54 protein-coding genes and 2 riboswitches (1 of these 56 cut by a window edge) are annotated in these 57,355 nt (G+C 74.1%); of the genes, 20 read left to right on the top strand and 34 right to left on the bottom strand.

Translation table 11 applies throughout. The annotated features are described in order from the left end of the window. The 6 genes from AB1207_RS11185 to AB1207_RS11160 all read right to left on the bottom strand — a co-directional run. Positions 1-449 carry the 5' portion of a heavy metal-binding domain-containing protein gene (locus AB1207_RS11185; protein ID WP_367638622.1) on the bottom strand. Its footprint begins 325 nt before the window's first position, so 449 of the gene's 774 nt are visible here — the first part of the coding sequence; the start codon lies at positions 447-449; its stop codon lies beyond the left edge, outside the window. A gap of 89 nt (positions 450-538) precedes the next feature. Beyond that, complete coding sequence (locus AB1207_RS11180; protein WP_367638337.1) at positions 539-1,444, bottom strand: heavy metal-binding domain-containing protein; 906 nt, start codon at positions 1,442-1,444, stop codon at positions 539-541. A 99-nt stretch (positions 1,445-1,543) separates the two neighbouring features. Further along, complete coding sequence (locus AB1207_RS11175) at positions 1,544-2,368, bottom strand: exodeoxyribonuclease III (protein ID WP_367638336.1); 825 nt, start codon at positions 2,366-2,368, stop codon at positions 1,544-1,546. A gap of 60 nt (positions 2,369-2,428) precedes the next feature. Then, complete coding sequence (locus AB1207_RS11170) at positions 2,429-3,316, bottom strand: bifunctional methylenetetrahydrofolate dehydrogenase/methenyltetrahydrofolate cyclohydrolase (protein WP_367638335.1); 888 nt, start codon at positions 3,314-3,316, stop codon at positions 2,429-2,431. Further along, on the bottom strand, positions 3,313-4,620 hold the full coding sequence (glyA, locus tag AB1207_RS11165) for a serine hydroxymethyltransferase (RefSeq protein WP_367638334.1): 1,308 nt from the start codon (positions 4,618-4,620) through the stop codon (positions 3,313-3,315). Before glyA ends, AB1207_RS11170 begins: the two co-directional genes overlap by 4 nt. Before the next feature lie 171 nt (positions 4,621-4,791). After that, positions 4,792-5,925 (bottom strand): isochorismate synthase, encoded by a 1,134-nt coding sequence (locus tag AB1207_RS11160; protein WP_367638333.1) that lies wholly within the window; start codon positions 5,923-5,925, stop codon positions 4,792-4,794. A gap of 23 nt (positions 5,926-5,948) precedes the next feature. Between AB1207_RS11160 and purU the strand changes: the two genes are divergently transcribed. Further along, positions 5,949-6,806 carry a formyltetrahydrofolate deformylase gene (purU, locus tag AB1207_RS11155; protein ID WP_367638332.1) on the top strand — a complete coding sequence of 286 codons (858 nt, stop codon included), beginning with the start codon at positions 5,949-5,951 and terminating at the stop codon, positions 6,804-6,806. A 111-nt stretch (positions 6,807-6,917) separates the two neighbouring features. Here the strand turns inward: purU and yidD are convergent, their stop codons facing one another. After that, a complete protein-coding gene (yidD, locus tag AB1207_RS11150) occupies positions 6,918-7,217 on the bottom strand; it encodes a membrane protein insertion efficiency factor YidD (protein WP_367638330.1) in 300 nt (99 codons plus the stop codon). Positions 7,218-7,243: 26 nt separating this feature from the next. Next, a complete protein-coding gene (gene corA, locus AB1207_RS11145; protein ID WP_437178914.1) occupies positions 7,244-8,371 on the bottom strand; it encodes a magnesium/cobalt transporter CorA in 1,128 nt (375 codons plus the stop codon). A 224-nt stretch (positions 8,372-8,595) separates the two neighbouring features. Here corA and AB1207_RS11140 point away from each other — a divergent pair, with 224 nt between their 5' ends. After that, positions 8,596-9,618 carry an ABC transporter substrate-binding protein gene (locus AB1207_RS11140; RefSeq protein ID WP_367638329.1) on the top strand — a complete coding sequence of 341 codons (1,023 nt, stop codon included), beginning with the start codon at positions 8,596-8,598 and terminating at the stop codon, positions 9,616-9,618. A 2-nt stretch (positions 9,619-9,620) separates the two neighbouring features. Here the strand turns inward: AB1207_RS11140 and AB1207_RS11135 are convergent, their stop codons facing one another. Both AB1207_RS11135 and AB1207_RS11130 read right to left on the bottom strand, forming a co-directional pair. Next, positions 9,621-10,325, bottom strand: a complete 705-nt coding sequence (locus tag AB1207_RS11135; RefSeq protein WP_367638328.1) for a tyrosine-protein phosphatase — start codon at positions 10,323-10,325, stop codon at positions 9,621-9,623. Beyond that, positions 10,322-11,311 (bottom strand): nucleoside hydrolase, encoded by a 990-nt coding sequence (locus AB1207_RS11130; RefSeq protein ID WP_367638327.1) that lies wholly within the window; start codon positions 11,309-11,311, stop codon positions 10,322-10,324. Before AB1207_RS11130 ends, AB1207_RS11135 begins: the two co-directional genes overlap by 4 nt. A gap of 61 nt (positions 11,312-11,372) precedes the next feature. On the opposite strand from AB1207_RS11130, the gene ypfJ reads away from it, so the two are divergent. Further along, a complete protein-coding gene (gene ypfJ, locus AB1207_RS11125; RefSeq protein WP_367638326.1) occupies positions 11,373-12,278 on the top strand; it encodes a KPN_02809 family neutral zinc metallopeptidase in 906 nt (301 codons plus the stop codon). Positions 12,279-12,308: 30 nt separating this feature from the next. On the opposite strand, the gene AB1207_RS11120 is transcribed toward ypfJ, so the two are convergent. From AB1207_RS11120 to AB1207_RS11100, 5 genes are all read right to left on the bottom strand, one after another. Further along, the gene (locus tag AB1207_RS11120; protein WP_367638325.1) at positions 12,309-13,631 is read right to left on the bottom strand and encodes an Nramp family divalent metal transporter; all 1,323 of its coding nucleotides are present in this window, start codon (positions 13,629-13,631) and stop codon (positions 12,309-12,311) included. A gap of 120 nt (positions 13,632-13,751) precedes the next feature. Next, positions 13,752-14,630, bottom strand: a complete 879-nt coding sequence (locus AB1207_RS11115; protein ID WP_367638323.1) for a TAXI family TRAP transporter solute-binding subunit — start codon at positions 14,628-14,630, stop codon at positions 13,752-13,754. 20 nt (positions 14,631-14,650) lie between these two features. Then, positions 14,651-16,045, bottom strand: coding sequence for a sensor histidine kinase (locus AB1207_RS11110; RefSeq protein WP_367638321.1), 1,395 nt, complete (start codon positions 16,043-16,045; stop codon positions 14,651-14,653). A gap of 2 nt (positions 16,046-16,047) precedes the next feature. Continuing rightward, on the bottom strand, positions 16,048-16,737 hold the full coding sequence (locus AB1207_RS11105; RefSeq protein ID WP_367638319.1) for a response regulator transcription factor: 690 nt from the start codon (positions 16,735-16,737) through the stop codon (positions 16,048-16,050). A 95-nt stretch (positions 16,738-16,832) separates the two neighbouring features. After that, on the bottom strand, positions 16,833-18,047 hold the full coding sequence (locus tag AB1207_RS11100; RefSeq protein WP_367638318.1) for an NADP-dependent isocitrate dehydrogenase: 1,215 nt from the start codon (positions 18,045-18,047) through the stop codon (positions 16,833-16,835). 108 nt (positions 18,048-18,155) lie between these two features. Here AB1207_RS11100 and AB1207_RS11095 point away from each other — a divergent pair, with 108 nt between their 5' ends. The 4 genes from AB1207_RS11095 to AB1207_RS11080 all read left to right on the top strand — a co-directional run bounded on the left by AB1207_RS11095 (position 18,156) and on the right by AB1207_RS11080 (position 23,999). Then, on the top strand, positions 18,156-19,766 hold the full coding sequence (locus AB1207_RS11095; RefSeq protein WP_367638316.1) for an acyl-CoA carboxylase subunit beta: 1,611 nt from the start codon (positions 18,156-18,158) through the stop codon (positions 19,764-19,766). Continuing rightward, entirely contained in the window at positions 19,763-20,029 is a 267-nt protein-coding gene (locus AB1207_RS11090; protein ID WP_367638314.1) for an acyl-CoA carboxylase subunit epsilon, read from the top strand. Before AB1207_RS11095 ends, AB1207_RS11090 begins: the two co-directional genes overlap by 4 nt. Before the next feature lie 125 nt (positions 20,030-20,154). Beyond that, positions 20,155-21,285: a metallophosphoesterase family protein gene (locus tag AB1207_RS11085; RefSeq protein WP_367638619.1), complete on the top strand. Its 1,131-nt coding sequence runs from the start codon at positions 20,155-20,157 to the stop codon at positions 21,283-21,285. Next, complete coding sequence (locus tag AB1207_RS11080) at positions 21,282-23,999, top strand: AAA family ATPase (protein ID WP_367638313.1); 2,718 nt, start codon at positions 21,282-21,284, stop codon at positions 23,997-23,999. The genes AB1207_RS11085 and AB1207_RS11080 overlap by 4 nt, the downstream gene beginning before the upstream one ends. Here the strand turns inward: AB1207_RS11080 and idi are convergent. The 3 genes from idi to sfnG all read right to left on the bottom strand — a co-directional run bounded on the left by idi (position 23,962) and on the right by sfnG (position 26,630). Beyond that, positions 23,962-24,492 (bottom strand): isopentenyl-diphosphate Delta-isomerase, encoded by a 531-nt coding sequence (idi, locus tag AB1207_RS11075; protein ID WP_367638311.1) that lies wholly within the window; start codon positions 24,490-24,492, stop codon positions 23,962-23,964. The genes AB1207_RS11080 and idi overlap by 38 nt on opposite strands. A gap of 19 nt (positions 24,493-24,511) precedes the next feature. Next, the gene (locus AB1207_RS11070) at positions 24,512-25,267 is read right to left on the bottom strand and encodes an N-acetylmuramoyl-L-alanine amidase (protein ID WP_367638310.1); all 756 of its coding nucleotides are present in this window, start codon (positions 25,265-25,267) and stop codon (positions 24,512-24,514) included. Positions 25,268-25,484: 217 nt separating this feature from the next. Beyond that, complete coding sequence (gene sfnG, locus AB1207_RS11065; RefSeq protein WP_367638308.1) at positions 25,485-26,630, bottom strand: dimethylsulfone monooxygenase SfnG; 1,146 nt, start codon at positions 26,628-26,630, stop codon at positions 25,485-25,487. 10 nt (positions 26,631-26,640) lie between these two features. Beyond that, positions 26,641-26,723: riboswitch (SAM riboswitch) on the bottom strand. 160 nt (positions 26,724-26,883) lie between these two features. Beyond that, positions 26,884-26,993: riboswitch (SAM riboswitch) on the top strand. Between the two features lie 174 nt (positions 26,994-27,167). Between sfnG and AB1207_RS11060 the strand changes: the two genes are divergently transcribed. Genes AB1207_RS11060 through AB1207_RS11050 form a run of 3 tightly spaced genes read left to right on the top strand, consistent with a single transcriptional unit; the run spans position 27,168 to position 29,888 of the window. After that, positions 27,168-28,187 (top strand): methionine ABC transporter ATP-binding protein, encoded by a 1,020-nt coding sequence (locus AB1207_RS11060; protein WP_367638306.1) that lies wholly within the window; start codon positions 27,168-27,170, stop codon positions 28,185-28,187. Next, complete coding sequence (locus AB1207_RS11055) at positions 28,187-28,990, top strand: methionine ABC transporter permease (RefSeq protein ID WP_437178923.1); 804 nt, start codon at positions 28,187-28,189, stop codon at positions 28,988-28,990. Before AB1207_RS11060 ends, AB1207_RS11055 begins: the two co-directional genes overlap by 1 nt. Further along, positions 28,980-29,888, top strand: coding sequence for a MetQ/NlpA family ABC transporter substrate-binding protein (locus AB1207_RS11050; protein WP_367638304.1), 909 nt, complete (start codon positions 28,980-28,982; stop codon positions 29,886-29,888). Before AB1207_RS11055 ends, AB1207_RS11050 begins: the two co-directional genes overlap by 11 nt. Positions 29,889-29,912: 24 nt before the next feature. Here AB1207_RS11050 and AB1207_RS11045 read toward each other — a convergent pair whose 3' ends face one another. Genes AB1207_RS11045 through purN form a run of 3 tightly spaced genes read right to left on the bottom strand, consistent with a single transcriptional unit; the run spans position 29,913 to position 32,426 of the window. Next, positions 29,913-30,194 carry a DUF3017 domain-containing protein gene (locus tag AB1207_RS11045; protein WP_367638303.1) on the bottom strand — a complete coding sequence of 94 codons (282 nt, stop codon included), beginning with the start codon at positions 30,192-30,194 and terminating at the stop codon, positions 29,913-29,915. Between the two features lie 16 nt (positions 30,195-30,210). Next, positions 30,211-31,782 carry a bifunctional phosphoribosylaminoimidazolecarboxamide formyltransferase/IMP cyclohydrolase gene (purH, locus tag AB1207_RS11040; RefSeq protein WP_367638301.1) on the bottom strand — a complete coding sequence of 524 codons (1,572 nt, stop codon included), beginning with the start codon at positions 31,780-31,782 and terminating at the stop codon, positions 30,211-30,213. Beyond that, positions 31,782-32,426, bottom strand: a complete 645-nt coding sequence (gene purN / locus AB1207_RS11035) for a phosphoribosylglycinamide formyltransferase (protein ID WP_437178913.1) — start codon at positions 32,424-32,426, stop codon at positions 31,782-31,784. Before purN ends, purH begins: the two co-directional genes overlap by 1 nt. A gap of 59 nt (positions 32,427-32,485) precedes the next feature. On the opposite strand from purN, the gene AB1207_RS11030 reads away from it, so the two are divergent. Next, positions 32,486-33,232 (top strand): VOC family protein, encoded by a 747-nt coding sequence (locus AB1207_RS11030; protein ID WP_367638299.1) that lies wholly within the window; start codon positions 32,486-32,488, stop codon positions 33,230-33,232. Between the two features lie 4 nt (positions 33,233-33,236). On the opposite strand, the gene AB1207_RS11025 is transcribed toward AB1207_RS11030, so the two are convergent. From AB1207_RS11025 to sucC, 3 genes are all read right to left on the bottom strand, one after another. After that, positions 33,237-34,502: a cell division protein PerM gene (locus AB1207_RS11025; RefSeq protein WP_367638297.1), complete on the bottom strand. Its 1,266-nt coding sequence runs from the start codon at positions 34,500-34,502 to the stop codon at positions 33,237-33,239. Positions 34,503-34,633: 131 nt separating this feature from the next. Next, positions 34,634-35,533: a succinate--CoA ligase subunit alpha gene (gene sucD / locus AB1207_RS11020; protein WP_367638296.1), complete on the bottom strand. Its 900-nt coding sequence runs from the start codon at positions 35,531-35,533 to the stop codon at positions 34,634-34,636. Between the two features lie 3 nt (positions 35,534-35,536). Then, positions 35,537-36,715, bottom strand: coding sequence for an ADP-forming succinate--CoA ligase subunit beta (gene sucC / locus AB1207_RS11015; protein ID WP_367638295.1), 1,179 nt, complete (start codon positions 36,713-36,715; stop codon positions 35,537-35,539). A gap of 179 nt (positions 36,716-36,894) precedes the next feature. On the opposite strand from sucC, the gene AB1207_RS11010 reads away from it, so the two are divergent. Both AB1207_RS11010 and AB1207_RS11005 read left to right on the top strand, forming a co-directional pair. Then, the gene (locus AB1207_RS11010; protein ID WP_367638294.1) at positions 36,895-38,307 is read left to right on the top strand and encodes an aldehyde dehydrogenase (NADP(+)); all 1,413 of its coding nucleotides are present in this window, start codon (positions 36,895-36,897) and stop codon (positions 38,305-38,307) included. Between the two features lie 5 nt (positions 38,308-38,312). Then, on the top strand, positions 38,313-39,263 hold the full coding sequence (locus AB1207_RS11005) for an NAD-dependent epimerase/dehydratase family protein (protein WP_367638293.1): 951 nt from the start codon (positions 38,313-38,315) through the stop codon (positions 39,261-39,263). Between the two features lie 20 nt (positions 39,264-39,283). On the opposite strand, the gene AB1207_RS11000 is transcribed toward AB1207_RS11005, so the two are convergent. The 3 genes from AB1207_RS11000 to AB1207_RS10990 form a co-directional block, all read right to left on the bottom strand. Beyond that, positions 39,284-39,793, bottom strand: coding sequence for a DUF5666 domain-containing protein (locus AB1207_RS11000; RefSeq protein ID WP_367638291.1), 510 nt, complete (start codon positions 39,791-39,793; stop codon positions 39,284-39,286). A gap of 64 nt (positions 39,794-39,857) precedes the next feature. Then, complete coding sequence (locus AB1207_RS10995; protein ID WP_367638289.1) at positions 39,858-41,438, bottom strand: methyl-accepting chemotaxis protein; 1,581 nt, start codon at positions 41,436-41,438, stop codon at positions 39,858-39,860. 95 nt (positions 41,439-41,533) lie between these two features. Further along, positions 41,534-43,051 (bottom strand): diguanylate cyclase domain-containing protein, encoded by a 1,518-nt coding sequence (locus AB1207_RS10990; protein WP_367638287.1) that lies wholly within the window; start codon positions 43,049-43,051, stop codon positions 41,534-41,536. 102 nt (positions 43,052-43,153) lie between these two features. On the opposite strand from AB1207_RS10990, the gene AB1207_RS10985 reads away from it, so the two are divergent. Both AB1207_RS10985 and AB1207_RS10980 read left to right on the top strand, forming a co-directional pair. Further along, on the top strand, positions 43,154-43,873 hold the full coding sequence (locus AB1207_RS10985) for a GNAT family N-acetyltransferase (protein ID WP_367638286.1): 720 nt from the start codon (positions 43,154-43,156) through the stop codon (positions 43,871-43,873). Between the two features lie 80 nt (positions 43,874-43,953). Beyond that, the gene (locus AB1207_RS10980) at positions 43,954-45,792 is read left to right on the top strand and encodes a hypothetical protein (protein WP_367638285.1); all 1,839 of its coding nucleotides are present in this window, start codon (positions 43,954-43,956) and stop codon (positions 45,790-45,792) included. A gap of 33 nt (positions 45,793-45,825) precedes the next feature. Here AB1207_RS10980 and AB1207_RS10975 read toward each other — a convergent pair whose 3' ends face one another. Further along, positions 45,826-46,392, bottom strand: a complete 567-nt coding sequence (locus AB1207_RS10975; protein WP_367638284.1) for a manganese efflux pump MntP — start codon at positions 46,390-46,392, stop codon at positions 45,826-45,828. 181 nt (positions 46,393-46,573) lie between these two features. On the opposite strand from AB1207_RS10975, the gene AB1207_RS10970 reads away from it, so the two are divergent. Further along, positions 46,574-47,194 (top strand): L-threonylcarbamoyladenylate synthase, encoded by a 621-nt coding sequence (locus AB1207_RS10970; protein WP_367638283.1) that lies wholly within the window; start codon positions 46,574-46,576, stop codon positions 47,192-47,194. Here the strand turns inward: AB1207_RS10970 and AB1207_RS10965 are convergent, their stop codons facing one another. After that, positions 47,195-47,557: a DUF1801 domain-containing protein gene (locus AB1207_RS10965; RefSeq protein WP_367638282.1), complete on the bottom strand. Its 363-nt coding sequence runs from the start codon at positions 47,555-47,557 to the stop codon at positions 47,195-47,197. A 119-nt stretch (positions 47,558-47,676) separates the two neighbouring features. Here AB1207_RS10965 and AB1207_RS10960 point away from each other — a divergent pair, with 119 nt between their 5' ends. Next, on the top strand, positions 47,677-48,516 hold the full coding sequence (locus AB1207_RS10960) for an SDR family oxidoreductase (protein ID WP_367638281.1): 840 nt from the start codon (positions 47,677-47,679) through the stop codon (positions 48,514-48,516). Positions 48,517-48,585: 69 nt separating this feature from the next. On the opposite strand, the gene AB1207_RS10955 is transcribed toward AB1207_RS10960, so the two are convergent. From AB1207_RS10955 to AB1207_RS10935, 5 genes are read right to left on the bottom strand one after another with little or no spacing between them, the layout of a single operon-like run. After that, a complete protein-coding gene (locus AB1207_RS10955; protein WP_367638280.1) occupies positions 48,586-49,431 on the bottom strand; it encodes a phytanoyl-CoA dioxygenase family protein in 846 nt (281 codons plus the stop codon). After that, positions 49,428-50,318: a carbohydrate ABC transporter permease gene (locus AB1207_RS10950; RefSeq protein ID WP_367638279.1), complete on the bottom strand. Its 891-nt coding sequence runs from the start codon at positions 50,316-50,318 to the stop codon at positions 49,428-49,430. Before AB1207_RS10950 ends, AB1207_RS10955 begins: the two co-directional genes overlap by 4 nt. 1 nt (position 50,319) lies before the next feature. Then, a complete protein-coding gene (locus AB1207_RS10945; protein ID WP_367638278.1) occupies positions 50,320-51,270 on the bottom strand; it encodes a carbohydrate ABC transporter permease in 951 nt (316 codons plus the stop codon). Then, positions 51,270-52,565, bottom strand: a complete 1,296-nt coding sequence (locus AB1207_RS10940) for an ABC transporter substrate-binding protein (protein ID WP_367638276.1) — start codon at positions 52,563-52,565, stop codon at positions 51,270-51,272. Before AB1207_RS10940 ends, AB1207_RS10945 begins: the two co-directional genes overlap by 1 nt. A 36-nt stretch (positions 52,566-52,601) precedes the next feature. Then, positions 52,602-54,140, bottom strand: a complete 1,539-nt coding sequence (locus AB1207_RS10935) for an alpha-N-arabinofuranosidase (RefSeq protein WP_437178922.1) — start codon at positions 54,138-54,140, stop codon at positions 52,602-52,604. A 276-nt stretch (positions 54,141-54,416) separates the two neighbouring features. Between AB1207_RS10935 and AB1207_RS10930 the strand changes: the two genes are divergently transcribed. The 3 genes from AB1207_RS10930 to AB1207_RS10920 all read left to right on the top strand — a co-directional run bounded on the left by AB1207_RS10930 (position 54,417) and on the right by AB1207_RS10920 (position 57,292). Then, complete coding sequence (locus AB1207_RS10930; protein WP_367638616.1) at positions 54,417-55,424, top strand: LacI family DNA-binding transcriptional regulator; 1,008 nt, start codon at positions 54,417-54,419, stop codon at positions 55,422-55,424. Between the two features lie 79 nt (positions 55,425-55,503). After that, positions 55,504-56,838: an extracellular solute-binding protein gene (locus AB1207_RS10925; protein ID WP_367638274.1), complete on the top strand. Its 1,335-nt coding sequence runs from the start codon at positions 55,504-55,506 to the stop codon at positions 56,836-56,838. A gap of 190 nt (positions 56,839-57,028) precedes the next feature. Beyond that, a complete protein-coding gene (locus AB1207_RS10920) occupies positions 57,029-57,292 on the top strand; it encodes a GlsB/YeaQ/YmgE family stress response membrane protein (RefSeq protein WP_367638272.1) in 264 nt (87 codons plus the stop codon). The last annotated feature ends 63 nt before the right edge of the window (positions 57,293-57,355 follow it).

Below are 57,355 nucleotides of genomic sequence, written 5' to 3'. Positions count from 1 at the left end.
CCGAGTGGCGCGTACCCGGCCTGCACGAGCGTCCAGAAGTCCTGGCCCGACAGGTCCGAGGTGAACGGCAGGCCGTGGTGGGTCCGCCACGTCCCCGTGGGCGGCGGAGCCTCAGCGACGACGGCGGTGCCCACGGCGATGAACTCGGCGATGTCGTTGCCGTACTCCTTGAACTCGATCTCCAGGCGCACCCCGACGATCCCGTCGGCACCGAGTTCGGCGGCCTCGGCCTCCATGCGCGTCATGGCGAGTTCGCGCGCGTGGTACATCGCCTGCGTGAGCTTGTCCATCTCCATGTTCTTGCTCCACCGGCCCACCTGCAGACCCACGTGGTAGACGCTGGACCCCAGGACGAGTCCGACGGGACGGAACCCGGCCTCGCGGACGAGGAGGAACTCGTTGACGGACAGGTCGGACGTGAACAGCGCCCGGCCGTGGTCGCCGCGCATCCCGGCCAGCCGCTCGCGGGCGTCGGCGGGCAGGTGGACGTCGGCGAGGGGCGGGACGTCGGGCGGCGGGGTCACGGGTTCTCCCAGGGTCAGCGGTTCAGGGGCAGGACGGACAGGACGCGGCGAGCCGCACCGGCGGGCACCGGGACGGTCGGGTCCCGCTGCAGGAGGGTCCCGGTGAAGAGTGCCTCGGCGTGGAGGTCCTTGGCGTTGCCGTTGCAGACGGTCTCGAAGCTCGTCAACCCGATCCCGCTGACCACGACCTGACCGCCACCGGTGGTGTGCCGTCGGGCGTCCGCGGCCAGGCGGCGGCGGGCGTCGGCGCGGGCCCGCGTCACGAGTTCGGTGAGGCCGTCGACCTCCTGCCCGCTCCAGCTCATCCGCTGCTGGGCGAGCTGCGGGTCCTCGTGCTTCGTGGCGACGGACAGGCCCAGCACGAGCGCTCGCGGGGCGACACCGGACTGCAGGGCAGCGGCGCAGTCCTCGGCGGTGAGGTCCGTGGCCCAGGGGGACGCGGGCGGGGCACCGGTGCGGCCGGCGGCGCGGACGGCGGTCCCCGTCGCGGTGAACTCGACGGCCGTGCCCTCCAGGGTGGCGCGCCGGACGACCACCCCGACGACACCGTCCGCCTCGAGGGCCGCGGCCTCGAGCAGCATCCGGTGCAGCGCGCCGTTCCAGGCGCCCTCGACCGCCCGGACGTACGGGCCGGACCCGTTGCGGTTGCCGCCCGGGTCACCGGTCGTGACGACCGGGGAGGTCCAGCCCCAGCCGCCGGGGCCGATCCCGCCCATCCCGGACCAGTTGCCGCACAGGCCGCCGGTCCAGCCGATGTTCTGCACGAGGCAGCCGAACACCTCACCGGCGGGGACGAGGCCGGCGGCGGCGACGGCCGCTGCGGCGGGCGCCGACAGGAACGAGCCCGTGGCGCCGCTCGCCCGTTGCCGGGCCACGCGGGCGGCCGCCGCCGGGGGCAGCCCACCCACCCACGCGCTCACGGGGACACCACCGACCGGGAGGTCATGTCCTCACGCTAGGACTCCCGGCGCCCATCTCGAGGGGGCCGACGGAACTCCCAGCCGATCGGGAGGGAACCCTCAGGCGGAGTAGACCGCCACGACCGGGGCGTGGTCGGAGAACCGCTCGGCGTAGCTGGCGGCGCGGTCGGTCTCGACCGTCCGCAGCCGCTCGGCGAGGCCCGGGGTGACGAGCTGGTAGTCGATGCGCCAGCCCGTGTCGTTGTCGAACGCCTGCCCACGCCACGACCACCAGGCGAAGGGGCCGTCGACGTCACCGGCGAGCCTGCGCTGGGTGTCGACCCAGCCGAGGCCGTCGAACCAGTGGTCGAAGTGGGCGCGCTCGTCCTCGAGGAAACCCGCCTTGCCGCGGTTCCCCTTCCAGTTCTTGATGTCGCGCTCGGTGTGCCCGATGTTGAGGTCGCCCGCCACGAGCGCCTCACGGCCCGAGTCGGCCGCGACCTTACCGAGTTCGGCCAGCCGCACGTCCATGGCGTCGAGGAACCGGTACTTGTCGTCCTGCTGCGGGGTGCCGACCTCGCCGGAGTGCACGTAGGCGCTGACGAACGTCATCGGCCCGACGGCGGTGTCGACGTCGACCTCGATCCAGCGGCCCGAGTCCTCGAAGTGCGGGTCGTGGGCGAACCCGATCCGCACGGCGGAGAACTCCCGCTTCGACGCGACGGCGACGCCGGCCCGGCCCTTGGCCGCGGCCTCGGTGTGCGCCACGTGCGTGAACCCTGGCAGCGCCTTGCGCAGTTCGGCGTCGGGGGCGCGGACCTCCTGCAGCAGCAGGACGTCCGGGTCGCGGCCGTCGAGCCACGGCTGCATCCCGCGGCGGACAGCGGCACGCACCCCGTTGACGTTGACGGTCGCGACGGTGAGCTTCTTCTTCCTCGGGGCCACGCGCGGGACGCTACCCGACCCCTCGGACACGAGGGGTCGGGCAGCGGCCCGGGGAGCGTGTCAGCGCAGGCCGGCCGCGCGTTCGGCGGACTCGACGACGTTCGTCAGCAGCAGCGCGCGCGTCATCGGCCCGACCCCACCGGGGTTGGGGGCCATGAACCCCGCGACCTCCGCGACGTCGAGCGCGATGTCCCCCGCGAGCACGTTCTTGCCCGCGGCCTCGTCGAACACGCGGGAGACGCCGACGTCGAGCACCGCGGCGCCCGGCTTGACGTCCTCCTTCGTCACGAGCCCGGGAACCCCGGCCGCGGCGACGATGACGTCGGCCCGCCGCAGGTGCTCGGACAGGTTCTTCGTCCCGGTGTGGCACAACGTGACCGTCGCGTTCGGGTGCCGCCGCGTGAGCAGCAGCCCGATGGGACGGCCGACCGTCACCCCGCGCCCGACGACGACGACCTCGGCCCCGTCGAGGGGAACGTCGTGCCGCAGCAGCAGGTCGATGACCCCGCGCGGCGTGCAGGGCAGCGGGGAGGTGATCTCCTCGCGGACCCGCAGCACGAGCCGGCCGAGGTTCGTCGGGTGCAGGCCGTCGGCGTCCTTGTCGGGGTCGACGGCCTCGAGCACACGGTTGGCGTCGACGCCCGAGGGCAGCGGCAGCTGGACGATGAACCCGGTGCACGCGGGGTCGGCGTTGAGCTGGGCGATCTCGGACTCGATCTCGGCCTGCGTCGCGGTGGCGGGCAGTTCGACCCGGATCGACTCGATCCCGACCTCGGCGCAGTCGCGGTGCTTGCCGCGCACGTAGCTCGCCGAACCCGGGTCGTCGCCGACGAGCACCGTGCCGAGACCCGGCACGACGCCCTTCGCGCGCAGGACGGCGACGCGCTCGGCGAGGTCCGCCTTCACCGCCGCCGCGGCAGCCTTGCCGTCGAGGACGACCGCGCTCACAGGACGCCCTGGTTCGAGGGGTAGAGCGGGAACTCGGCCGTGAGCTTGGCGACGCGGGCGCGCAGGGCGTCGGCGTCGAACTCCGGCTTGAGGGCCTGGGCGATGACGTCGGCGACCTCGGTGAACTCGGTCGCGCCGAAACCGCGGGTGGCCAGCGCCGGTGTCCCGATCCGCAGACCGGAGGTGACCATCGGCGGGCGCGGGTCGAACGGGACGGCGTTGCGGTTCACGGTGATGCCGACCTCGTGGAGGCGGTCCTCGGCCTGTTGGCCGTCGAGCTTGCTGTCGCGCAGGTCGACGAGGACGAGGTGGACGTCCGTGCCGCCGGTGAGGACGGAGACGCCCGCCTCGGCGACGTCGGCCGCGGTGAGGCGCTCGGCGACGATCCGCGCACCCTCGAGGGTGCGGCGCTGGCGCTCGGCGAACTCCTCCGAACCGGCCACCTTGAACGCGACGGCCTTGGCGGCCACGACGTGCATGAGCGGGCCCCCCTGCTGGCCCGGGAACACCGCGGAGTCCACCTTCTTCGCGAACTCCTCGCGCGTCAGGATGAGCCCCGAACGGGGCCCGGCGAGCGTCTTGTGGACCGTGGAGGTCACGACGTCCGCGTGCGGGACGGGCGAGGGGTGCAGGCCCGCGGCGACGAGGCCCGCGAAGTGGGCCATGTCGACCATGAGGTGCGCGCCGACCTCGTCGGCGATCTCGCGGAACGCCGCGAAGTCGAGCTGGCGGGGGTAGGCCGACCAGCCGGCGATGATGAGCTTGGGGCGGGCCTGCAGCGCGGTGGCGCGCACGACGTCCATGTCGACGCGGAACGTCTGCGGGTCCACGCCGTAGGACGACACGTCGTACATGCGCCCGGAGAAGTTGATCTTCATGCCGTGCGTGAGGTGGCCGCCGTGGGCGAGCTCGAGGCCCAGGATGCCGTCGCCGCCGCGGATGAAGGCGTGCATGGCCGCGGCGTTGGCGGTGGCGCCGGAGTGCGGCTGGACGTTGGCGTGCTCAGCGCCGAACAGCGCCTTGGCGCGGCTGCGGGCCAGCTCCTCGGCCACGTCGACGTGCTCGCAACCGCCGTAGTAGCGCTTGCCGGGGTAGCCCTCGGCGTACTTGTTCGTCAGGACGGACCCCTGCGCCTCGAGCACCGAGCGCGGCGCGAAGTTCTCGCTCGCGATCATCTCGAGGGTGTCGCGCTGGCGGCCGAGCTCGGCGTCCAGGACGGCGGCGATCTCGGGGTCCACCTCGGCGAGGGGACGGTCGGTCACACCGGACGTGCCGGTGCTGCGGGTGGGCTGGACGTCGGTCACGGTCGCTCCTCGTACGGCGGGCGGTGGTGGCGACGCGGAGCCCAGGCGGACGACCCCGTGAACGGCGGACCCCAGCGCGCAGGGCCCGTTGCCGCTCCCCGGTGGTGACCCACCTCGACGCCAGTCGCGGCCCGGCCAGGTTAGCCCAGGACCCGACCGGCCAGCCACGCCTCAGCGGGCGATCGCCGCGTCCAGGACGGTGCGCATCTTCGCGGCGGTCTCGGCCACCTCCGCGTCGGGGTCGGACCCGTCGACGATCCCGGCGCCCGCGAAGATCCGCAGCGTCCGGCCCTGCACCTCGGCGCACCGGACGGCCACGACCCACTCGCCGTCGCCGTGGACGTCCTGCCAGCCGACGGCCCCGGCGTAGCAGCCGCGGTCCAGGCCCTCGACCTCGCGGATCACGTCCAGGGCGGCCCGGCGCGGCGATCCGCCGACCGCGGGCGTGGGGTGCAGCGCGGCGACGAGGTCGACCGACGTGGTGTCGGTGTCGTTGAGGAGCGCGGTGATCCGGGTGGCGAGGTGCCACACCGCAGGCGTCGCCACGAGCTCGGGTTCGGGAGCGTTCACCGTGCGGCAGAACGGGGAGAGCGCCTCGACGACGGCGTCGACGACGAAGCGGTGCTCGCGCCGGTCCTTGTCCGAGGCCATGAGGGCGTCGGCGCGGCGCATGTCCTCGTCCGGTTCCGGCGAGCGCGGGATGGAACCGGCCAGCGGCCGCAGCAGCACGCTCGGACCCCGGCGCCGCAGCAGCAGCTCCGGGCTCGCCCCGACGAGCCAGCGGGCGCCGGCGTCGGCGGGGTCGTCGAGCGGCACGGCGAGCGCCGTGGCGGCGGGGTTGCGGGAGACGAGCTCGGCCAGCAGGTCCGGGACGGACCACTCGTCGAGGGCCTCGAGCTCGAGGGTGCGGGCCAGGACGACCTTCTCGACATCACCCGCGTGGATGCGGCCGAGTGCGGCGCGGACCGCGTCGGCGTACCCCGCGGGCGGGGGGACGGGACGGCTGCGGGCGACCGTGGACCGGCGTCCTCCACCGGTCGGCGGCAGGGTCAGGTGCCCCGGGGTCGTCTCCGCCGGGCCGAGGCGCAGGGCACCGGGGGTCGAGAGGTCGAAGGGCACCGCTCCGGCCGCGACGACGCCCGTCTGCGCCCCGTCGAGGGCGGCGGTGGTGCGGCGCAGCTGCTCCAGGCCCGACCCGCCGGGGACGAGGGGGCGCGGGCCGGTCTGCACCAGCGTCGACTTCTCCCCCGAGAAGACGGTGGCGCCCGCGCGCACGGCCAGTGCTACCGCTTCGGCTTCTGCCACGACGCCACCCTAGGCTTCCCCGTGTGAGCACGCGTCCGAGGGTCCTGACCCTGTCCTGCCCCGACCGTCCCGGCATCGTCCACGCCGTGACGGGTGCCCTCGTCGCGCTCGACGCGAACATCACCGAGAGCCAGCAGTACGGCGACCCGGACACCGGGCTCTTCACCATGCGGGTCGCGTTCGACGCGACGGCGAGCGAGGAGGCGTTGCGCGCCAACCTCGAGGTGGTGGCCCACCGCTTCGACCTGTCGTGGACGCTGTCGGCCGCCGACGAGCCGCTGCCGACGCTCGTCATGTGCTCCAAGCAGGGCCACTGCCTCAACGACCTGCTGTTCCGGCACCGCTCCGGGCACCTGCCCGTCGACATCCGGGCCGTCGTGTCCAACCACACCGACCTCGCGCCGCTGGCCGACTTCTACGGCGTGCCGTTCGTCCACGTGCCCGTCACCACGGGCGACGCGGCGTCCAAGGCGGCGGCCGAGGCGCGCATGCTCGACCTCGTCGACGAGCACGGCGCCGAACTCGTCGTCCTCGCCCGTTACATGCAGGTGCTCTCGGACGACCTGTGCCGCAGCCTGTCCGGACGCGCCATCAACATCCACCACTCGTTCCTGCCGAGCTTCAAGGGCGCCCGCCCCTACCACCAGGCTCACGCGCGCGGGGTGAAGATCATCGGGGCCACGGCGCACTACGTGACGGCCGACCTCGACGAGGGGCCGATCATCGAGCAGGAGATCGAGCGCGTCGACCACCGCGCCACCGCGCCCGAGCTGGTGCGCCTCGGGCAGGACGTCGAGGCCCGGACGCTGGCCCGCGCCGTGCGCTGGCACGCCGAGCAGCGCGTGCTCCTCGACGGCAACCGCACCGTCGTCTTCCGCTGACCCTCCGCGGTCCGCACGTCACCCTGCGTCCGCCCCCTGTCTGGGTCGTTGACGCATCACGCCGAACCTACCGGCGCGTCGAGTCAACGACCCCTCCCCGGAGGGGCCGCGTCAGGGGCGGTTGCGACCGCCGAACCGGAACGGGATGGGGATCCCGCCGAGGCAGCAGAACCCCTGCACCTCCAGCGGTGAGAGCAGCACCGCGGCGCGGTAGCAGGCGAGGAACCGCACGGCGCTCGGCAGGACGGCCCCGACGACCCCGCGCCGGTGCACCTGGTCCCGCACGGCGGCCGAGCACGAGTCGCCGCCGTGGGCGAGGCGGTGCGCGCACGACCAGCCCTTCCGGGGCGACAGCCGGTGCTGGTAGCCGGCGATGGCGGCCTCGACGACGCGGGCGGCGGGACTCCTCATCCCGTCACGCTAGGCACGGGTCGGGGCTACAGCCACCCGCGGCGTTTGAAGATGACGTACAGCGTGACGCTGAGGCCGAGCATGAGCAGCAGCGCCAGCGGGTACCCGTACGTCCACTGCAGTTCCGGCATGTGCGTGAAGTTCATGCCGTAGATCCCGCCGATCAGGCTGGGCGCGAACAGGATCGCGGCCCAGGAGGAGATCTTCTTGACCTCCTCGCTCTGGGCGAAGCTGGCCTCGGTCATGGCCTGCATCTCCTCGTTCTGCCGCTGACCGACCAGGGTCGCGTTGACGGTGAGGATGTCGCGCAACTGGCTGCGGTAGTTCTCGATGCGTTCGACGGCGACCGTCACGTGGTCGGCGACGTCACGCAGGTAGCGCTGGAGCTCCTCGTCGACGCGGTACTTCTGGAACCCGCCGGTGAGCCCGGTGAGGATCGCCGTCAGCGGGGTGACGGCGCGCTGGAAGTCCACGACCTCCTGCGACAGTTCGTAGATGCGCCGGGAGACGGTCGGGTCGCCGGTGAAGACCTGCGTCTCGATCTCGTCGATGTCGTTCTCAAGGCCCTTGAGGACAGGCCCGTACCCGTCCACGACGGCGTCGAGGATGGCGTAGAGGATCGCCTCGGTGCCCAGCCGCAGCAGGTCCGGGTCGGCCTCCATGCGCTTGCGCACCTCGGCCAGGCTCGGGGACTCCGCGTGCCGGACGGTGAGCAGGAAGTCCGCGCCGATGAACAGGTGCAGTTCGCCGAACTCGACCTTCTCGGACTCGTCGACGTACCGGGCCGCGCGCAGGACGACGAACAGCGTCGAGCCGTAGCGTTCCAGCTTGGGCCGCTGGTGCGCCAGGACGGCGTCCTCGACGGCCAGTTCGTGCAGGTCGAACTCCGCGGCGAGGGAGTTCAGCTCCTCCTCCGCGGGGCGGTACAGGCCCATCCACGCGACGCGCCCCTCCCGCTCGCGCAGCGCGGCGACGGTGCTCACGAGGTCGGTCGGCGACACCACGCGGTGCCCGTCCTCGTAGACGCCGCTGTCGATGAGGCTGCTGCCGCGGGACATCGGGACCGCGGGGATCGCCCCGTCCTGGGCCAGGTTGCGGGACGGGGCCATGCCGCGACGTCCCATCGACGGCAACGGGAGACGACGTCGGGGCATGGGGAACCTCCCTGGTGAGGGCGTCGGTGCGGCGCAGGACCGGTCCAGTGTGCCGCCTGGCGCTGTGCGCTGCGGACCCCCCGGCCGGGGCGGTGCCGGGGCCGCCGAGGGTTCGGGCGCGAGGTCACCCCGGGCCCCGCCACCGCGCACGAGGTCACCCCGTGCTCACCGCCCGTGGCCCTCCGACGGAACACCCACGAGTTCGGTGAGGCTACCCTCGCCTCGTGATCCCACGCCTCGACCGCCGCCTGTTCCTCGGAGCCGGGGCAGGCCTCCTGCTGACCGGGTGCTCCACGGCGTCCGCCGGCGACACCCCCGCCGCCCCCGCGACGTCGAGCGCCCCGACGACCGCGAGCGCCTGGGTGACCCCGCGTGAGCTGCCCGCCGGCTGGGGCAGCGGGCAGGACGACGGGGTGTTCCCGCGGACGGTCGTCCACGCCGCGGGGTCGACGACGGTCCCGGCGCGCCCCACCCGCGTGGTCGTCGTCTCGACCGGGCAGATGGACGCGGCCCTCACGCTCGGCGTCGTCCCGGTGGGCGCGACCGCCGGGGACGGCGCGGGCCGGGTCCCGGACTACCTGCGCGCCCGCTTCCCCGACCGCAGCGCCGACCTGGACGCCGTGGCCGACCTCGGGACGCGCACCCAGCCGAACCTGGAGGCCGTCGCGGCCCTCGCCCCCGACCTGGTGCTCGTCAACGCGAGCGCGAAGGACGGCGACGTCCTCGGTGCGCTGCAGGCGATCGCGCCGACCGTCGTCACCCAGGGCACCGGCCTGCGCTGGAAGCAGGACCTCCTGCTGCTGGCCGACGGCCTGGGCCTGCGGCAGCGGGCGCAGACGTGGCTGGACGAGCACCACGCCCGCGCGGCGGCACTGGCGCCCAGCCCCTCCCCCACGGTGTCCTTCCTGCGGCGCAACGGGGACCGGGTCCGCGTCTTCGGCGTCGCGTCGTTCAGCGGGTCCGTCGCCGAGGACGCCGGCCTGGCCCGGCCGCAGGGTCAGCGCTTCACCGACGAGACCTCCCGCGACGTCAGCGCCGAGCAGCTCGACCTCGCCGACGCCGACCGGTTGTTCTTCGGCGTCCAGGGCGGGGACGCCGCCGAGCTCACGTCGCTGCCGACCTGGGGCGACCTCGGCGCCGTCCGCACGGGCCGGGCCGTCCAGGTCGACGACGACGCGTTCTTCCTCAACACCGGCCCGACGGCCGCTCAGATCGTCCTCGAGGAGCTCGAGCGCGCCCTGGGCTGACGTCAGAGCAGCTGCGCGCGCAGCCGGTCGACGAGGTCGGCGGCGGCGCCGTGGGCCAGCGCCCAGCCCTCGGTCCCGCCGTCGTGGGCGTCCCACACGTCGAGCACCGCGGCCAGCGCGTCGGTCGGGGCCGTGAAGTACTCGGCCGGAAGCGTCGACAGGTCCGCGCCCGGGGGCAGCGGCGAGGTCGCCAGGAGCCGCCGCACGACGTCCGGCATCGCGTCCGTGGTCAGCGCGAAGTCTGCGAGGACGGCCTCGCGCGACACCCCGACCAGCCGCAGGACGAGCGCGACGACGAGCCCGGTCCGGTCCTTGCCGGCGGCGCAGTGCACGAGGACCGGCGCGGGCGAGGAGGCGACGAGGTCGGCCGCCCGCAGCAGGCCGGTGCCCTGCTCGAGCATCGACAGGTAGACGTCGACGAGGGGGCGGCGGCGCTGCTCCAGGGCGTTCGGGTCCCCCGCGTGGTCCAGCAGCGGGACGGAGTGGACCTCCGTCCCGGGCGCGAGGAGCGGGTGGCCGGTCCCGGGCACCTCGGCCGCCGACCGCAGGTCCACGACGGTGGCGGGCGGCCAGGCGTCGACCTCCCGCGGCGATCCGTCACCCGCCTGGGGCTGGGCGCTGCGCCACAGCACCCCGGGCCGCAGCCGCGGGTCGGAGTGGGCGACGTCGCGCAGGTTCGCGACCTGGTCCAGGGGTTCCTCGCTCACCGCGTCCGCCCCTCGGCCAGGATCCGGACGAACCCGGCGAGGAACCTCGCCCGGTCCACCTCCACGACGGCCGTCGCCGGCCGCAGCGCGACCTCCTGCGGCAGCGCGGCGGGCGTCCCGTCCGGCAGTTCCAGCAGGCGGGCGCGCGTCGCGAACCCGTTCGTCGTCACGGCGGCCGGGGCGCTGACCCGCTGCAGGACCAGGGAGGGGTCGGCCACGACGGCGGCGGCGAGCGGATCGTGCACCGGGGCGACCTGGCGGCCCCACTCGTGGACGTAGAACCGGTGGTAGGCGTCGAGCGCGTCGGCGGCGAAGGTCGCCCAGGCGGTCCCCGCGTGCCGCAGGGAGGACGTCATGGCCTCGTCGAGGACGACGGTGCCCGTCACGTCGACGCCGACCATCGTCACGGTGTCGTCGGCGGGCCGGTCGGCGGCGAAGACCTCGTGCGCGGCGTCGGGGTCGTTCTGCACGTTGGCGTCGACCATGAGCGACCGGCCGAGCGGCTGGTAGGGGCCGGAACCCCCCATGAGCGTCAGGGACCGGACCTTGAAGAGGAACCGCGGGTCCAGGCGCAGCGCGAGGGCGATGTTCGTCAGCGGGCCGAGCGCGAGGACGTCGTACCGGCCGGGCTCGGCGTCCGCGAGCGCCACGAGGCGTTCGGCCGCGGACTCCGGGGTCGTCTGCGGGTCGGGCCGGTCGAGCCCGAGGTCCCCGAGGCCGTCGCTGCCGTGGACGTACCCGGCGATGTGGGCCTCGCCCACGAGCGGTCCGGCCGCGCCGCGCGACAGGGGCACGTCGTCCAGACCCGCCAGCCGCAGGACGTGCGCGGCGTTGCGCAGCGAGTCCTCCACGACGCAGTTGCCGTAGACCGTGGTGACGGCGGCGATGTCGGCGTGCGGGGAGCCCGCGAGCAGGAGCAGGGCGAGGGCGTCGTCGAGGCCGGTGTCGGTGTCCACGACGACCTGGCGGCGGGGGGTGTCGGTCACGGGGCCCACCCTAGGGACCGCCCGGTGGCGGCCACCCGGGCCTGCCCGCAGGCTGTGGCCCGTGAGGTACCGGGACGACGCCAGTCTGGACGCGAGCGGCGTGGAGGACCGCCGGCGCGGCGGCGGGGGCCGGACGGTGGCCATCGGCGGCGGTGGGCTGGGGATCGTGGGGATCCTCGTCCTCGTCCTGTTCCAGGTGCTGGGCGGCAGCGACCCCACGCAGCAGGTCGGCTCCACCCTCGACCAGCTCGGGTCCGGCCAGACGGTCGACGACGGCCAGCTGGCGCAGGAGTGCCGGACCGGCGCGGACGCGAACGCGCGCCGGGAGTGCGCGGTCGTCGCCGACATCGAGTCGATCCAGGACTACTGGGGTGGCGTCCTCGGCGACGGCTACGTGCCGACCCGGACCGTCTACTTCGCCGGCGGGACGCAGACCGGCTGCGGCGCAGCGTCCTCGGGCACCGGCCCGTTCTACTGCCCGGCCGACCAGCGCGTGTACCTCGACCTGTCGTTCTTCGACGAGCTGCAGCAGCGGTTCGGGGCCGAGGGCGGCACGTTCGTCGACGCGTACGTCGTCGCCCACGAGTACGGCCACCACGTCCAGCACCTGCTCGGGACGACGGAGCGGGTGCAACCGGGTGAGACCGGGCCGACGAGCGGCAGCGTGCGCCTGGAACTGCAGGCCGACTGCTACGCGGGTGCGTGGGCGAACCACGCGACGACCGTCCCGGACGACTCCGGCGCCCCGCTGATCTCCGAACTCACCCAGGACGACGTGGACCGGGCCCTGGACGCGGCGGCCCGCATCGGCGACGACTTCATCCAGACCAACCTCGGGGACGGCACGACCGACCCGGACAGCTACTCCCACGGCACGTCGGAGCAGCGGCAGCGCTGGTTCACCCAGGGATTGCGGACCGGGGACCCGCGGCAGTGCGACACGTTCGCGGCGACCGACCTCGGGTAGTCCCCGGGCCGGCCGCCGCGACCGCGTGCGTCAGAAGCGGTTCACCAGGTCGGTGACCAGCAGCGCGAGGAACAGCGTCGAGGCCGCCCCGAGGAGCAGGTTCGACACCCAGCCCGACCGCCCCTCCTTCGCGATGCGGCTCGAGTTCAGCAGCAGCATGAGCGTGATGGCCAGGAACGGCATGAACACCGAGCCGAGCACGCCGTAGACGAGGGTCAGCCCGAACGGCTTGTCGATGAGCAGGAGGAGCATCGGCGGGAACGTGAGCCACAGCAGGTACCCGCGGAACCAGCGGGTCTTCTCCACCGCCACCTCGACGACCTCCGTCTCGGCGCGGCGCGCGGCCGCCGCGGCCGACTCGGTCCTGCGCCCGTGGGGCAGGCGGACCGTGCGGACCCAGTCGGCGAACATCAGGCTGACGCCGTTCCACACCCCGAGCAGGGAGGACGTCGTCACCGCGAGGAAACCCGTGAGGAACAGGAGCCGGGCCCAGTTCCCGTACTGCTCCCCCAGCGCCGTGCCCAGCAGGAGCAGGCCGTCGTCGGACGTCGTGAGGTCCTGGCCGAACAGCATCGCGGATCCGACCACGAGCATGGCGACGACGAAGACGCCGGTCATGACGTAGCCGACGGCGTTGTCGAGCCGCATCATCGACAGCCAGCCCGTCCCGCGCCAGCCCTTGGCGAACATCCAGTACCCGTAGGCCGCCATGGTGATCGTGCCGCCGACACCCCCCACGAGACCCAGGACGTAGACGGTGGAACCCTCCGGCAGCCGGGGGACCAGCCCGGAGGTGACGTCCCCCAGGGACGGCATGACGAGCACCGCCACGGACACGACGGAGACGAACTTCAGCAGCACGAGCACCGTCATGAACTTCTCGAACGCGTGGTACCGCTGGGCCCACACGAGGGCCAACCCGAGGACGCCGGCGATCATCGCCCAGTACCGGACCGGCAGGCCACCGAAGAGGGCGTTGAGCGGCAGCCCGACGGCCGACATCGCGGTGGCGCCGTAGACGAACCCCCAGACGACGATGTAGGCGCCGAAGAACGTGGTGGCCCACCGTCCCAGCCGGCGCCAGCCGTCCATGAGCGTGGTGCCGGACGCGAGGTGCCACCGGCCGACGCCCTCGCCGAGCGCAAGCTTCAGGACCGCCCCCACGAGGGCCGCCCACAGCAGCACGGTCCCGAACCTGGCCCCGGCGACCATCGTGGCCACGAGGTCCCCGGCGCCGACGCCCGTGGCGGCCGCGAGCAACCCGGGGCCCAGCTGGCGGACCTTGGGCCCCAGCTTGCCCCTGGGGGGCGGGGTGAGCCCCTGGCCGGTGGCCGACGGCGACGTCATCGTCATGGTCCGCTCCTCCTCGTGCGACCCGGGACCACCGTGGCCCGGGGCCTCGACGGTAGGAGGGGCGGCAGGGGTGCCCGCCGTTCTTGAGCCGGCCTTGAGGAAGTCCTCGGGACCTCCGGTTCAGCCGTGCAGACGCCGGTACGTCGCGGCCGCGGCGGGGTGCAGGGGAACGGACCCCACCGCGACGAGCGAGGCCTGGTCGAGGTACTGCGTCCCGAGCGCCGTCGAGGGCACGAGGTCCCCGGCCCGTTCGACGAGCACCTCGACGACGCGCGCCACGACGTCCTCCGCCAGGTCGCCCCGGGCGAGCAGCAGGTTCGACACCCCGACGGTCCCCGTCCGCGCACCCGTCGCCCCGTAGGCGCCCGCGGGCACCCGGACGGCCCGGTACACCTCTCCCCAGCGGTCCCGCAGCCCGCCGACGAGGCCGTCGAGGGGCAGCAACCGGACGGGGAGGGTCGACTGCGCGAGCGCGGGGGTCGGCACGCCGCCGGAGAACAGGACGGCGTCGACGTCGCGGGCGGCGAGCGCCGCGACGGCCTGCCGCAGCGGGAGGGTGACGCGCTCGACGCCGACGCCGGCGAGGTCCAGCAGCCGCGTCGAGGTGAGCGCGGCGCCCGACCCGGGCGCCCCCGTCGAGACGCGGCGGCCCGCCAGGCCCGCGAGGTCGGCGGCCGGTTCGTCGGCGCGCACGACGAGCTGCAGGTAGTTCTCGTAGACCCGCCCGAGCGCCCGCAGCCCGGCCGCGGCGGGGGTCTCGGCGACGTCGGCCAGGGCCAGCCCGACCTGCTCCGGACCCGCCTGCACGCGCGCGACGTTGTCGACGCTGCCGCCCGTGCCGACCGGCGAGGCCGGCTGCCCGGCGTCGGTGAGGGCGGTGGCCAGCAGCCGGCCGAACTCGGCGTAGAAGCCCCCGTCCTCCCCGGCCGCGAGGCGCAGCGGCTCCGGGGACCCCGAGCAGCCCGCCAGCAGGACCCCCGGCACCGCGCTCAGGAGCACCCGCCGTGACACTCCCCGCGTCACCGCCCACGACCGGGCAGGACGACGCGGACCCGCAGACCCCCGGCCGGCGACGTCTGCAGCGAGAGCTCGCCCCCGTGTCCGCGCACGAGCCGGTCGGCGATGGCCAGCCCCAGTCCGGTCCCGCCTCGACCGCTCCAGAACCGCTGCAGGGCAGCCGGTCGATCGGCGACGGGGATGCCGGGCCCGTCGTCGTCGACCACGACGTGGACGACGTCGCCCTCCTCGACCAGCGACACCTGGACGCCCGTCCCGGCGTGCCGCAGGGCGTTGTCGAGGAGCACGTCGAGGACCTGGGCGAGCTCCCCCGCCGGCCACGGCACCGCCACCGCCGTCCCCGTGTCCCCCGCCGGTCCCGTGAGCGCCCGGCCGGCGTGACGCGCGGGCATCTCCCACGCCGCGACCCGGTCGGCGCAGACCTCCAGCGGGTCGCACGACCCCGCGGGCGCCGGTCCGGCGGAGGCGACCGCGGACGCCTCGGCGGCGGCGAGCCCGAGCGTCCCGTCGAGGATCTCGGTGAGCCGGTCGACCTCCGCGAGGGCGCCCTCGTACCCGGCCCGGCCGCCTCCGCCGACGTGCGGGTCCAGCGCGTCGACCCGCAACTGCAACGCCGCCAACGGGTTGCGGATCTGGTGGGCGGCCTCGGCGACGAGGTGCCGCTGCCGTTCGGCGGTCGCGGCGACCGTGTCGGCCATCGTCAGGAAGGACCGTTCCAGCGCCCGCAGTTCGCGGGGCCCGGTCTCCGGCAGCAGCCGGACGTCGCGCCCGGCCATGACGTCGCGGACGCCGTCGGCGAGGGCCTGCACGGGACGCAGCAGCCACCGCGCCAGCAGCAGCGCGAGCCCGGCCGCGAGCAGCGAGGCGAGGACGGCACCGGCGGCGGTCAGGCCCCAGGCCCGCGCCACGTCGTGGGCGGCGAGCGCGGGGTCGGCCCGGAGGACGACGGCGCCGTCGGCGTCGGCGCCGGTCCCCACCGGCCGCCACAGCAGCACGGGGTCGCGCGACCACGGCCACAGCGCCTCGGGCACCGCGGCGGGCTGGTTGCGCAGGGCGGCGTCGACCGCGGCGGCCGTGTCGGTCCGGGCGAGGGGGTCGGACCCCAGGCCCGACGACGCGCGCACGCGCCCCCGCGCGTCGACGACGAGGACGGGTTCGCCGTAGAGCTCGTGGTGCCGGGCGACGTCCTCCTCGAGGGTCGTGGCCTCCCCCGCCCGAGTGCCGCCGTCGTCCCCCGCGAGCGCGGCCGTCGCCGCGAGCCGGTCCAGGTCCCCGGCACGGACCAGGAGGAACTGCGTCGTGCGGGCCGCTGACGTGCTGGCGGCGAGCGGGACCGCGAAGGCCGCGACGGCCAGCACGCTGAGCAGGGTCAGCACGAGCACCAGGCGACGGCGCACCGCTACCGCCCCAGCCGGAAGCCGACACCGCGGACCGTGACCAGCACGCCGGGCCGGTCCAGCTTGGCCCGCAACGCGGACAGGTGGACGTCCAGCGACCGGTTCACCCCGACGTGGGCCTCGCCCCACACCTCGTCCATCACGAGCTGGCGCGGCACGACCTGCCCGACCCGGCGGGCGAGGACGGCCAGGACGTCGAACTCCTTGGCGGTGAGCTCCACCTCCGGCCCGTCGGAGCCGCCCACCCGGACCCTGCGCGCGGCGAGGTCGACGACGACGTCCCCGACGACGACGGGCCCCCCGGCGGCGGGGCCGTCGGCCCCCGCCGGCTCGGCAGCGCGGCGGGCGCGCGCGGTGACGACGTTGATGCGCGCCAGCAGCTCGCGCAACCGGACCGGCTTGACGAGGTAGTCGTCGGCGCCGAGGTGCAGCGCGTGGACGACGTCCCGTTCGGCCGACCGGGCGGTCATGACGAGCACGGGCACCTGGGTGCGCGTCCGCAGCTCCCGCAGCAGCCCCAGCCCGTCCCCGTCCGGGAGGCCGAGGTCGAGCAGGACGAGGTCGGCGTCGCGGACGACCTCCCGCGCCTGCCCGACCCCGGGCACGCGCAGGACGGCGTGGCCGTGCGTGCGCAGCGCGTCGACCACCGCGGCGGCGACGCCGTCGTCGTCCTCCACGACGAGAACCCTCACGGCCCCCACTGTGCCGCACCGACGGTGCCGGGCGACGACGAAGCCCCGCCCCCCCGGACGGGGAGCGGGGCTTCGTCGCGGTGTCGGCGCGGACCTCAGCCCAGGCGGGCGGCGAGGTTCTCGTCGAGCGTGCCGAGGAACTCCTCGGTGGTCTGCCAGGCCTGGTCCGGCCCGACGAGCAGCGCGAGGTCCTTCGTCATCCTGCCGCTCTCGACGGTCTTGATGACGACGTCCTCGAGGGTCTCGGCGAAGCCGGTGACCTCGGGGGTCGAGTCCAGCTTGCCGCGGTGGGCCAGGCCCCGCGTCCAGGCGTAGATCGACGCGATGGGGTTCGTCGACGTCGGCTTGCCCTGCTGGTGCTGGCGGTAGTGCCGGGTCACGGTGCCGTGCGCGGCCTCCGCCTCGACGACCGAGCCGTCCGGGGTGGACAGCACCGACGTCATGAGGCCGAGCGAGCCGAAGCCCTGGGCCACGGTGTCGGACTGCACGTCGCCGTCGTAGTTCTTGCAGGCCCAGACGTAGCCGCCCTCCCACTTCAGGGACGCGGCGACCATGTCGTCGATGAGGCGGTGCTCGTAGGTGATCCCGGCCTCGGCGAACTTGTCCTTGAACTCGGCCTGGAACACCTCCTCGAAGATGTCCTTGAACCGGCCGTCGTAGGCCTTGAGGATCGTGTTCTTCGTGGACAGGTACACCGGGTAGTTCCGCGCCAGGCCGTAGTTCAGCGACGCGCGGGCGAAGTCGACGATGGAGCTGTCGAGGTTGTACATCGACAGCGAGACGCCGGCGCCGGGGGCCTGGAAGACCTCGTGCTCGATCGGCTCGCCGCCGTCCTTCGGGGTGAAGGTGACGGTCAGCGTGCCCTCGCCCGGGAACTTGAAGTCCGTGGCGCGGTACTGGTCGCCGAAGGCGTGGCGGCCGACGATGATCGGCTTGGTCCAGCCCGGCACCAGGCGCGGGATGTTGCTGATGATGATCGGCTCGCGGAAGATCACACCACCGAGGATGTTGCGGATCGTCCCGTTCGGGGACCGCCACATCTTCTTGAGGCCGAACTCCTCGACGCGCGCCTCGTCCGGCGTGATCGTGGCGCACTTGACGCCGACGCCGGCCTTCTGGATCGCGTGGGCTGCGTCGATCGTCACCTGGTCGTCGGTGGCGTCGCGGTGCTCGACGCCCAGGTCGTAGTACTCCAGGTCGACGTCGAGGTACGGGTGGACCAGGCGGTCCTTGATGAACTGCCAGATGATCCGGGTCATCTCGTCACCGTCGAGCTCGACGACCGGACCCTGAACCTTGATCTTGGCCACTGTGCTGTCCCCTCCGACTCACTCGGCTCTTTCTCGACGTCAAGCTACCGCTCCCGCCTCCTCGCGCCGTCACCGCCCGGGTCCCGGCGTCCCGTACGCTGCGGCTCCGTGAGCAGCCCCGAGACGTCCCCGCCGCTCGACCCCCGCACCACCGCCGGTCAGCTCGCGGGACTGCACGCCCGGACCGACGCCGCCGTCGCGGCCGCCGACGAGCGCGCGGCCGCCAAGCAGCACCCCCGCGGGAAGAAGACGGCCCGCGAGCGCATCGCCGCCCTCGTGGACGAGGACTCCTTCGTCGAGCGCGGTGGGCTCGTCCGCAGCCGCGCGACCGCCTTCGGCATGGCCGCCAAGCACGTCGACGGCGACGGGGTGGTCACGGGCTACGCGACGGTGGACGGCCGTCCGGTGTGCGTCTACGCGCAGGACTTCACGGCCTTCGGCGGCTCGCTCGGCGAGGAGCACGGCGCGAAGATCGCCGAGCTGCAGGACTTCGCGGCCACCACCGGCTGCCCGGTCATCGGCATCAACGACGGCGGCGGGGCCCGCATCCAGGAGGGCGTCGCCTCCCTCGTGCAGTACGCGCGCATCTTCCGCCGCAACGTGCACGCCTCGGGCGTCGTCCCGCAGATCTCCCTCATCCTCGGCCCCTCGGCCGGCGGCGCCGTCTACTCCCCCGCGCTGACCGACATCACGGTCATGGTCGAGGAGACGTCGCACATGTTCGTCACCGGCCCGGACGTCATCCGGACCGTGACGGGCGAGGACGTCGGCTTCGAGGAGCTCGGCGGCGGGCGCACGCACGCCACCCGCTCCGGCGTCGCGCACCACCTCGCCGAGAGCGAGGACGAGGCGATCGAGTACGTCCGCGAGCTGCTGTCGTTCCTGCCCTCGAACAACCTCTCCGAGGCGCCGCTGCTGGCCCCCGAGCACGAGCGGGACCTGCACGTCGACGAAGACGACCTGCGGCTGGACACGGTCGTGCCGGACTCCCCCAACCAGCCGTACGACATGGCCGCCGTCGTCGCCGCCGTGCTCGACGACGAGGTCTTCCTGCAGGTGCACGAGCTGTTCGCGCCGAACGTCCTCACGGGCTTCGGCCGCGTCGAGGGCCGGCCCGTCGGCGTCGTCGCCAACCAGCCGCAGCAGCTGGCCGGGACGCTCGACATCGACGCCTCCGAGAAGGCGGCGCGGTTCGTCCGCCTCTGCGACGCGTTCAACGTCCCGGTGCTCACCTTCGTGGACGTGCCGGGCTTCCTGCCGGGCACCGACCAGGAGTGGAACGGCATCATCCGGCGCGGCGCGAAGCTGCTCTACGCCTACGCCGAGGCGACCGTCCCGCTCGTCACCGTCATCACGCGCAAGGCCTACGGCGGCGCCTACATCGTCATGGGCAGCAAGGAGATGGGCGCGGACGTCTGCCTCGCCTGGCCGAGCGCCCAGATCGCCGTCATGGGCGCTCAGGGGGCGGTGAACATCCTGCAGCGCAGCGCGTTGAAGACCGCCGCCGAGAACGGCGAGGACGTCGACGCCACGCGCCGCGAGCTCGTCGACGACTACGAGCTGCAGCTCGCCAACCCGTACGTCGCGGCCGAGCGCGGGTTCGTCGACGCCGTCATCGCGCCCAGCCAGACGCGCGTGCAGGTGGCGCGCGCGCTGCGGGCGCTGGCCACCAAGCGGGCCACGCTGCCCGCCAAGAAGCACGGGAACATCCCGCTGTGAGCCCGGAGGACCGGAGGGACGTGGAGGACGCGGTGTCGATCGGCGAGCTGCTGGGGTCCCTGCGCATCGAGCGGGGCAACCCCGGACCCGAGGAGCTGGCGGCCCTCACGGTCGTCCTGACCCACCAGCTGCGCAGCAGCGCCGCGCCCGTCGCGCCGGTCGTGCCCGCCCCGGCCTCGCGGTGGGCCGACCGCCGGCACGTGCTCGGCCTGCCGCCCGCCCCCGGACAGGGGTCCTGGCGGGCCAGCGCCCTCCCGCGCTAGCCCCCGCGCCGGCCCACCTCCACGAGCCGCGGCGCGTCGGCGGGGTCGTGTCGGAGGCCTCGCCTACCGTCGGGCACATGGCGTCGAACACCGGCTCGAACAGCCCGCACCCCACCCCCGGTGAGGTGCGCTTCGTGCACACGGCCGACTGGCAGCTGGGCATGACCCGGCACTTCCTCGACGCCGACGCCCAGCCCCGCTACACCCAGGCCCGGCTCGACGCGCTGCAGCGCATCGCCGCGGTCGCTCGCGAGCACGAGGCGGAGTTCGTCGTCGTGTGCGGGGACGTGCTGGAGTCCAACGCCGTCGGCCCGAAGGTGCTGGCCCGCACGGCCGACGCGCTCGCCGCCTTCGCGGGGACACCGGTGCTGCTGCTGCCCGGCAACCACGACCCGCTCGACGCCGGCTCCCCCCTGCGCGCGCTCGCCGCCTGGCCCGGCCTCGGCCACGTGCACGTCCTCGACACCCCAGGGCCGGTCGCGGTGCGCGAGGGCGTGGAGGTCGTCGCCGCACCGTGGACCTCCAAGCACCCGACGCACGACCTCGTCGCGGCCGCGACCGAGGGCCTGGAGGCGGACGGCACGCTGCGCGTCGTCGTGGGCCACGGCGCGGTCGACGAGCTGTCCCCCGACCGCGAGGACCCGGCGCGCATCGCGCTGGCGCCGCTGGAGGACGCCGTCGCGGACGGCCGCCTGCACTACGTCGCCCTGGGCGACCGGCACTCCACGACGCAGGTCGGGCGGTCGGGCGCCGTCTGGTACTCCGGCACCCAGGAGGTCACCGACCGCCTCGAGACCGACCCGGGCAACGTCCTCCTCGTCACGGTCAGCGACGCTTCGCCGCCCAAGGTGGAGCCGGTCCACGTGGGGCGCTGGGCGTTCCCCGTCGTGCGCGCCGAGCTGGACTCCGCCGCGGACGACGACGCGCTGGGCCGGCGCCTGGAGGCCCTGCCCGCCAAGGACCGCACGGTGCTCACCCTCGCGCTGACGGGCACGCTCACCGTGCGCGCCGGCGCGGCCCTGGACGACCTGCTCGCCGCGCAGGCGGACCGGCTCGCGGGCCTGCAGCACTGGGCCCGGCACAGCGACCTCGTCGTGCGGGCCGACTCCGACGAGCTGGCCGACCTCGGTGTCGGGGGCTACGCGGACGCGGCGGTCGCCGAGCTGTCCACCCTCGCCGCCGGCGACGGGCCGGACGCCGCCGCGGCGCGCGACGCCCTCGCCCTCGTCTTCCGGCTCGCCGGGGCCGCCCGGTGAGGATCCACCGCCTGGTGCTCGACGACTTCCGCGGCGTCGCGCACCGCGAGCTCGTCCTGCCCGAGCGCGGTGTCGTCGTGCTCGAGGGGGCCAACGAGGTCGGCAAGTCCTCCACCCTCGAGGCGCTCGACATGCTGCTCACCGAGAAGCACAGCTCGCGCAAGGCCGCCGTCCTGGCCGTCAAACCGGTGCACCGGGACGCGCCGAGCGCCGTCGAGGCCGAGATCAGCACGGGGCCCTACCGGTTCACGCTGCGCAAGCAGTGGCACAGCAGGCCCGCGACGACGCTGACCGTGCACGCCCCGCGGACCGAGCAGCTCACCGGCGACGAGGCCCACCAACGGGTCCGGGACATCCTCACCGAGACCCTCGACCAGGACCTCTGGGACGCGCTGCGGGTGCTGCAGGACGCTTCCCCCGGTGCCGCCCGCGCCGACGCGGCCCTCAGCGGCAGTTCCGCGCTGGCCGCCGCGCTCGACGCGGCCGCGGGCTCGGCGCCGGTGGACGCGTCGGGCGAACGGGCGCAGTCGCTGCACGCGGCGGCCGCCGAGCGGGCCGGGCAGTTCTGGACCGCGACCGGGCGCCCGACCGGCCGGCACCGGACGTGCGCCGAGGAGCTCGCCGCCGCCCGCACCGAAGCCGCACGGGCGCGCGAGGCGCTGGACCTGCTGTCCGACGACGCCGACCGGCACGCCGAGCTGACCGCCGACCGCGCGGACGTGCAGGCCGAGCTGACCGTCCGCGCCGAGGAGGCCACGGCGCTGGGCGAGCTGGTCGCCGACCTGGCCGGCCGCCGGGAACGGCTCGCCGCCGCCCGGGAGCGCTCGTCCGCGGCCGCGCGGGCGGCCGCGGAGGCCCAGGGTGCCCTCGCGGTGCGGCGGCGCGAGGCGGCGGACCTGGCCCGCCGCACGGCCGCCCTGGACCAGGACGTGGCGCGGGCGGCCGAGCTCGGCCCCGCGGCTGAGGCCGACGAGGCCGAGGCGGTCGCCGCCGCGACGGCCGCCCAGGAGCACGCCGCAGCGCAGGACGCGGCGGCCGAGGCCGCCGACGCCGCCCACGAGGCGGTGCGCCGCGCCACCGACCGCGCCGCCCTGCGCCGGGTCCGCCGGCGGCTGGCCGCCGTCGCCGCGGCCGCCGACGAGGTCCGGACGGCCGCCGCGGCGGTCGCCGGGCTGCGCGTGGACGCCGCGACCGTGCGGTCGATCGAGGCCGCCGACGACACCGTCCGCCGGTTGCGGGCCCGCGCCGAGGCCGTCGCCGCCCGCGTCGTCGTGGAGGCGACCGCCGTCGAGGTCCTCGTGGACGGCCGCCCCGTCGCGGCGGGCACGGTGGCCGAGCACGCCGCGACCCGGCCGCTCAGCGTCGACGTCGCCGGGTTCGCCACGGTGCGCGTGCTGCCCGGCGCCGACACGGGGCCGGTGGCCGACGAGCTGGACGCCGCCGAGGCCGGGCTGCGTGAGCTGCTGGCGGCCGCGGGCGTCGAGGACGTCCCCGCGGCCCGCGCCGCGCACGAGGAGCGGCGCGCGGCCCAGGCCGCCGTCGACCTCGCCCGCGCGCAGCTGTCCCAGCTGACGGCCGACGCGGACGCCGACGCCCTGCGGGCCGAGGCCGAGCGGCTGGCGGCCGACCTCGGGACCGGTCCCACGACCGGCCCGACGACCGGCCCGACGACCGGCGAGGACGACCTCCCGGCGCTGCGCGCGGCGGAGGCGGCGGCCCGGGAGGCGGTGCAGGAGAAGCGCTCCCGCGGCCGCGACGTCCAGGCCCGTGCCGCCGCCCTCGCCCGGACCGCGGACGGGCTGGCCCACGAGCTGACGGCCCTGCAGACGCGGCTGGAGCTGTCGCGGACCGAGGTGGCGACCGCCGCCGAGCGGCTCGCGACCGCCCGGGCCGCCACCGGCGACGCCGAGCTGGAACGGGCCGCGGCGGAGACCGGTGACGCGGCCGCCCGGACGGACGCGGAGGTCCGGGCCCTCGAGACCGACCTCGCCGACCGGGACGAAGCGACCGTCCTGCGCCGGGCCCGCGAGGTGCAGACGGCCCTCGACGCGCTCTCGGGGCGCCGGGACGAGCTCGACGACGCCCTCGTGCTGCTCGAGGCGAAGCTGTCCGTCATGGGCGGCGAAGCCCGGCAGGAGGCGTGGGACGAGGCCGAGTCGCGCGTGCAGCGGCTGGCCGAGGAGCAGGCGGGTCTGGAGCGTCGCGCCGCGGCGGCCCGGCTGCTGCTGCGCACGCTGGACCGGCACCGCGACACCCAGCGCCGCCGCTACGTCCAGCCGTTCACCGACCGCCTCGAGGAGCTGGGACGCACGGTGTTCGGCGAGACGTTCGCCATCACCCTCGACGACGACCTGCGGATCGTGCAGCGGACGCTGCACTCCAGGACCGTCGCCTACGAGCACCTGTCGACGGGGGCCAAGGAGCAGCTGGCGGTGCTGGTGCGGCTCGCGTGCGCCACCCTGGTCGACCCGGCCGACGGCGTGCCCGTCGTCCTGGACGACGCCCTCGGGCACACCGACCCCGAGCGGCTGAAGCGGCTCGCGGCCGTCTTCGAGCACGTGGCCCCGACGACGCAGGTGCTGCTGCTGGCCCCGGGGCCGGGACTGCACACCGACCTGCCGGGCGCCGTCGTCCTCCGCCTCGACGACGGCCCGGGCGAGGGGTCGGGACCGGCGGTCAGAACTCCTGCAGCTGCAGGCGCATCCACGGGCTGAACGGGCCGGGTTCGGCGGCGACCTCGGCCCGCAGCTGGGCGAGGTCCACCCAGCGGTAGTCGTCGACCTCGCTCGGGTCGAGGGCCAGGTCCCCGGCGAGGCGGGCGGTGAAGACGGGGCAGATCTCGTTCTCGACGGTCCCGTCGGCCATGACGGCGCGGTAGCGGAACGTCGGCAGCAGGGGCTGCACGTCGGTGACGGGGGCGCCGAGCTCCTGCACCGAACGCCGGGCCACCGCGTCGGCGGGTTCCTCCCCCGGGCCGGGGTGGCCGCAGAAGGAGTTCGTCCACACGCCGGGCCACGTCCGCTTCACGGCCGCGCGGCGGGTCAGCAGCGTCCGGCCCGCCCCGTCGACGATCCAGCAGGAGAAGGCCAGGTGCAGCGGGGTGCTGGTGTGGTGCACGTCCGCCTTCGGCGCCGTGCCGCAGGGCGTGCCGTCCTCCGTCAGCAGGACGACCAGTTCGACGGTCGGGTCGGCGGGAGCGAGGGTCACCCCCGCACCGTAAGCCGTCTCACGGGGTGCTGCGCGCAAGGAAGGCCGCGACACCCGCGGCGATCCCCTCCGCGGCGCGCTGCCGGAAGGCCGGGTCGCTCAGTTGCGCCGCCTCCCGCGCGTTGCGCATGTTGCCCGCCTCCAGCAGCACCGCCGGGGTCCGGGCGAGGTTCAGCCCGGCGAGGTCGGAGCGCCGGGTGAGGCCCGGCTCGACGAGGTTCCCCGGGTAGTCCGCCCGGGGCAGGCCCGTCGCCGTGGCGAAGGCCGGGAGCAGGTCGCGCGCGGCCACGTCGGACGGGTCCAGGACGGCGCGGTTGCCGCCGTCGGGGGCGAGCGCGGGTTCGGCCACGTGGAACCCGGTGGCGTCCGCGGGTGCGCCGTCGGCGTGGATCGACACCGCGAGGGCGGCGCCGGCGTCGTTGGCGACCGCCGCGCGCTCGTCGACGCACGGACCGACACCGGTGTCGTCGGTGCGGGTCAGGACGACGGTGGTCCCCCGGGCGCGCAGCAGGGCCGCAGTCCGCTGGGCGACGTCGAAGGTGAAGGCGTGCTCGGGGTACCCGACGTCGGTCTCGGTGCCGGTGGTGTTGCAGGGCTTCTCGAAGCCGCCGGCCGGGACGAGAGCGTCCACGACCGCGGGGTGGGCGGCGTTGCCGCCGTTGTGCCCGGGGTCCAGCACGACGACCGGAGCGCCCGCCCGCACCACCGGGGCCCTGGACGGGGTGGTCGGGCTCGGCGTCACGGCGCCGGTCGCCGACGCCACCGTCGACGCCACCGGGGACGCCTCCGCGGACGACGGCACGGACGAGGGTGACGACGGCTGCACTGACGGGGTGGAAGGGGTCGCGCTCGACAGGGGGCTCGACGTCGAGGGTCCCGGGGCCGCGGGCGCCGGTGCGGAGCAGGCGCTCACCAGCAGCAGCGCGAGGAGGGGGACGGACCGCACAGCGCGAGCGCGCGGCACAGCCGTCCCCCTCCCCGGCACGGGCGGGTCAGGCCGGGACGGGCTGCGTCGCCGCGACGACGGCCTCGTCGAGCTCGGCGCCGAGCTGCAGGTCCTCCCCGGCGGCCAGGCGCGCCTCGAGCTCGCGCACCCGCGGGATGACGAGCTCGCCGAACGCCTCGACCTCCTCCTTGACGTGGAGGAACCCCAGGAGCAGCAGGTCGACGCCCACGAGCCGGTAGGCCAGGACACGGCGCGCCACCTCGTCGGGGGTGCCGACGAGGCCGGTGCGGAACCCGTCGTTGTACTGCACGAGGTCGCGGAACTCGCTGTCCGCCCACATGCCCTTGCCGTCCTTCGTGGAGTTCCCCGCCTCCTGGACGGCGGCGCCGAAGCCCTCGACCTTGGTGCGGTCGGCCTTGGCGATGATCTCCTCGAGCACGGCCTCGGCCTCCTCGCGCGTGTCGCGCACGAGGGCGAAGCCGTTGAGGCCGAAGCGGACGGTGCGGCCGTTCTGGGCGGCGAGGGCGGAGACCTCGCGGACGCCCTGGGCCGCGCCGGCGAGGGACTTGCCGTTCATGAAGTACCAGTCGCTCACACGGCCGGCCATGGCCTGTGCGGCGCTGGAGTTCCCGCCCTGGAACAGTTCCGGGGCGACCTTCGGCTGCGGCCGGAACGTGATGTCGGTGGCGTTGAAGAAGTCGCCGGACTGGCTGTAGCCGTCCTCGCTCCACACCCCGCGCAGCAGTTCGATGAACTCCTCGGACTGCTTGTAGCGGTCGTCGTGCTCGTGCCACGTGACGCCGAGCTGTGTCGCCTCGTTCTTGAACCAGCCGGACACGATGTTCAGCGCCAGGCGGTTGTCGGTGAGTTCCTGCGTGGTCGCGGCGAACTTGGCGAGCACACCGGGGTGCCAGAAGAACGGGTGGACGGCGGCGATGACCTTGAGGCGTTCGGTCGCCAGGAGCAGGGCCAGGGAGAACGAGGTCGACTCGTGCTGGGCGTCGGCGCCGTAGGAGGCGAGGTAGCGCACCTGGGTCAGGGCGTACTCGAACCCCACGCGCTCGGCGGCCTTGGCGACCTCGACGTTGTAGGCCGGGTCGTGGCTCGTGCGCTGCTCGATCGTCGAGACGACGAGGCCACCGGAGACGTTGGGGACCCAGTAGGCGAACTTCAGGGGCTCGTGCAGGGGCATCGCGGCGCGTCCTCCATCGGACCTGGCGGTAGCACCCCCGGGGGGTTGCTGCGGCGTCGTCGAGCCAGGTCTCTCAGCCGCTCTGGATGGGATCCACCGCAGCGTACCTCCTCCCCCACCCCGGAGCGGCCGCCGCTTTTCGGAACCTGGACTCGGACCGTTGCGGCGCAACGCATGCCGGAGAACCCTTTCCGGACGCCGATCGTCCGGAACCGCTTGACGACGATCTCGGACGGCTGTCAGAGTCCCCCCAGGTCATGAGCGCCAGCGTCAAGCCCCGGCTCGCTGGCCGGCAACCCTGGTTCGTCACGGGGTGCTCCGGGTGAGGACCAGGTCCGCAGGTGGTGCGGGCAAGGACGAACTTGGAGTTCCCGTGTCGAAGGCCTGTCCCCGCTCCCGCTGAGCGCACCCCTCTGCTCGCCCCCCGTCCGGACCCGGCGCACCCGCCGGGCCCGCGATCCCCCCTGCCCGGACTGCCGGACCCCCTGCTGGACCCCCTGCTGGACCCCCTGCTGGACCCCCTGCCCAGGAGTCGTCGTGATCGAACTGCGCCACCTCACCAAGACGTACGGGGACCCCCCGCACGCCACGACGGTCCTCGACCGTCTCGACCTCACCGTGCCCGCCGGCAGCATCACCGCCGTCGTCGGGCCCAGCGGTGCCGGGAAGAGCACGCTCGCCCAGTGCGTGACGCTGCTGACGCGGCCCACGTCGGGGTCGGTCGTCGTCGGCGGCCAGGACCTCACCCAGCTCGGCGCGGAGCGGCTGCGGGAGGCGCGGCGCCGCATCGGGACGATCTTCCAGAGCGACGGTCTGCAGACCCGCCGCACGGCCGCGCAGAACGTCGAACTCCCCCTGCGCTACCTCGGCGTCGTCCCCCGGGACCGGAAGCGGCGCGTCGCCGAGCTCCTCGAGCGGGTCGGGCTGGCCGGGCTGGCCGACCGCTACCCCCACGAACTGTCGGGTGGGCAGCGTCAGCGCGTCGGCATCGCCCGCGCCCTCGCCCTGCGCCCCGGCGTGCTGCTGTCCGACGAGGCGACGTCCGGGCTGGACCCGCAGGCGACGGCGTCGATCACGGGTCTGCTGCGGGAACTGCGCGACGACCTCGGCCTGGCGATCCTGTTCATCACCCACGAGATGGACACCGTCGTGGACGTGGCCGACGCCGTCGCCCGCCTGGACCACGGACGCATCGTCGAGGCCGCACCCCTGCTCGACGTGCTGCGCGACCCGGCCTCCCCGGTCGGGGCGGCGCTGCTGCCCCGCCGCGGCGTGGGCGACGCGGGCGGTCTGGTCGTCTGGGAGGTCCACTACCGCGGCGACGACGTCCCGGCCGACTGGCTCACCGCGGCCTCGCGCGAACTCGGCCACGACCTCGCCCTGCTCGGGGCGTCGGTCGGGACCGTCGCCGGACGCACCGTCGGGCACGCCACCCTCGGCGTCCCCGCGATGGTCGACCCCACCGCCCTCACCGCCGCCCTCGACCGCCGCGGCCTGCACGCGCAGACCCCGGCGACCACCCCGGCGACCACCCCTCGAGAACTGGACCTCGTGTGATCCCGCTCAGCGTCGCCGCCGCCTCGGACCTCGACACCCCGCTGGCGCAGATCCCCGCGCTCATCGCGCCGGCGCTCCTCGACACGCTGCTCACGGTCGGCATCGTCATGACGATCGTCGTCCTGCTCGGCGTGCCGATCGGCGTCCTGGTGCACAACCTCGCCCCCGGCGGGCTGTTCGAGCACCGGGCCGCGCACACCGTCCTGTCCTGGGTCGTCAGCACCGGCCGGTCGCTGCCGTTCCTCGTGCTGATGGCCGCGCTCGTCCCGTTCACCCGGTTCGTCACCGGCACGAACATCGGCATCCGCGCCGCCGTCGTCCCGATGGTCCTGGCCGGCACGGCGTTCTTCGCGCGCATCGTCGAGAACTCCCTGCGCTCGGTGCCGCCGCACCTCGTCACGGTGGCGCAGGCCTCGGGAGCCTCTCCGCTGCAGGTCGTCACGACCGTGCAGCTGGCCGAGGCCACGCCGTCCATCATCGGCGGGCTGACCATCAACACCATCGCGATGATCGAGTACTCCGCGATCGCCGGGACCATCGGCGCCGGCGGCATCGGCTACGTCGCCGTCACCTACGGGTACCAGCGCTTCGACCACGCCGTGATGATCGCGACCATCGTCGTCCTCGTGGCGCTCGTCGCCCTCGTCCAGCTCACCGGCGACGCCCTGGCCCGCGCGGCCGATCCGCGCACGCGCCGCCGTTCGGCCCCCACGCGCACCCTCCCCCGGAACACCCCTCAGAAGACCACGCAGAACACCACGCAGAACACCACCCAGAACCCGGAGAAGACCCTTGTCCACTGAGACCCGCGAACCCACCACCGACGACCACGGCTTCGAGATCCGCAAGCGGCGGCGCTGGCCGTTCGTCGCCGGCGGGGCCGTGGTCCTGCTCGGCGCCGCCGCCGCGATCGTCGTCCCGCGCCTCGGGGGCGACGCCACCGCGAACACCCAGGCGGGCGCGACGCTGTACGTCGCCACGGCCGAGGGCAACGCCCGCGAGGAGGCCCTCATCGAGTTCATCGCGAAGGACGTCGCCCCCAAGCACGGCATCACGGTCGCGTTCAAGGCGCTCGCCGACTCGAACACCATCAACCGGGCCGTCAGCGACGGCGAGGTGGCCGGGACGATCTACCAGCACAAGCTCTGGCTCGGGCAGGTCCTGCAGGCGAACCCCGACTTCCGGGAGGAGGCCGCCACGCCGGTGTTCCGCTGGGGCTTCGGCCTGTGGTCGGCGAAGTGGAGGAGCCCGCAGGACATCCCGGACGGCGGGACGGTCTCGCTGTACTCCGACCCCGCCAACGAGTCGCAGGGGTTGTTCGTCCTGCAGAAGGCCGGGCTCATCACGCTGAAGCCGGGCACGGACGTCGGGAAGGCCACGGTCGACGACATCGCGACCAACCCCAAGAACCTGAACTTCACGCTGCTGGACTTCGGCGCCCAGTCCCGCGCGCTGCCCGACCTGGACGCGGCCGTCGGCTACACCGAGTACTACCTGGCGGCGAAGATCCCGATCGAGCAGCAGATCTTCGCCCCGACCGCCCCCGACGAGTTCGCCGGGCAGTTGACCATCGGGTCGCGGTGGAAGGACTCGGACAACATCAAGGCGCTCGTCGCGACGTTCCAGGACCCCGCGGTCCAGGAGTACCTCGCGACGAACGCGGACGTGAAGGACGTGCTCCTGCCGCTCGACGCGGACTGACCCGGGGCACTCACCCGGGGGTCCTCAGACCGGGGTCGGCACGACCCCGGCGAGGACCAGGCACGACACGGCCAGCACGAGCAGCATGGCGACGTCGACCGCCCGGGAGCGGACCGCGAGCGCACCCGCGATCCGCACCGGGAGGACGAGCCGCAGGACGGCGGCCACGGCGAGGTCGGTGCCGAGCAGGACCCCGCCGACCGTCGGGCCGGCGAGCAGCGTGAGCGCCAGCGCCGCGACGATCCCGCCGACCAGGGTCAGCAGGACCGCGTTGCGCGGTGCGGGAACCTGCTCGGTGCCGGCCACGACGTCCACCCGTCCGTCAGTGGGCGAAGTGCCGGGCGCCGGTGAAGTACATCGTCACGCCGGCCTTCGTCGCGGCCTCGACGACCTCGGCGTCGCGGATCGACCCGCCGGGCTGCACGATCGCCCGCACGCCGGCGTCGAGGAGGATCTGCGCGCCGTCGGCGAAGGGGAAGAACGCGTCGGAGGCCGCGACCGAGCCGGAGGCCCGGTCGGCTCCGGCGCGGTCGACGGCGAGGCGGCAGGAGTCGACGCGGTTGACCTGGCCCATGCCGACGCCGACCGAGGCGCCGTCCTTGGCCAGGAGGATCGCGTTGGACCGCACGGACCGCACGGCGCGCCAGGCGAACTCGAGGTCGGCGAGCACCTCGGGCGAGGCCGCCTCCCCGGCGGCCAGGGTCCAGCCCGCCGGGTCGTCGCCGTCGGCGTCGACCGCGTCGAGGTCCTGGACGAGCACCCCACCGGAGACGTGGCGCCACTCCTGCGCGGCCCGGCCGTAGCCCTCGGGCAGCTGCAGGAGGCGGACGTTCTTCTTCTCCTGCAGCACCTGCAGCGCCTCGGGCTCGAACCCGGGGGCGATGACGACCTCCGTGAACACCGGGGCGACCTGCTCGGCCATGGCGCGCGTGACGACGCGGTTGGCGGCGATGACCCCGCCGTAGGCCGAGACGGGGTCGCAGGCGTGGGCCTTGGCGTGGGCGTCGGCGACGTCCGTGCCGGTCGCGATGCCGCACGGGTTGGCGTGCTTGATGACGGCGACGGCCGGGCCGGACAGGTCGTACGCGGCGCGCAGGGCGGCGTCGGCGTCGACGTAGTTGTTGTAGGACATGGCCTTGCCGTGCAGCTGGACGGCCTGGGCGATGCCGGGCGCGGCGGTCGGGTCGGCGTAGACGGCGGCCTGCTGGTGCGGGTTCTCGCCGTAGCGCAGGACGTCGGTGCGCTCGAGCGCGACCCCGGCGACGGCGGGCCAGCCCGCGTCGTCGGCGTCGAGGGTCTGCTGCGCGAACCAGGTCGCGACCGCGGTGTCGTAGGCCGCGGTGTGCGCGAACGCGGCCGCGGCCAGCCGGCGGCGCGCGGTCAGGTCGAAACCCCCGTCGGCGACGGCGGTCAGGACGTCGCCGTAGCGGGCGGGGTCGACGACGACGGCCACGCTGGGGTGGTTCTTGGCGGCGGCGCGGACCATCGACGGGCCGCCGATGTCGATCTGCTCGACGACCTCGTCGTAGGCGGCGCCGGAGGCGACCGTGGCGGCGAAGGGGTACAGGTTCACGACGACGAGGTCGAACGGTTCGACGTCGAGCTCGGCGAGCTGACGCACGTGGTCGGGCAGCCGGCGGTCGGCGAGGATCCCCGCGTGCACGCGGGGGTGCAGCGTCTTGACCCGGCCGTCCAGGCACTCGGGGAACCCGGTGAGCTCCTCGACGGGCGTCACGGGGACGCCGGCCGCGGCGATGCGGGTCGCGGTGGACCCGGTGGAGACGAGGGCGACGCCCGCGGCGTGCAGGCCCTGAGCGAGCTCCTCCAGACCGGTCTTGTCGTAGACGCTGACCAGCGCGCGCTTCACGGGGACCTTCGTGGCCTGGGGGTCCATCAGCGGGGTGCCGTCCTCTCGGGGTGGGTGAGCTCGTGGGCCAGCCGGCTCACGACGTGGGTGAGGAGTTCGCGCTCGACCGTCTTGATGCGCTCGTGCAGGCTCGCCTCGTCGTCGTCGGGCAGGACCCGGACGGCGGCCTGGTCGAGGATCGGTCCGGTGTCGACGCCGGCGTCGACGAGGTGGACGGTGCAGCCGGTGACCTTCACGCCGTGGGCGAGGGCGTCGCGGACGCCGTGCGCGCCGGGGAACGACGGCAGCAGGGCCGGGTGCGTGTTGACCGTGCGGCCGGCGAAGGCGTCGACGAAGGGGGCGCCCAGGATGCGCATGAACCCGGCGAGGACGACGAGCCCGGGCTCGTACCGGGCGACCTCGGCGGCGAGGGCGACGTCCCAGGCGGGTCGGTCGGCGAAGTCCGCGGGGGCGACGGTGAACGTCTCGACCCCGGCCCGCGCGGCGCGGTCGAGCGCGGTCACGCCGGGCTTGTCGGAGCCGACGGCCACGACCTGCCACAGGACGCCGCGGTCCGGGGAGTCGAGGAGCGCCTGGAGCGTCGACCCGGACCCGGAGGCGAGGACCAGCACCCGCACGGGAGCCGCGGGGGCTGCGGACTCGGGAGCGGGGTCACCGGCAGGCACGTGCACGGACTCTAGCCGCCGGCCGCCCCTGGTCCCGCACGGCGGCGCGGGGCCAGACTCGGCCCATGCCCCTGCGCACCCGTCCCTGGCCCGCCGGTGTGCCGTGCTGGGCGCACCTCGACACCCCCGACCCGGAGGCGTCCGCCGCCTTCTACGCCGCCACCGTGGGCTGGGCGACGGCCCCGCCCGGCCCGGACGGGTCGCGCGTCGCGACGGTCGAGGGGCACGCGGCCGCGGGCCTCGCCCGGTCCGACGAGCCCGCGCGGTGGACGCTGCACGTCGCCGTCGACGACCTCGACGCGGCGCTGGCGCGGGTGCGGGACGCGGGCGGCCGCGTCGTCCGGGAGCCGTGGGGAGGTGAGGGCACCCGCGCCGCAGTCGTCGCCGACCCCACGGGCGCGCAGGTCGGGCTGCTGCAGGGCGGGGGCGCGGACTGGGTGAACGGTCCCGGTGGCCTCGCCTGGGAGGACCTGCGCTCGGCCGACCCGGCGGCGTCGACGGCGTTCTACGCGGCCGTCCTCGGGTGGACGTGGACGTCGCTGTTCGAGGACTACGGCACGGTCACCGCGCCCGACGCCCCGCACCCGGTCGGCGGGATCGGGCCGCTGTGGGGCTCGGCGCCCGGCTGGCTCGTGTACGTGGGCGTCGCCGACGTGGACGCCGCGGTGGAGGCCGCGACCGCCGCGGGCGGGTCCGTCGTAACCCCCGCCCACGACAGCGAGTACGGCCGGATGGCGCTCCTCGCGGACCCGCACGGAGCCGTGCTGGCGGTCTTCACCCCGCCCGCGGGGGCACCGCAGCCGGAACGCTGAGGGGCTACTCCCCCAGCAGCTTCGGGGGTTCCTCCCCGCGGCGGCGCGCGGCGACGGTGTCGGGCAGCGTCACGACGAGCCTCGTCCCGCGCCAGGCCCGCCAGGCCCGGGTCAGCAGGACGGCGAGGACGGCCCCGGCCGCGACCTCGCCGGCCACGACGGCTCCGGTGAGCAGCGCGTCTGGGCCGACCTGGCTCATGCGGCCGTGGCCGAGCGGCCCGGAGGCGAAGGCGGCCAGGACGGCCACCCCGGCCCCGGCCGCGAGCCCGGCCAGCAGCGCGGCGCCGCACCGGCGCAGCAGCCCGGCGACCGCGGGGGCGCGGCGGGCGTGCAGCCACCAGGCGCCGGCCCCGACGAGGACGGGGACCGCGACCGCCGCCCACGCCAGGCCGGGCGTCGGGCCGGGGGCGGGCAGCGCTCCCAGCACGGGCAGCGTCGGCAGGACCTCCAGGGACGTGCCACCGGGGGCCACCGACGTCCCGGTCCCGACGGCGAAGCCCGTGCCGCTCGTCCAGGCCGTCGCCCACACGGCGAAGGTCGGCACCAGCAGGGCCTGTCCCAGGGTCAGCAGGGCCCCGCCGAGGACGCCCGGGTCGAGGGCCTGGTGCAGGGCCAGGACGTCGGCACGGCCGTGGACCAGCGCGAGGGCCGTCCCGAGGGCACCGACGCCCAGGAGGACCAGGCCGGCGGTGAGCGCGGGGCGGCCGACGGCGGCCGCGAACGCGGGCACCGGGGGCCGGTGCGGCCACAGCGCGACGAGCGCGCCGGTCCCGCCGACGAGGCAGCCCCCGAGCAGCGAGGACACCAGCCCGGCCGCGCCGACGCCGCTGCGCGAGACGAGGGCGATGAGCAGGGCCAGGACGCCGTAGCAGGCGGTGAAGACGCCGAGGGCGCGACCGAAGGGGACCTCGCGCTCGGACTCGACCTGGTCGCGCCGCCACATCCGGACCGCGCGACGGGCGGACAGGACCGCGAGCAGCGTCAGGCCCAGGGGCGCGATGCCGACGCTCCCGCCGACGATGGCGACGGTGCTGCCGTGCGCGAGGAGCCACAGGTCGGCCCCCACGCGCGCGACCGCGGCGAGGGAGGACGTCGAGCGGACCGAGGCGATCCAGCCGACGACGCAGAGCGCGACGAGCGGGACGAGCACGGTGAGCACCGCGCGGACCGCGGCGGAGAACAGCGGCGCGAGGTCGGAGGCGGCGGGGCGCGCCCGGCGGGACCGTCCCGGGGCGGGACGGGCAGCGGGGCGGTCGGTGGGCGTGGACATCACCGTCGATGCTCCCCCGTCCCACCCCCGAGGGCCGGGACCGACACCCGCCCCCGGACGCATCGTTGGCCCCCCGCTTCCAGTGATCGGAAGCGAGGGGCCAACGATGCGTTCGCGGCGGAGCCCGGGGGTCAGAGGCTCTGGAAGATCTCCCGCGCGAGCTTGGCGGTCTCCGACGGCGTCTTGCCGACCTTGACCCCGGCCGCCTCGAGGGCGTCCTTCTTGGCCTGCGCGGTGCCCGCGGAGCCGGAGACGATGGCGCCGGCGTGGCCCATCGTCTTGCCTTCGGGGGCGGTGAAGCCCGCGACGTAGCCGACGACCGGCTTGGTCACGTTGGCCTCGATGAACTTCGCGGCGCGCTCCTCGGCGTCGCCGCCGATCTCACCGATCATGACGATGACGTCGGTGTCGGGGTCGTCCTGGAACGCCTGCAGCGCGTCGATGTGCGTGGTCCCGATGACCGGGTCCCCGCCGATGCCGACGGCGGAGGAGAACCCGATGTCCCGCAGCTCGTACATCATCTGGTAGGTCAGCGTGCCGGACTTGGAGACCAGGCCGATGCGGCCGGACTGCGTGATGTCGGCCGGGATGATCCCCACGTTGGACTGTCCGGGGCTGATGAGGCCGGGGCAGTTCGGGCCGACGAGGCGCGTGGTGCCCGAGGCGGCGGCCATCGCGTAGAACTCGGCGGTGTCGTGGACCGGGACACCCTCGGTGATCACGACGACGAGCGGGGTGGCGGCCTCGATGGCCTCCACGACGGCGCCCTTGGTGAACTTCGCCGGGACGAAGATCACGCTGACGTCGGCGCCGGTCGCCTCGCGGGCCTCGCCCACGGAGGAGAAGACCGGGATCGCGACGGAGGAGCCGTCGGCGGCGGTGAAGTCGACGGACTGCCCGCCCTTGCCGGGCGTGACGCCGCCCACGATCGTCGTGCCGGAGGCCAGCATGCGCTGGGTGTGCTTGCGCCCCTCCGAGCCCGTCATCCCCTGGACGAGGACCTTGCTGTCGGAGTTGATGAAGATCGACATCGCTCAGGCCTTCCCAGCGGTGTTGGCGAGCTCGGCGGCCTTGTCGGCCGCTCCGTCCATGGTGTCCACGACCGTCACGAGCGGGTGCGCGGCCTCGGCGAGGATGCGGCGCCCCTCCTCGACGTTGTTGCCGTCCAGGCGCACGACGAGCGGCTTGGTCGCCTCGTCACCGAGGATGCCGAGCGCCGAGACGATGCCCTTGGCGACCTCGTCGCACGCGGTGATGCCGCCGAAGACGTTGACGAACACGCTCTTGACCTGCGGGTCGCCGAGGATGACGTCGAGGCCGTTCGCCATGACCTGCGCGGACGCGCCGCCGCCGATGTCGAGGAAGTTCGCCGGCTTCGTGCCGCCGTGCGCCTCCCCCGCGTACGCAACGACGTCGAGGGTCGACATGACCAGGCCCGCGCCGTTGCCGATGATGCCGACCTCGCCGTCGAGCTTGACGTAGTTGAGGTGCAGCTCCTTGGCCTTGGCCTCGAGCGGGTCGGCGGCCGCGGCGTCGACGAGGTCGGCGTGCGCCGGGTGCCGGAAGTCGGCGTTCTCGTCGAGCGTGACCTTGCCGTCGAGGGCGACGATGTCGCCGGACTCGGTGCGCACCAGCGGGTTCACCTCGACGAGGGTCGCGTCCTCGGCGGTGAACACCCCCCAGAGCTTGACGAAGACGTCGGCGACGGCGTCCTGCAGCTCGGGGGCGAACCCGGCGGCCTGGGCGATCTCGGCGGCCTTGGCGGCGTCGATGCCGGTGAGGGCGTCGACGGGGATGCGGGCGAGGGCCTCGGGGCGCTCGACGGCGAGCTGCTCGATCTCCATGCCGCCCTCGACGCTGGCCATGGCCAGGTAGGTGCGGTTGGAGCGGTCGAGCAGGACGGAGAAGTAGTACTCCTCGGCGATCTTCGCGCCCTGGGCGATCATCACCTGGTGGACGGTGTGGCCCTTGATGTCCATGCCCAGGATCTCGCCGGCGCGCTCGGCGGTCTCGGCCGGGGAGTGCGCGAGCTTGACGCCGCCGGCCTTGCCGCGACCGCCCGTCTTGACCTGCGCCTTGACGACGACGGTCCCGCCCCCCATGGCCTCGGCGGCCGCCTGGGCCTCCTCGGGGGTGGTCGCGACCCTGCCGTCCAGCACGGGTACGCCGTGCGCGGCGAACAGGTCGCGCGCCTGGTACTCGAAGAGGTCCACCGGAGTTCCTCGTCTTCCTCGTCCTCGGTCGGAAGTGACTGTCCGTGCCGTCTGCGGCACCAGTCCAACGGGCGTCTCGCACCCTAGACCCGCGGTCCGACGTGCGTCCGACCAGGTGTGGAGACGCCCGTCACACCCGGCTCGCCGCCTCCGGACGTGAGGGCCAGGATGGCGTGACCATGGATGCGCACCAGGAAGCAGCACACGAGACCGCCCCCGACGACCTCGAGTCCGTCCTCGCCGCCGCGCACGCCGCGGCCCGGCCCCTCGCCCGCAGCACCCCCGCCGAACGCGCGGACGCGCTCGAGGCGGTCGCCCGGGCCCTCGAGGGGGCGCGCGCCGAGCTCGTGGCCCTGGCCGGTGAGGAGACCCACCTCCCCCAGGCCCGTCTGGAGGGGGAGCTGACGCGGACGGTCTTCCAGGCGCGGCTGTTCGCGGCCGGGCTGCGCGACGGCTCGCTGCTGCCCACCCGCATCGACCACGCCGACCCGGACTGGGGCATGGGCCCCCGCCCGGACCTGCGGCGCACCGTGGTGCCGATCGGGCCGGTCCTGGTCTTCGCGGCCAGCAATTTCCCCTTCGCCTTCAGCGTCGCGGGTGGCGACTCCGTCTCGGCCCTGGCCGCGGGCTGCCCCGTCGTCGTCAAGGCCCACCCCGGCCACCCGCGCCTGTCCCTCGCCACGGCCCGCCAGGTGACGGCCGCGCTGGCCGCCGTCGGCGCGCCCGAGGGGACGTTCGCGCTCGTCGAGGGCGTCGAGGCGTCGAAGACCGCGCTGACCGACCGGCGGATCCGTGCCGCCGGGTTCACCGGCTCGGTCCGCGGGGGCCGCGCCCTGTTCGACCTCGCCGTCTCCCGGCCGGACCCGATCCCCTTCCACGGCGAGCTGGGCAGCGTGAACCCCGTCGTCGTGACCCCGGCCGCGTGGGCCGAGCGCGGCGCCGACGTCGCGGCCGCCTGGGTCGGGTCGCTGACCCTGGGCGCCGGGCAGTTCTGCACCAACCCCGGCGTCGTCCTCGTGCCGGACGCCGAGGCGTTCACGGCCGCCGTCGACCTGCCCGTCCCCGGCCCGATGCTGCACCCCGGGATCGTCGAGGGCTTCCGCACGGCGACGGACGAACTGGCGTCCCAGCCGGGCGTGCGCAGCGCCGCGTCCGGCGAGGCCGGCCCGGACGGGATCGCGGCGCAGGTGTTCTCGGTGCCCGCCGCGGACGTCGTCGCGAACCCGCACCTGCTCGAGCTGGAGGCGTTCGGCCCGGCCGGGCTCGTCGTCGGCTACTCCTCCGAGGACGACCTGCGCGCGGTCCTCGACGCCCTCCCCGGTCAGCTGACGGGTTCCGTCCACGCCGCCGCGGACGACCCGCTGGCCGTGGAGGTCGCGGGGCTGCTGGCCGAGCACGTGGGCCGGGTCGTCTGGAACGACTGGCCGACGGGCGTGACGGTCTCGTCCGCGCAGCAGCACGGCGGGCCGTGGCCGGCCACCACCTCCCCCACGACGACGTCGGTGGGCACGGCCGCGATCTCCCGGTGGCAGCGTCCCGTGGCGTTCCAGGGGTTCCCGACCGCCGCCCTGCCCGACGAGCTGAAGGACTGAACCGGATGAGCCAGCAGCACGTCGTCGTCATTGGCGCGACAGGTCACATCGGCAGCTACCTCGTGCCGCGCCTCGTGCGCGCCGGGTACCGCGTCACGGCCGTGAGCCGCGGGACGCGCGAGCCGTACCACGCCGACGCCGCGTGGGAGCAGGTCGAGACGGTCGTCGCCGACCGCGACGCCGAGGCCGCCGCGGGGACGTTCGGGACGCGGATCGCAGGGCTGCAGCCGGACGTCGTGGTGGACCTCGTCTGCTTCACCCTCGACCAGGCCCGTGAACTCGTCGAGGCGTTGCGCCCCACGGGCGCGTTCCTCGCGCACTGCGGGACGATCTGGGTCCACGGCGTGGCGGACGCCTCCCCGCTGCGGGAGGACGACCCCAAGGAACCGTTCGGGCCGTACGGGACGCAGAAGGCGGCGGTCGAGGAGTTCCTGCACGCCGAGACGCGGTCCGGTGGACTGCGCAGCACCGTCGTGCACCCCGGTCACATCAGCGGCCCCGGCTGGCCCGTCATCACCCCGCTGGGGAACCTCGACCCCGGCGTCTGGGAGGCGCTGGCGACCGGCGGGGAACTGCTGGTCCCCGGGCTGGGCCTGGAGACGATGCACCACGTGCACGCCGACGACGTCGCGCAGCTGTTCGAGCTGGCGGTCGCCCGTCCGGAGGTTTCGGTCGGACAGAGCTTCCACGCCGTGTCCGACCGCGCCCTCACCGTCCGGGGTTTCGCCCGCGCGGCCGCGGCGTGGTGGGGCCGGGAGGCGAACCTGCGGTCGGTGACGTGGGAGGAGTTCCGCGCCGCCGCCGGCGAGCACGCCGAGGCGAGCTGGGAGCACCTGTCCCGCAGCCACTCCGCGAGCACCGAGAAGGGCCGTGAACTCCTCGGCTACTCCCCCGGCACGTCGCTGGACGCGGTGCGGGCGGCCGTGGAGGCGATGGGACTGCTGCCCCGCCGCTGATCCGGCCGCCCCGCCCGCCCTCAGCGGTGCGTCACGTCGGGGGAACTGGTGGGGGAACTCGTGGGCGAGTCCTCACCGCTCTCCACCGTGACGCGGGTGGCCGTGAGCGACCCGTCGGCGGCACGGGTGGCCCGCACGCTCACGTGTCCCCCGACCCGCAGGTCGGCGGGCTCGACCTGGGCCCCGCCCTGCCGCAGCACGGTCGCGGAGGTGAGGGCGACGACGACGTCCTGACCGCGCTGGAGCTTGTCGCGTCCGCCGTGGACCGTGACGGTGATGCGGTTCCCCGCGGTGTCGACGGCCGCGAGGGTCCCGGCCACGACGAGCTGCGGCACGCGAACCCCGCGGGTGACGGTGGGGCGCGCGCTCGGCCGTCCCGTGACGGGAGCGGTCGCCGTGGCCGTGGCCGTGCTGGTGGCGGTCGGCTCGGGGCCCGCGGGTCGGGCGGCGACCGCGCTGCCCGCGGTGGGCAGCGCGACGACGGCGGCGAGGACGAGACCGACGGTGACGGCGGTGGTTCGGCGGTTCATGGGCAGTGCTTCGGCGGTCGGACCGCCCGGGAGGAGGGGTCCTCACCCGGGCGGCCCACCGGACTCAGACGCGGAAACCCGCCACGAGCTCGTTCAGCCGGTTCGCGGCGCGGGACACCTCGTCGGCCGTGGCCGCCGTCTGCGACGCGCTGTCGGTGGTCTGCCTTGCGGCGTGGGCGATCCCGGTGATGTTCGCGGCGATCTCCTGCGACCCCGTCGAGACCTCCGTCACGTTGCGGACCATCTCGCTCGTCGTCGCCGACTGCTCCTCCACCGCCGCGGCGATGGTGGCCTGCAGGCCGTCGATCTGGGCGATGACGTCGGCGATCTGCGCGATGACCCCGGTCGCGGCACCGGCGTCGGCCTGCGTGGCGTTGACCTTGGCGACGATCTCCTCCGTCGCCCGGGCGGTCTGCTGCGCGAGTTCCTTGACCTCACCGGCGACGACGGCGAACCCCTTGCCGGCGTCCCCGGCGCGGGCGGCCTCGATGGTCGCGTTCAGGGCCAACAGGTTCGTCTGCTCGGCGATGGAGGTGATGAGCTTGACGACGTCACCGATCTCGCGGCTGGAGGCGCCGAGGCGGGTGATGGTGGCCTCGGCGTCCTGGGCGGCGGCCACGGCGGTGGCGGCGGTCTGGGACGCGGTCGCGGTGGAGGTGGCGATCTCGCGGATCGCCGAGGTCATCTCCTCGCCGGCCGCGGCGACGGTGCCGATGTTCGCGCTGATCTCCTCGGTCGCGGCGGAGACGACCTGCGACTGCGAGGCGGACTCGGCGGCCCCGGCGGACAGGCTCCCGGCCACGGAGGTGAGGCGCTGGGACGACGTCGACAGGTCGCCCGCGTTCCGGGTGACCTCCCGGACGACGTCGGCCAGCTTGGCGGTGGAGGAGTTCAGGGCCGCGGCGAGCTGGCCCATCTCGTCCCGGCCGACGTAGTCGACGCGCTGGTCGAGGCGGCCCTCGGCCAGACCCTCGACGACGTGCAGGGACAAGCCCAGCGGACGGACGATCGAGCGGGCGATGACGACGGTCGCCAGCACGGCGAAGGCGACGCTGGCCGCACCCACCAGGACGAGGACGAGCACCGAGGAGCGGTAGGCGGCAGCGCCCTCCTCGGCCAGGTGAGCGGCGGCCGAGTTCTCCGCGGCGACGAGCTTCGCGATGGCGTCCATCGCCACGGCCGCCGCCGGGGAGACGGTGGCCTCGCGGTAGGTGCTGAAGTTGACGAGGTCACCGGCCATGGCGTGGTCGACCAGCTGCGAGCGCACGGACCGGTAGTTCGCGAGCGCCGTCGTGTAGGCGTCCCGCTCGGCGGCCGTGCTGCCCGGCTGCGTGCCCAGGTACGCCGTCCAGGCGTCGTCGAGCAGCTTGTCGTCGGCGTCCAGCTTGTCGCGCTGCGCCTGCCGCTTCTCCGGGGAGGCGACGGCGATGTTCTGCACGTCGGAACGGACCTGCAGGAGGGCCGCCTTGGTCTCGCCCATGGTCCGCACGGATGCGACACCCGAGGCGCTGAGCTGCTGGAGGTCGTCCTGGGCCTGCCCCAAGCGCACCAGGCCGATGACCGTCGACGCCACGAGGAGCAGCGTCACGAGCCCGAACCCGATGACCAACTTCGACGCGACCCGCAGGTTCCGCAAGAACGACACGACGCAACACCCTCGCCTTGGTTTGACGGTCGGGTGGGCACTGCACCCACCCAGCCGTCCATCGGCGTTCTCACAGGTGGACCTGAGGGGCCGTCCTAGACCACGACGCGGCGGCCCCGCTTGACCCGGTACATCTCGGCGTCGGCCGACCCGAGCAGGGACTCCACGAGCGCGGCCACCTGCCCGTCCACGTCCAGTCCGGCCGGCAGGTCGCCCACCATCCGCTGCGGTTCCCCGCGGACGGCGCCGGTGCTCGCGCTCGCGGTGACGACGGACCCGGCGAGCGGGAACGGTTCCAGGAGCGCCAGCCGGAGCCGTTCGACGAGGGGGCCGGGCTGGACGGCGGGGTCGGTGACGAGGACGGCGAACTCGTCCCCGCCCAGGCGCGCCACGCAGTCGCCGTCGCGCACGGCGGCGCGCAACCGGTCGGCGACCCCGCGCAGGAGGTCGTCGCCGGCGGCGTGCCCGAGGGTGTCGTTGACGGCCTTGAACCGGTCGAGGTCGACGAAGGCGACGACGACGGGTGAGCCGGTGAGCAGCGCCGAACGGACCACACCCGCCATCCGCTCCCCGAACCGGCGGCGGTTCTCCAGCCCGGTGAGGGGGTCGACGTGGGCCAGGGTGTCGAGCTGCCCGCGCTGCTGCTCGGCCGTCGCCAGCAGCCGCCGGTGGTCCTCCACCGTGAGGAACTGCCGGAGCACGACGAGGACGACGACGGCCAACAGGGTCGCCAGGACGACGCGGTCGATGGCCGCCCACAACCGCCAGGCGCTCGCGCACGCGGCCGGCAGCAGGGCGATGTACGGCACGAGCCGCGCCCACGACTCCGAGGGCGGCGCGACGGCGCCGGTCCGGCGCTCGGGTCGCAGCAGCGAGACGAGGGCGAAGCAGGCGAAGGCGACGATCCAGCTGAAGTCCGCGACCCCGCCCGTCTCGAACGTGCCGTGCAGCAGCGCGTACGAGTAGGTGACGTCGGCCACGGCGAACGCCGTCCCGCCCAGCACGACGAGCACCCCGGTGCGCGAGGACCCGGTGGCCAGCAGCGAGACCAGCGTCAGCGTGAGGAAGACGACGTCGACGACGGGGTAGGCGATGGGCACGACGAGGTCGCCGGGCGGGCTGTCGGAGACCCGGACGGCGCCTCCCAGCCACAGGACCCAGACGACGGTGAAGAGCGACAACCCCAGCAGCGCACCGTCGATCGCGGTGCGGACCCCGACGTGGGCGCGGATGCGTCCCCGCAGGTGGACCAGGGCCGAGACGACCGCGAGCGCGTAGTAGAAGGAGAACGGCAGGTCGGCCCAGGTCGTCGCCGCCAGCCCCAGGCCGAGGACGTCCTGGGCCATGAAGATGCCCTGGCCGAAGCTCCACAGCAGGCAGCCGACGGCGAAGAGCCCCCGCGCGCGGCGCACCCAGCCCGCGGGCATCCGGCGCGCGGCCCACAGGCCCAGCAGGCCGGCCACGAGGGACACGACGGTCTCGGTGAGCCCGAAGGCGAGGAGCATCGGGTGGCTGCCCCGGCCCAGGGCGAGCTGCGCGACGCCGAGGCCGATGAGCGTCGTCAGCAGCACGGCGGTCCCGGCGAGCAGGGGACGGTGGCGCGCGTCCGTCACGGTCGTCCCCCTCGTCCCGCGACCCACGGCCGCCCTCCATTCCGCACTCGGCAGCCCCGGGGCCCACCTTGAGACGTCCGGGCGGTCTGCGAGCATGCGCCGGTGCCGGACGACCGCCTGCTGGACGACCTCGAGACCCTGCTGGACAACCCCGTCTGGGCCGCGCTCACGGGCGTGCATGCCCAGCTCGCCGTCGGCGCGGGGGCCGGGCGCCGCTACCCCGAGGACGTCTCCCCCTTCGGCGGCCTGGCCGACCAGGCGGACCCGGCCGCGTGGGCCGACCTCGCCGCGGCCGCCGGCCCGGGGGCCACGGTCGTCCTGCCGACGCTCGCGACCACTCCCCCGGCGGGCTTCACCGTGACGTCCGCGCTGCCCGGGGTGCAGCTCGTCGCGACCGACGCCTTCGCCTCCCGCCCGGCCGACGACGTGCCCGGTCTGGTGGAGCTGGGACCGGACGACGTGGACGACGCCCTCGACCTCGTCGAGCGCACCCGGCCCGGCCCGTTCGGCCGGCGCACGAGCGTGATGGGCCGCTACCTGGGGATCCGCGAGGACGGCCGGCTGCTGGCGATGGCCGGGGAGCGGCTGCGGCTGGGCGCGGCGACGGAGATCAGCGCCGTCTGCACCGACCCCTCGGCGCGCGGCCGGGGCCTGGCGACGACCCTCGTCCGCGCCGTCGCGCACGGGATCCGGGAGCGCGGCGAGCTGCCGTTCCTGCACGCCGCGGCGCACAACACCGGTGCGATCGGGTTGTACGAGCACCTGGGGTTCCGCTTGCGGCGGACGCTCGACTTCGCGGCGGTCCGGACGCCGGGGGCCTGACGGGCCGGTCGAGGACTCGCTCCGGCAACGATCGGCCCGAACTGCTCCAGCGGTGATCACGGGGTCCCGATGATCGCCGGGTGAGCGCACGTTCCCTCGACACCGCCTGGCTGGCCACCCTGCCCTCGCGCCACCTGCCCCGGTGGACCCGGGCCTGGTGGCCCGCCGCGACCTTCGGCGGGTTCCTCGTGGTCGTCTTCTCCGAACCCGCCGATCCCTGCACCCTCGCCACCCCGTGCGCACCGGACCCGGTGGGGGACGCAGGACTCGGGCTCGCGGTCGCCGGGGCCGTCCTGACGGCCGTGCACGGTCCCACGGCGCTCGCCGCGACCGTGGTCGGGCTCCTCGTCAGCGCGGGGACCGGCAACCCCTGGTGGGCGTGGGCCGCCGCGGCTGCCCACGTCGGGTTCCAGGCGGCGGTCGTCGCCCGCCGCCGCCGGCGTCCGGAACCGGGGCCGACGGGACCCCTGACGGCGCCCCCGACGGCCGAGGTCGCGCCCCTCCCGCGGGCGACCCGCGGTCTCCTCGGCGCGGCCGGGCTGCTGGTGGCGATGCTGGCGCTCGCCGGTGTGCTGTCGTGGCACGAGGGCGCGGCGCAGGACGTCGCCCCCGTCCGGGACGGCCGGGTCGTCGCGCAGGACGCGGACGAGTTCACCGTGGACGTGGCCCTCGATGCGGGGGGTCGGCGGACCGTGGACGTCTACGACCCGGCGGACTACCCCGTCGGCACCGACGTGCGGCTGTGGGCGTTCGACGACGGGTCCGCGCGCCTGCTCAGCGAGCCCTACGACCCCTTCGGGGCGTGGGCCGGGGCGGGGTTCGGCGCGGCGGCCGCGCTCGTCACCGCGGCCTCGCTCCTGCACCGGCACCGGCGCCGCCACGCGTTCCTGGTGCGTCCGCAGCCGCGCTGGCACGCGAACGCCCGGCTGCTGCCGGGCGTCGCCTTCGTCCACCCGCTCGACGCCGGTCCCGACGACGAGCCCGTGCTGGCGCTCGCGGTGCCCCACGCGTGGACGGAGGACGAGGACCTCGAGACGGACGGGGAGGTCTGGGACCTGCCCGACCCGGTCCTCGTCGAACTGGCGGGTCTCCCTCTGCCGGGCCACTGGTGCGCGCTGCAGGTCGACGGGGCGTGGCTCCCGGTGCTAGACACCGCCGTCGACGGCGCGGGAGGTCCGCCCCTCGTCCTGCAGGACGCCGAGGTCGAGGTCGACGAGGACGGGCTGCCGCTGCTGGAGGTCCCGGTCGAGGACCTGTCGCAGCAGGACGTGGTCCCGCTCGACGGCGTCGTGGCGGCCGGCGGACGTCACGCGACCCCGCTGTGGGTGGGGCTGCTGAGCGCCGTTCCCGCGCTCGTCGTCGCGGCCGTCGGCCTGGACTGGGTCGACGGGGTCGCCGGCTGGCTGGCCGGGTGGTGGCCCGGCACGCCGTTCGGCCCCACGGTGCTGCGGACGCTGACGGCCGCGGCGCTGGGGCTCCTGGCGCTGGAGCTGGTCTGGTGGTTCCGGCTGCGTCCCCGGCTGCGGTGGGACGAGGACGGCCTCGACGTCGTCCCGCCTGTCGGGCGGGCGACCCGCTACGGCTGGGACAGCCTCGTCGAGGCCGACCTGGTCCCCCGCGGGGGCCTGCAGCTCACCCTGGTCACCGACTTCGCGCCGGGCCTGGCGGAGGGGCCTGGGCACGGGGAGTTCCCCGCGTGCGAGGTGGAGGTCCCGGTGGCGGCGTCGGGACTGCCCGCCGTCCTGCGCCGGGGCTGGCGGACCGGGCCGGAACTGCGGGCGGCGCTGCTGCAGGCGCGCGGCACCGCCCGGCACGACCGGCGGGCCCCGGTGCGGATCGACGGGCCCGTCCGACCGGTGCTGCCCTGGGTCCTGTGGGTGGCCGTGGTGGCCGCCTCCGCGGCCGGTGGGTGGGCCTGACCCACGTCCCCGGCTGGAAGCTCACCGGGACCGTCAGAGGACGCCGGTGTGCTCCAGCACGATGTTCACGCCGATGCCGATGAGGACCAGCCCGCCGAGGACCTCGGCGGGCTTGCCGAAGCGACTGCCGGCCTTGTGGCCGATGACCGCACCGACGGCGGTGATCACGGCCGTCGTGACGCCGATGGCGAGGGCGGCCGGGACGATGGCGACGTCGAGGAAGGCGAAGCTGATGCCGACGGCGAGGGCGTCGATGCTCGTCGCCAGGGCCAGGAGCAGCAGCTGCCGCACCGGGATCCCGTCGCTGTCCTCCTCCTCGTCCGCGCCGCCGGTGAACGCCTCCCACAGCATCTTCCCGCCGATGAGGGCGAGCAGCCCGAAGGCGACCCAGTGGTCGAACGCCGTGATGTAGCCGCGGAACTGCCGGCCCAGGGCCCAGCCCAGGACCGGCATGAGGGCCTGGAAGAACCCGAAGGCGAGAGCCAGGGACGCCGCGCTGCGCACGGTGAGGCGACGCAGGTGCAGGCCCTTGCCGAGGGCGACGGCGAAGGCGTCGGCGGAGACGCCGAGGGCGATGACGAGCAGGGTCCACAGGGACACGGGCGTGGCGGCCTTCCGGTCGGGAGCGACGCCCAGGGAACCACAGCGTCCCGCCCCGGGGGAACTCGCGGTGGACCGCCGGACCTGCTGCAGGACAAACGGATCGAGGGCTGCGGCGCACCGCACGCAGGTCTTCGGCGCACCGGCGGCGCCGCGCCGGTCCCGGTCCTACAGTGGGGCCATGGCCCGCTTCGTCGAGGTGCACCCGCAGGACCCGCAACCGCGGGCGGTCTCCCAGCTCGCGGCGATGCTGCGCGACGACGCGCTCATCGCCTACCCGACGGACTCCTGCTACGCCCTCGGCTGCCGGCTCGACAGCCACACCGGTGCCGACCGCATCCGGCGCATCCGCCACCTCGACGACCGGCACCACTTCACGCTCGTGTGCTCCGACTTCGCCCAGCTCGGCCAGTTCGTGCACCTCGACAACGTGCAGTTCCGGGCCGTCAAGGCCGCGACGCCCAACCCGTACACGTTCATCCTGCCCGCCACGAAGGAGGTGCCCCGGCGGTTCGCGCACCCGAAGAAGAAGACCGTCGGGGTGCGGATCCCCGACCACCCGTTCGTCCGGGCGCTGCTGTCCGAGCTGGGCGAACCGCTGCTGTCGAGCACGCTGCTGCTGCCCGACCACGAGGAGCCGCTCACGGACGGCTGGACCGTCAAGGAGGAGCTCGACCACGTCGTCGACGCCGTCGTGGACGCCGGGGAGTGCGGGACCGAGCCGACGACGGTCGTCGACTGGTCGCAGGGGTACCCCGAGGTCGTGCGCGTGGGGGCCGGGGACCCGTCGCGCTTCGAGTGATCAGCCCTGCGGTCCGTCGAGCGCCGCGGCGAACAGCGCGCGCAGGTCCTCGTCCGGCACCTCCCCCGCGCGGGCCTGCGTCAGCTTGAGCGTGCCGCGGCCACCGAGCAGGTCCGGGTGGCGCTCGCCGAAACCCCCGTCGCGGTCGGCGGACCAGCCGTACAGCGAGACGCCGTGCTCCCACACCCCCAGGTACAGCGCGGGCCGGCGCGCCCGGGCCGGTCCCGGGCGCCGGTACCGCAGGATCCCGTACGACAGGTCGGTCTCGAGGTCGTCGCGACCCTCGCGCAGCAGGCGGTCCACCCTCTCGAAGAGGGCCCGGTGCGTCTCCGGGACGGCCGCGACGTACTCGTGTGCGTCCATGCCGTCCAGACTGCCGTGCGCGGCGGAACTCAGCGGCGGGACTCAGCGGTGCGGTTGCCACCGGGGCCTGCGGGTAGGTGCGGGTCAGTCCCGTCCCCGCACCAGAGCAGGAGCACCTCGTGTCCCAGCCCAGCCAGCAGCAGGAACCCCCCGGCACCACCGACGCGATGCGACCGACCCCCGACCACGGGGAGACGTCCTACCGCGGCAACGACAAGCTCGTCGGCAAGGCGGCGATCGTCACGGGCGGCGACTCCGGCATCGGCCGTGCGGTCGCCATCGCGTTCGCCCGCGAGGGCGCCGACGTCGTCATCAGCTACCTGTCCGAGCACGAGGACGCGCAGGAGACGGCCCGGTGGGTCGAGGAGGCCGGTCGGCGCGCCGTGCTCGTCGCCGGCGACGTCTCGGAGGCCGACCAGTGCCGGGCCGTCGTCGACGCGTGCGTCCGGGAGTTCGGCAAGGTCGACGTCCTGGTCAACAACGCGGCGTACCAGATGAGTCACGACACCCTGGAGGAGATCTCCGACGAGGAGTGGCTGTTCACCGTGAACACCAACCTCAGCGCGTTCTTCTACCTCTCCAAAGCCGCGCTCCCCCACATGGGCCGAGGGTCGTCCATCATCGGCAGCAGCTCGGTGAACTCCGACAACCCCAAGCCCACGCTCATCCCCTACTCGGTGACCAAGGCGGGGATCGCGAACATGTGCGCCTCGATGGCGCAGCTGCTCGGGGACCGCGGCATCCGTGTCAACAGCGTCGCCCCCGGCCCCGTGTGGACCCCGCTCATCCCGGCGACGATGCCGCCGGAACAGGTCGAGACGTTCGGACAGCAGGTGCCGCTGGGACGACCGGGTCAGCCGGCCGAGCTGGCCCCGGTGTACGTGCTGCTCGCCTCCGACGACGGCAGCTACGTCTCGGGTGCCCGCGTCGCGGTGACGGGCGGCAACCCGATCCTCTGACCCGGGTCCGGTGTGGAGCCGGGTTCCCCTCCGTCGCCCGCCGGAGGGGAACCCGGGTTCAGGGGGCCGTCACCGGCCGCGGGGCACCACGGCCTCCCGCGGCCGGGTCGGGGTGAAGGGGAAGCGCTCGACGCCGAGCCCGCGCAGGACGGCACGTTCCACGGGCGAGTGGTCGGCGGGGTCGGGCCGGTCGAACCGCAGCGGTGCGCGCAGGCTCAGCGGCGGGTTGGTGATGAGCCGCTGGGCGCGCAGGACGTTCTGGGACGTGGCGTGCAGCACGAAGGGGTGCATGAGCACGACGTCCCCGGCCTTCCCCGTCAGTTCCACGAACTCGTGGCACTGCTCCACCAGGCGGGTCTGCTGCAGCTCGTCGGGCAGGACGCCCTCGGGGCGCTCGGCCAGGAACCGCGCGACGACGCCGACGGAGTCGGTGGCCACGAACGTGCCGCCGCCGCGGGAGTGCACGTCGGTCCACAGGACGATCGTCAGCAGCCCCTGTTCCGGGGAGTCCAGGAAGTGCCGGAAGAAGTCCCCGTCCTTGTGCCACCCGGGCACCGCCGCCGAGGGTTCCTCGAACGGCCGGTCGGCGCCCACACCCAGGTTGGCGATCATCCCGTCCGACCACCGCCACGGGGTCTGGACGCGGTCCTGTCCGCCCAGGAGCTGGCAGGCCGCGGCGTGGGCCGCCGGGGCGAACGACGCGGCGTCGAGGTGCTGCTCGGAGCGCAGGTGCACGCGGGGCCGGTCCCACGTCGAGGGGTCGTCGCGGTCGACGCCCAGCCGGTCCCAGGCGCGGTCCACGTGGGGTGCGGCGTCCTGGGCGGTGAAGCAGCCCGGCAGGACCACGTAGCCCGTGTCGAGGAAGTGCTCGACCTGCGCGTCGGTCAGCGCGGGGCTCGTGCTCGTCAGGCTCATCCCTTGAACGCTCCGTCCATGATGCCGGACACCATCTGCTTGCCGAAGAACGCGAACAGCACCAGCAGCGGCACCGTCACGAGGAAGGAACCGGCCATCGCCAGGCCGAGGTCGACGGAGATGTTGGACTGCAGCGCCTTGATGGCGATCTGCGCCGTGTACATGTCCGGGGACTTCAGCACGATGAACGGCCACAGGAAGTCGTTCCACGCGTTGACGAACCCGAGCAGCCCGAGCACCGCGGCCGCCGGCCGGACCACCGGGAAGGCGATCCGCAGGAAGATCTGCCAGGAGTTCGCGCCGTCCATCCGGGCGGCCTGCAGCAGCTCGTCGCTGATCGTCGCGCTGATGTGCTGGCGCATCCAGAAGATGCCGAAGGCGCTGACCAGACCCGGCACGACGAGCGCCTGCAGGGTGTCCACCCAGCCGAGCGTCGACATGATCATGTACTGCGGGATGATCGCGAGCTGGGCCGGGACGGTCATCGTCAGGACGAGGACGAGGAACAGCACGTCCCGTCCCTTGAAGGTCATCTTGGCGAAGGCGAAACCGGCCAGGGAGCAGAGGAACGCCTGACCGACCGCGATGAGGGACGCGACGACGAAGCTGTTGACGAGCGACCGGACGAACGGGACCGTCTCGAACACCAGCTCGAGCAGGTCCAGGAAGTTCCCGCCGGGCACGACGCGGGGCGGCAGCTGCGTCGCTGCCTGCGACCCCACGGAGGAGACGACGAACATCCAGTAGACGGGGAAGATGCAGGCCGCGGCCGCGAGGCCGAGCAGCAGGTAGGTGTACCAGCGCACGCGGCCGATGGACCGCCGGCGGGTCCGCGACGTCCGGACGCGGACGGAGTCGCGCTGCGGGGTTCCGGTGGTGGTGGCCATGTCAGCCCTTCTTCCCGAGTCGGCTGGAGAGCAGGAAGTTGACGAGGGCCACGACGACGATGATCGCGAACAGGGCGACCCCGATGGCCGAGCCGTAGCCGAACTTGAACGACCCGAAGCCCTGCTCGTAGAGGAACAGCGAGAGCGTCTGGCACTGCCGGGCCGTCCCGCACGTCAGCGTCCCGTTCGACAGCAGCAGCGGTTCGGTGAAGATCTGCAGCCCGCCGATCGTCGACATGATGACGGTGAAGACGATCACCGGCCGCAGCGAGGGCAGCGTGATGTGGAAGAACTGCTTGACGGGGCCCGCACCGTCCATCGCGGCCGCCTCGTAGAGGTCGCGCGGGACGGCCTGCAGCGCCGCGAGGTAGAGCAGCGTGTTGTAGCCGAACCAGCGCCAGACGACCATCGTGGAGACGAGGAGGTGGCTGCCCACCGGCGTCGACATGAAGTCGACGTGCTCGAACCCCAGGCCGCCGATGACCCAGTTCAGCAGCCCGAAGTCGCGGTTGAAGAGCTGGGCGAAGACGATCGCCGTCGCCGCCACCGAGGTGATGTACGGCAGCAGCATCGCCATCCGGAAGAAGGTGGCGAAGCGGAGCAGGGCGCTGTTCAGCACCTGCGCCAGGACGAGCGCGATGAGCAGCTGCGGGGCGGTCGAGATGATCCAGATGCTGAACGTGTTCTTCAGCGCGTTCCAGAACCGCGGGTCGGCCGCGAGCTGCTGGAAGTTCGCCAGGCCGACGAAGGTCTTGTCCCCGATCGGGTTCCAGTCGAACAGCGCGACGTAGAACGTGAACAGCAGCGGGAAGAGGCCGAAGACCAGGAACAGCACGTAGAACGGCGCGACGTAGCCGTACGGCGCGAGGCGTTCCCACCGCTTCTCCACCGGGCGGGTCGCGGTCGCGGGCTTCACCCCCTTGAGGGTGCCCGGGGTCAGCGTGGCGGCCATCAGGCGCCGATCGCCGTCTTGATGCCCTTGACGGCGGTGTCCCAGGCGGCGGCGGCCGGGGCACCGTCACCCTCGACGCCGTTGAGGGCGTTGAGCAGCTCGGTGCTGATCTCGGTGTTGTACTCGCCGTTGAGGAACGGCTTCAGGCCCAGGACGGCCTGGGTGAAGATCTTGCCGGTCGGCGCGTCGCCGAAGAACGGGTCGGTGTGGTCGACGAGCTCGGGCTTGTCGTAGTTCACCGGGGTCGTCGGCAGCGAGCCGGACTCGATGAAGTGCTGCAGCTGCTGCTCGGGCGACTGCATCTTCGAGATGTAGGCCCAGGCCGCCTTCGGGTTCCCGGCGCGGGCGGGGATGGCGAGGTAGCTGCCACCCCAGTTGCCGCTGCCGCCGGGGATCGTGGCGATGTCCCACTTGCCCTCGGTCTCGGGCGCGGCCGAGCGGATGGATCCGAGCATCCACGACGGGGCGGCCACGGCGGCGAAGGTGCCCTTGGCCATGCCGGCGTTCCAGCCGTCGCTGAAGCTCTCCAGCTTGGCCGTGATGCCGGCGGCGATGGCCTTCAGCCCGAGGTCGAAGGAGTCCTTGACGACGGGGTTGGTGTCGTACACGACCTCCCCGTCGGCGGAGTAGTACTGCTCGGTCCCCTGCGAGACGGCCTGCAGGAAGACGGTGGTGGCCGCGTTGTCGATGAAGGCGCTGCCCGAGGCCTGGGTGTAGCGCTGGCCGGTGGCGATGAACTCCTCCCACGTGGGCCACAGAGCGCTGACCTCGTCGCGGTTCGTCGGCAGGCCCGCGGCGGCGAACAGGTCGGTGCGGTAGGCGACGCCCATGCCGCCGACGTCGGTGGGGATGCCGACGATCTCGCCGGACTTCGCCGTGGCCTGGGCCATGACCCAGTCGACGTAGTCGTCCTCGACCTGGTCGGCGCCGAGGGTGGCGAGGTCGGTGAAGTTGCCGGGGTTCTTCATGAACTTCGGCAGGTCGCCGGCCTGGATGAGGACGAGGTCGGGGACCTTCCCGCCGGCCAGGGCGGTGGTCAGGCCCTGGGCGGTCTCCTGGGCGTTGCCGACCTCCGTCAGCTTCACCGTCACGTCGGGCGCGAGCTTCTTGTACGACTCGACGTCGGCCTTCTGGTTGATGCCGGTGAACGACCAGAACTCGAAGGTGTTCGGGTCACCGGACCCGCTGGAACCCGACGAGCAGGCCGAGGCGGTGAGGGCGACCCCGCCGGCCAGGCCCCCGAGGGCGAGGGCGCGGCGACGGCTGAGGAAGGGGTTCAGGGCGGGCGTGGTCACGGGGAGTCGCTCCTTCGGGAGGGCTGGACGAGGTGGTCAGGCGCTGACGGCGAAGCCGACGGTGGCGAAGCTGTGCGCGGGCAACGTCACCCGCAGCAGGCCGCCGTGGACGGACACGTCCTGCAGGTCGCTCACGACGACGGGGGTGTCCGTGGCGGTGTTGTGGGCCGAGATCTCCGGCGCCGTGAGGAGGTGCCCCTCGACGGAGCCGACCTGGACCCCCCGGACGTCGAGCTCGACGACGAGGGGTTCGGTCGCGTCGAGGTTGGTGAGCGAGACGAGGACGCGGCCGTCCTTGGTGCTGGCCGAGGCGGAGAACGTCGCGAGCTCGGTGTCCCCGACGGTCCGGCTCGGGGTGGCCCCGCGGACCGCCAGCGGCAGGGAGGCGGCGTCGTGGTGGCCCTTGTTCATGGCGAAGACGTGGTAGCTCGGGGTCAGGACGAGCGCGTCCCCGTCGGTGAGCAGCATGGCCTGCAGCACGTTCACCGTCTGGGCGATGTTCGCCATGACGAGCCGGTCGGCGTGCCGGTGGAAGGCGTCGAAGTGCACGGACGCGACGAGGGCGTCCCGCAGGGTGTTCTGCTGGAACAGGAACCCGGGGTTCGTCCCCGGTTCGACGTCGAACCACGTGCCCCACTCGTCGAGGACGAGGCCCACGCGCCGGTCGGGGTCGTACGCGTCCATGACGGCGGCGTGCCCGGCGAGGATCCGCTCGATGGCCGCGGCCTTCACCATCGTGCGGTAGTACTCGTCGGTGTCGAACCGGGTGGCCGACCCCTTCGCGTCCCAGCTGTCCCCGACGATCGTGTAGTGGTGGAACGACACCGCCTGGTAGGTGTTCGTGCCGTGACCGGTGACCTCGCCGACCCCGAGGTGGCGGCCGAGGTTCTGCAGGAGGACCTCGGTCCAGCGGTAGTCGGCGTCGGCCGCGCCCGCCGCGATGCGGTAGAGGTGGTTGTCGCCGTGGTCGAGGCTGTACGTCCCGTACTGCCGCGCGAGTTCGGCGTACGCACCGGAGCCCATGCCCCCGCCGCACCCCCAGGGTTCGTTGCCCAGCCCCCAGAACGGGACCCTCCAGGGTTCGTCGCGGCCGTTCTCCCGCCGCAGCCGCGCCATCGGGGAGTCGTCGGCCCGGGTGAGGTACTCGATCCACTCCGCCGCCTCGCGGACGGTTCCGCTGCCGACGTTGGCCGAGACGTAGGGGTCGGCCCCGAGGAGTTCGCACAGCGCCATGAACTCGTGGGTGCCGAAGGAGTTGTCCTCCACGACGTCGCCCCAGTGGGAGTTCACCATCGTGGGGCGGTCCTCGCGCGGACCGACCCCGTCGCGCCAGTGGTAGGTGTCCGCGAAGCACCCGCCCGGCCAGCGCAGGTTCGGGATGTCCAGCGCGCGCAACGCCTCCACGACGTCGAGGCGCAGGCCGCCCTCGTTCGGGACCTCGGAGTCCTCCCCCACCCAGAACCCGCCGTAGACGCACCGGCCGAGGTGCTCGGCGAAGTGCCCGTAGAGGTGCCGGTTGATGCGGGGGCCGGGCAGGTCGGCCTCCAGCACGGCGCGGACCACGCGGGAGGGCACCACGTCGTCGCTAGTGGTGGTCGTACTAGAAACAGTGTCCTCGTCAGCGGTGAGCACGTGTCCTCGCAAGGGGTTCGGGGAGAGGGACGGCGGCGGGCGATCGTCCTCGACTCGTCGCACCGTCCAGGGGAACCAGCACCGGTTCCCGCTGTGTGTGTATCGATATACTGATGACGCCCGCCCGGACTGTCAAGAGGGCTGCCGACGGCGGTAGCTTCGGATCGACCCGTCCTCGGAACCGGCGGGCCGGAACAGGAGGAGCCGGACGTGGTGACGATGCGCGACGTCGCGGCGGAGGCGGGGGTCTCCCCGATGACCGTCTCCAACGCCCTGACGGGCCGGCGACCGGTGAGCGAGGCCACCCGCCGCACCGTCCTCGAGGCCGTCGACCGGCTCGGCTACCAGGTGAACGTCGCGGCGCGCAGCCTGCGGCAGGGACGCACGGGCGTCGTCGGCATCGCCGTGCCCACCCTCGACAGCCACTACTACAGCCGGCTCGCCCACCGGCTGGTCCTCGCCTTCTCCCAGGCCGGGCTGGCCACCGTGGTCGAGGAGACGCACGCCAGCCGCGAGGGCGAGCTGGCCGCGTTCCGCGACTCCCGGCTCAACGCCTACGACGGGCTCGTCATCGCCGCGCTGGGACTCACCGAGCGCGAGATCAACGCCCTGAGCCGGGAGGTCCCCGTCGTCGTCCTCGGCGAGCAGGAACTGCACCAGACCGTCGACCACGTGAGCATGCCGAACGTGGCGGGCGCGGAGGCGGCCACGCGGTTGCTGCTGGACCGGGGCTGCCGCCGGCTCGCCCTCGTGGGTTTCCCGACGCTGACGGGACTGGAGGACGTGACCCTGCCGGAGGGCGCGGCGTTCGTGCTCCGCGCCGAGGGCTTCGCCCGGGTCGTCCGCGAGCACGGGGTGCAGGCCTCGGCGGCCTACGCCGGGGTCACCCAGGCCGCGGGGGCCGCCTGCGCCCGCGAGCTGCTGGGCCGCGGCGAGGTGCCCGACGGGATCTTCTGCGTCACCGACACCCTGGCCTTCGGCGTCGTGCGGGGTCTGGCCGACCAGGGCGTCCGCGTCCCGGACGACGTCCTCGTCGTGGGCTTCGACGACGTGGAGGACGCGCAGTTCCACATCCCCTCGCTGACCTCGGTGGCCCCCGACCTCGACGGGCTCGTCAGTCAGGCCGTGCACCTCCTGGGGCGGCGCATCGCCAGTCCGAGAGCGCTCCCACAGGACGTCACCGTCTCGTTCCGGGTGGTCGAGCGGGAGTCCACGACTCGCTCTTGACACAGCCGGGACGGGGCGGGCGATGATATCGATACACGGGCCCGCACCGCCGCGGCCCGACTCCGAACGGGAGAGAACGATGACGTCCCCCACCGCCGCCCGGCGGACCTTCCTGGCCCTCGCCCTCGCCGCCCCGCTCGGCGTCTCGCTCGCCGCGTGCGGCGACTCCGGCCCCGGCGCCGCCGCCGGCGGCTCCGGCGGTGACGGCGCGAGCATGTGGTTCCTCACGGGCCAGCCGGCCGAGGGCATCCGCAGCGACGCGATCGAGGCCTTCAACAAGGCCAACCCGGACTCGAAGCTGTCGATGGCGTCCTTCCAGAACGACGCCTTCAAGGCCAAGATCCGGACCGCCATCGGCGCGAACCAGGCCCCGACGATCATCCCGACCTGGGGTGGTGGCGGCCTGCGCGACTACGTGAAGAACTCCCAGGTGGAGGACCTGACGTCGTTCTTCGCCGAGAACGCCGCCCTCAAGGACAAGCTCTTCGCGAGCGCCTTCGGGGCCGCGACCGTCGACGGCAAGATCTACGCGGTGCCGTGCGAGACCGTCGCCCCCATCGTCATGTACTACAACAAGACGCTCTTCCAGCAGGTGGGCGCCGAGATCCCCACGACGTGGGACGAGCTCATGGCGGTCGTCGACGTCTTCAAGGGCGCGGGCATCGCCCCGATCGCCCTGGGCGGGCAGTCCCGCTGGACGAACATGATGTGGCTGGAGTACCTCTACGACCGCATCGGCGGCCCGGAACTGTTCACCTCCATCTACGAGGGACAACCGGACGCCTGGTCGCAGCCGGACTCGATCGCAGCGCTGACCAAGGTGCAGGACCTCGTGAAGGCCGGCGGCTTCGTCAACGGCTTCGCCTCGATCACCGCCGACTCCAACGCCGACCAGGCCCTGCTGTACAGCGGCAAGGCCGCGATGATGCTGCACGGTTCCTGGGTCTACGGCTCCATGAAGACCGACGGCGGCGACTTCGTGACGGGAGGGAACCTGGCGTTCAGCACCTTCCCCTCCGTCGGCGGCGGCAAGGGCGACATGGCGAACACGGTCGGGAACCCGTCGGGCTACTACGCCATGTCCTCCAAGGCCACCGACAAGGCCAAGACGGACGCGAAGAAGTTCTTCGCCGAGGGCCTGGTCACCGACGCCACGACGAAGGCCTGGATCGCGTCGGGCAACGTCCCCATCGTCACCGGCTCGGACGCGGAGTTCGGCAGCGGCGAGGACAGCGAGTGGCTGAAGTTCGTCTACGACCTGGCCTCCGAGGCGCCCTCCTTCCAGCAGTCCTGGGACCAGGCGCTCTCGCCGACGGCCGCGGAGGCGTTGCTGGAGAACATCGAGAAGCTCTTCGGCCTGTCCTCGACGCCGGAGGAGTTCGCCAAGGCCATGGACGCGACCAGCGGGTCCTGACCGCCGGATCCTTCACGCAGCGTCGACATCGACGGACGGCGGGTGGTCGACCACCCGCCGTCCGCTCGTCCAGCCGGTTCCAGCGCGCGGAGCCCGGTGAACCGTGGAAGCCTTCGGGCGCACCGGGAACCTCCCGGCTCCCGGTGCGGGCCCGCAGAGATCCACGGGCCCCGGCGAACTGGAGGAACTCGTGAGCGTCACCGGCATCATCACCGCCATCATCGTCGGGCTCATCATCGGCGCCCTCGCGCGCCTGGTGATGCCCGGCAAGCAGAACATCTCCATCGTGCTGACGATCGTCGTCGGCATCGTCGCGGCCCTCATCGGAACGGCCCTGTCCCGCGCTGTTGGTGTCAACACGACCGGGTTCAGCTTCCTGCAGCTCGTGATCCAGGTCATCATCGCCGTCATCGGCGTCGGCATCGTGGGCGCCCTGCGCGGTCGCGCCCGCTGACCTCCCCGTCGGGGGGGGGGGCCCCCGCCCCCCCCCCCCCCCGCACACCCCCCACAGAGCCGC

This window comes from Kineococcus endophyticus (assembly GCF_040796495.1).
Classification (GTDB): domain Bacteria; phylum Actinomycetota; class Actinomycetes; order Actinomycetales; family Kineococcaceae; genus Kineococcus; species Kineococcus endophyticus.
This window is presented reverse-complemented; position numbering and strand designations above follow the sequence as displayed.

Coding starts and splice junctions, on each gene's coding strand:
- yidD (WP_367638330.1), bottom strand. CDS start 7,217: ATGAGGAGTCCCGCCGCCCGCGTCGTCGAGGCCGCCATCGCCGGCTAC.
- corA (WP_437178914.1), bottom strand. CDS start 8,371: ATGCCCCGACGTCGTCTCCCGTTGCCGTCGATGGGACGTCGCGGCATG.
- AB1207_RS11120 (WP_367638325.1), bottom strand. CDS start 13,631: ATGACGATGACGTCGCCGTCGGCCACCGGCCAGGGGCTCACCCCGCCC.
- sfnG (WP_367638308.1), bottom strand. CDS start 26,630: ATGCCCCTGCACGAGCCCCTGAAGTTCGCCTACTGGGTCCCCAACGTC.
- purH (WP_367638301.1), bottom strand. CDS start 31,782: ATGGACCCCCAGGCCACGAAGGTCCCCGTGAAGCGCGCGCTGGTCAGC.
- AB1207_RS11030 (WP_367638299.1), top strand. CDS start 32,486: ATGCCCCTGCGCACCCGTCCCTGGCCCGCCGGTGTGCCGTGCTGGGCG.
- AB1207_RS11025 (WP_367638297.1), bottom strand. CDS start 34,502: ATGTCCACGCCCACCGACCGCCCCGCTGCCCGTCCCGCCCCGGGACGG.
- sucD (WP_367638296.1), bottom strand. CDS start 35,533: ATGTCGATCTTCATCAACTCCGACAGCAAGGTCCTCGTCCAGGGGATG.
- AB1207_RS11010 (WP_367638294.1), top strand. CDS start 36,895: ATGGATGCGCACCAGGAAGCAGCACACGAGACCGCCCCCGACGACCTC.
- AB1207_RS11005 (WP_367638293.1), top strand. CDS start 38,313: ATGAGCCAGCAGCACGTCGTCGTCATTGGCGCGACAGGTCACATCGGC.
- AB1207_RS11000 (WP_367638291.1), bottom strand. CDS start 39,793: ATGAACCGCCGAACCACCGCCGTCACCGTCGGTCTCGTCCTCGCCGCC.
- AB1207_RS10970 (WP_367638283.1), top strand. CDS start 46,574: ATGGCCCGCTTCGTCGAGGTGCACCCGCAGGACCCGCAACCGCGGGCG.
- AB1207_RS10965 (WP_367638282.1), bottom strand. CDS start 47,557: ATGGACGCACACGAGTACGTCGCGGCCGTCCCGGAGACGCACCGGGCC.
- AB1207_RS10955 (WP_367638280.1), bottom strand. CDS start 49,431: ATGAGCCTGACGAGCACGAGCCCCGCGCTGACCGACGCGCAGGTCGAG.
- AB1207_RS10950 (WP_367638279.1), bottom strand. CDS start 50,318: ATGGCCACCACCACCGGAACCCCGCAGCGCGACTCCGTCCGCGTCCGG.
- AB1207_RS10945 (WP_367638278.1), bottom strand. CDS start 51,270: ATGGCCGCCACGCTGACCCCGGGCACCCTCAAGGGGGTGAAGCCCGCG.
- AB1207_RS10930 (WP_367638616.1), top strand. CDS start 54,417: ATGCGCGACGTCGCGGCGGAGGCGGGGGTCTCCCCGATGACCGTCTCC.
- AB1207_RS10925 (WP_367638274.1), top strand. CDS start 55,504: ATGACGTCCCCCACCGCCGCCCGGCGGACCTTCCTGGCCCTCGCCCTC.